Origin of the sequence: Pseudoalteromonas sp. NBT06-2 (assembly GCF_002276045.1) — a bacterium.
Lineage (GTDB): Bacteria > Pseudomonadota > Gammaproteobacteria > Enterobacterales > Alteromonadaceae > Pseudoalteromonas.
The window spans coordinates 1-57,671 of record NZ_NQMR01000035.1 but is presented as its reverse complement, the minus strand read 5'-3'; the positions used below and the strand labels follow the sequence as shown (position 1 = coordinate 57,671).

60 protein-coding genes (1 of these 60 running past the window's edge) are annotated in these 57,671 nt (G+C 34.7%); 45 read left to right on the top strand and 15 right to left on the bottom strand.

Going from position 1 to position 57,671, the window contains the following annotated elements; all coding sequences use genetic code 11:
• From CJF42_RS09505 to CJF42_RS28545, 23 genes are all read left to right on the top strand, one after another.
• Nucleotides 1-441, top strand: partial view of a flagellar hook-length control protein FliK gene (locus CJF42_RS09505; RefSeq protein ID WP_095366459.1) — the 3' end only. It extends 1,383 nt beyond the left edge of the window; the window shows 441 of its 1,824 coding nt (coding positions 1,384-1,824); the start codon falls outside the window, past its left edge; the stop codon is at nt 439-441.
• Between the two features lie 74 nt (nt 442-515).
• Nucleotides 516-1,049, top strand: a complete 534-nt coding sequence (fliL, locus tag CJF42_RS09500; RefSeq protein WP_095366458.1) for a flagellar basal body-associated protein FliL — start codon at nt 516-518, stop codon at nt 1,047-1,049.
• 12 nt (nt 1,050-1,061) lie between these two features.
• Entirely contained in the window at nt 1,062-2,159 is a 1,098-nt protein-coding gene (gene fliM / locus CJF42_RS09495) for a flagellar motor switch protein FliM (protein WP_095366457.1), read from the top strand.
• 56 nt (nt 2,160-2,215) lie between these two features.
• A complete protein-coding gene (gene fliN, locus CJF42_RS09490; RefSeq protein WP_095366456.1) occupies nt 2,216-2,623 on the top strand; it encodes a flagellar motor switch protein FliN in 408 nt (135 codons plus the stop codon).
• Nucleotides 2,620-3,027 carry a flagellar biosynthetic protein FliO gene (gene fliO / locus CJF42_RS09485; RefSeq protein ID WP_502694784.1) on the top strand — a complete coding sequence of 136 codons (408 nt, stop codon included), beginning with the start codon at nt 2,620-2,622 and terminating at the stop codon, nt 3,025-3,027. Before fliN ends, fliO begins: the two co-directional genes overlap by 4 nt.
• A 7-nt stretch (nt 3,028-3,034) precedes the next feature.
• Complete coding sequence (gene fliP / locus CJF42_RS09480) at nt 3,035-3,763, top strand: flagellar type III secretion system pore protein FliP (protein ID WP_502694785.1); 729 nt, start codon at nt 3,035-3,037, stop codon at nt 3,761-3,763.
• Entirely contained in the window at nt 3,764-4,033 is a 270-nt protein-coding gene (fliQ, locus tag CJF42_RS09475) for a flagellar biosynthesis protein FliQ (protein ID WP_095366454.1), read from the top strand. It abuts the gene before it with no gap.
• 10 nt (nt 4,034-4,043) lie between these two features.
• The gene (fliR, locus tag CJF42_RS09470; RefSeq protein ID WP_095366453.1) at nt 4,044-4,820 is read left to right on the top strand and encodes a flagellar biosynthetic protein FliR; all 777 of its coding nucleotides are present in this window, start codon (nt 4,044-4,046) and stop codon (nt 4,818-4,820) included.
• 34 nt (nt 4,821-4,854) lie between these two features.
• On the top strand, nt 4,855-5,988 hold the full coding sequence (gene flhB / locus CJF42_RS09465; RefSeq protein WP_095366452.1) for a flagellar biosynthesis protein FlhB: 1,134 nt from the start codon (nt 4,855-4,857) through the stop codon (nt 5,986-5,988).
• 81 nt (nt 5,989-6,069) lie between these two features.
• Nucleotides 6,070-8,193, top strand: a complete 2,124-nt coding sequence (gene flhA / locus CJF42_RS09460) for a flagellar biosynthesis protein FlhA (protein ID WP_095366451.1) — start codon at nt 6,070-6,072, stop codon at nt 8,191-8,193.
• Nucleotides 8,194-8,212: 19 nt separating this feature from the next.
• Nucleotides 8,213-9,661: a flagellar biosynthesis GTPase FlhF gene (gene flhF, locus CJF42_RS09455; protein ID WP_095366450.1), complete on the top strand. Its 1,449-nt coding sequence runs from the start codon at nt 8,213-8,215 to the stop codon at nt 9,659-9,661.
• Nucleotides 9,654-10,511, top strand: a complete 858-nt coding sequence (locus CJF42_RS09450; protein ID WP_095366449.1) for a MinD/ParA family ATP-binding protein — start codon at nt 9,654-9,656, stop codon at nt 10,509-10,511. Before flhF ends, CJF42_RS09450 begins: the two co-directional genes overlap by 8 nt.
• Nucleotides 10,512-10,525: 14 nt before the next feature.
• Nucleotides 10,526-11,245, top strand: a complete 720-nt coding sequence (locus tag CJF42_RS09445; RefSeq protein ID WP_252097572.1) for an RNA polymerase sigma factor FliA — start codon at nt 10,526-10,528, stop codon at nt 11,243-11,245.
• 45 nt (nt 11,246-11,290) lie between these two features.
• A complete protein-coding gene (gene cheY, locus CJF42_RS09440) occupies nt 11,291-11,674 on the top strand; it encodes a chemotaxis response regulator CheY (protein WP_095366448.1) in 384 nt (127 codons plus the stop codon).
• Nucleotides 11,675-11,677: 3 nt separating this feature from the next.
• On the top strand, nt 11,678-12,472 hold the full coding sequence (locus CJF42_RS09435) for a protein phosphatase CheZ (protein ID WP_502694783.1): 795 nt from the start codon (nt 11,678-11,680) through the stop codon (nt 12,470-12,472).
• 16 nt (nt 12,473-12,488) lie between these two features.
• Nucleotides 12,489-14,675 (top strand): chemotaxis protein CheA, encoded by a 2,187-nt coding sequence (locus CJF42_RS09430; protein ID WP_095366447.1) that lies wholly within the window; start codon nt 12,489-12,491, stop codon nt 14,673-14,675.
• 17 nt (nt 14,676-14,692) lie between these two features.
• A complete protein-coding gene (locus tag CJF42_RS09425) occupies nt 14,693-15,799 on the top strand; it encodes a protein-glutamate methylesterase/protein-glutamine glutaminase (RefSeq protein WP_095366446.1) in 1,107 nt (368 codons plus the stop codon).
• The gene (locus tag CJF42_RS09420; RefSeq protein WP_095366445.1) at nt 15,792-16,568 is read left to right on the top strand and encodes a flagellar motor protein; all 777 of its coding nucleotides are present in this window, start codon (nt 15,792-15,794) and stop codon (nt 16,566-16,568) included. The genes CJF42_RS09425 and CJF42_RS09420 overlap by 8 nt, the downstream gene beginning before the upstream one ends.
• Nucleotides 16,569-16,581: 13 nt before the next feature.
• Nucleotides 16,582-17,571, top strand: a complete 990-nt coding sequence (locus CJF42_RS09415) for a flagellar motor protein MotB (RefSeq protein ID WP_095366444.1) — start codon at nt 16,582-16,584, stop codon at nt 17,569-17,571.
• Nucleotides 17,572-17,583: 12 nt separating this feature from the next.
• Nucleotides 17,584-18,384, top strand: a complete 801-nt coding sequence (locus CJF42_RS09410; protein WP_095366443.1) for a ParA family protein — start codon at nt 17,584-17,586, stop codon at nt 18,382-18,384.
• Nucleotides 18,377-19,117 carry a chemotaxis protein CheW gene (locus tag CJF42_RS09405; protein WP_095366442.1) on the top strand — a complete coding sequence of 247 codons (741 nt, stop codon included), beginning with the start codon at nt 18,377-18,379 and terminating at the stop codon, nt 19,115-19,117. Before CJF42_RS09410 ends, CJF42_RS09405 begins: the two co-directional genes overlap by 8 nt.
• Before the next feature lie 37 nt (nt 19,118-19,154).
• Nucleotides 19,155-19,649 (top strand): chemotaxis protein CheW, encoded by a 495-nt coding sequence (locus tag CJF42_RS09400; RefSeq protein WP_095366441.1) that lies wholly within the window; start codon nt 19,155-19,157, stop codon nt 19,647-19,649.
• A gap of 45 nt (nt 19,650-19,694) precedes the next feature.
• Nucleotides 19,695-20,093: a DUF2802 domain-containing protein gene (locus CJF42_RS28545; protein WP_252097571.1), complete on the top strand. Its 399-nt coding sequence runs from the start codon at nt 19,695-19,697 to the stop codon at nt 20,091-20,093.
• A 53-nt stretch (nt 20,094-20,146) separates the two neighbouring features.
• Here CJF42_RS28545 and CJF42_RS09390 read toward each other — a convergent pair whose 3' ends face one another.
• Nucleotides 20,147-20,467, bottom strand: coding sequence for an EscU/YscU/HrcU family type III secretion system export apparatus switch protein (locus tag CJF42_RS09390; RefSeq protein WP_095366440.1), 321 nt, complete (start codon nt 20,465-20,467; stop codon nt 20,147-20,149).
• 3 nt (nt 20,468-20,470) lie between these two features.
• Nucleotides 20,471-22,711: a flagellar hook-length control protein FliK gene (locus tag CJF42_RS09385; RefSeq protein WP_095366439.1), complete on the bottom strand. Its 2,241-nt coding sequence runs from the start codon at nt 22,709-22,711 to the stop codon at nt 20,471-20,473.
• A 224-nt stretch (nt 22,712-22,935) separates the two neighbouring features.
• On the opposite strand from CJF42_RS09385, the gene ccmA reads away from it, so the two are divergent.
• The 10 genes from ccmA to CJF42_RS09335 all read left to right on the top strand — a co-directional run bounded on the left by ccmA (nt 22,936) and on the right by CJF42_RS09335 (nt 30,936).
• Nucleotides 22,936-23,571: a cytochrome c biogenesis heme-transporting ATPase CcmA gene (gene ccmA, locus CJF42_RS09380; protein ID WP_095366438.1), complete on the top strand. Its 636-nt coding sequence runs from the start codon at nt 22,936-22,938 to the stop codon at nt 23,569-23,571.
• Nucleotides 23,571-24,257 carry a heme exporter protein CcmB gene (gene ccmB / locus CJF42_RS09375; protein ID WP_095366437.1) on the top strand — a complete coding sequence of 229 codons (687 nt, stop codon included), beginning with the start codon at nt 23,571-23,573 and terminating at the stop codon, nt 24,255-24,257. The genes ccmA and ccmB overlap by 1 nt, the downstream gene beginning before the upstream one ends.
• A 67-nt stretch (nt 24,258-24,324) precedes the next feature.
• On the top strand, nt 24,325-25,104 hold the full coding sequence (locus CJF42_RS09370; RefSeq protein WP_095366436.1) for a heme ABC transporter permease: 780 nt from the start codon (nt 24,325-24,327) through the stop codon (nt 25,102-25,104).
• A complete protein-coding gene (ccmD, locus tag CJF42_RS09365; protein WP_095366435.1) occupies nt 25,094-25,294 on the top strand; it encodes a heme exporter protein CcmD in 201 nt (66 codons plus the stop codon). The genes CJF42_RS09370 and ccmD overlap by 11 nt, the downstream gene beginning before the upstream one ends.
• Nucleotides 25,294-25,776 carry a cytochrome c maturation protein CcmE gene (gene ccmE / locus CJF42_RS09360; protein ID WP_095366434.1) on the top strand — a complete coding sequence of 161 codons (483 nt, stop codon included), beginning with the start codon at nt 25,294-25,296 and terminating at the stop codon, nt 25,774-25,776. Before ccmD ends, ccmE begins: the two co-directional genes overlap by 1 nt.
• A complete protein-coding gene (locus CJF42_RS09355; RefSeq protein ID WP_095366433.1) occupies nt 25,777-27,780 on the top strand; it encodes a heme lyase CcmF/NrfE family subunit in 2,004 nt (667 codons plus the stop codon). It abuts the gene before it with no gap.
• 26 nt (nt 27,781-27,806) lie between these two features.
• Entirely contained in the window at nt 27,807-28,373 is a 567-nt protein-coding gene (locus tag CJF42_RS09350; protein ID WP_095366468.1) for a redoxin family protein, read from the top strand.
• Between the two features lie 2 nt (nt 28,374-28,375).
• Nucleotides 28,376-28,858 (top strand): cytochrome c-type biogenesis protein, encoded by a 483-nt coding sequence (locus CJF42_RS09345; RefSeq protein ID WP_095366432.1) that lies wholly within the window; start codon nt 28,376-28,378, stop codon nt 28,856-28,858.
• Nucleotides 28,855-30,189: a c-type cytochrome biogenesis protein CcmI gene (gene ccmI / locus CJF42_RS09340; protein WP_095366431.1), complete on the top strand. Its 1,335-nt coding sequence runs from the start codon at nt 28,855-28,857 to the stop codon at nt 30,187-30,189. The genes CJF42_RS09345 and ccmI overlap by 4 nt, the downstream gene beginning before the upstream one ends.
• Nucleotides 30,190-30,201: 12 nt before the next feature.
• Nucleotides 30,202-30,936 (top strand): MlaA family lipoprotein, encoded by a 735-nt coding sequence (locus CJF42_RS09335; protein ID WP_095366430.1) that lies wholly within the window; start codon nt 30,202-30,204, stop codon nt 30,934-30,936.
• A gap of 57 nt (nt 30,937-30,993) precedes the next feature.
• On the opposite strand, the gene CJF42_RS09330 is transcribed toward CJF42_RS09335, so the two are convergent.
• Nucleotides 30,994-32,211 carry an EAL and HDOD domain-containing protein gene (locus CJF42_RS09330; RefSeq protein ID WP_095366429.1) on the bottom strand — a complete coding sequence of 406 codons (1,218 nt, stop codon included), beginning with the start codon at nt 32,209-32,211 and terminating at the stop codon, nt 30,994-30,996.
• 228 nt (nt 32,212-32,439) lie between these two features.
• Between CJF42_RS09330 and putP the strand changes: the two genes are divergently transcribed.
• The 4 genes from putP (at nt 32,440) to CJF42_RS09310 (ending at nt 36,975) form a co-directional block, all read left to right on the top strand.
• Nucleotides 32,440-33,924, top strand: coding sequence for a sodium/proline symporter PutP (gene putP, locus CJF42_RS09325; RefSeq protein ID WP_095366428.1), 1,485 nt, complete (start codon nt 32,440-32,442; stop codon nt 33,922-33,924).
• Between the two features lie 1,097 nt (nt 33,925-35,021).
• Nucleotides 35,022-35,390 (top strand): ExbD/TolR family protein, encoded by a 369-nt coding sequence (locus CJF42_RS09320; RefSeq protein ID WP_095366427.1) that lies wholly within the window; start codon nt 35,022-35,024, stop codon nt 35,388-35,390.
• 113 nt (nt 35,391-35,503) lie between these two features.
• Nucleotides 35,504-36,145 carry a pyridoxamine 5'-phosphate oxidase gene (pdxH, locus tag CJF42_RS09315; protein WP_212668797.1) on the top strand — a complete coding sequence of 214 codons (642 nt, stop codon included), beginning with the start codon at nt 35,504-35,506 and terminating at the stop codon, nt 36,143-36,145.
• A gap of 17 nt (nt 36,146-36,162) precedes the next feature.
• Entirely contained in the window at nt 36,163-36,975 is an 813-nt protein-coding gene (locus tag CJF42_RS09310; RefSeq protein ID WP_095366425.1) for a TatD family hydrolase, read from the top strand.
• Between the two features lie 23 nt (nt 36,976-36,998).
• On the opposite strand, the gene CJF42_RS09305 is transcribed toward CJF42_RS09310, so the two are convergent.
• Entirely contained in the window at nt 36,999-37,631 is a 633-nt protein-coding gene (locus CJF42_RS09305) for an AhpA/YtjB family protein (RefSeq protein WP_095366424.1), read from the bottom strand.
• 92 nt (nt 37,632-37,723) lie between these two features.
• Between CJF42_RS09305 and serB the strand changes: the two genes are divergently transcribed.
• Nucleotides 37,724-38,737 (top strand): phosphoserine phosphatase SerB, encoded by a 1,014-nt coding sequence (gene serB, locus CJF42_RS09300; RefSeq protein ID WP_095366423.1) that lies wholly within the window; start codon nt 37,724-37,726, stop codon nt 38,735-38,737.
• Between the two features lie 33 nt (nt 38,738-38,770).
• Here serB and CJF42_RS09295 read toward each other — a convergent pair whose 3' ends face one another.
• Nucleotides 38,771-41,299 carry a PilZ domain-containing protein gene (locus tag CJF42_RS09295; RefSeq protein ID WP_095366422.1) on the bottom strand — a complete coding sequence of 843 codons (2,529 nt, stop codon included), beginning with the start codon at nt 41,297-41,299 and terminating at the stop codon, nt 38,771-38,773.
• Nucleotides 41,300-41,531: 232 nt separating this feature from the next.
• On the opposite strand from CJF42_RS09295, the gene CJF42_RS09290 reads away from it, so the two are divergent.
• Nucleotides 41,532-42,473, top strand: a complete 942-nt coding sequence (locus CJF42_RS09290; RefSeq protein ID WP_095366421.1) for an aq_1923 C-terminal domain — start codon at nt 41,532-41,534, stop codon at nt 42,471-42,473.
• A 293-nt stretch (nt 42,474-42,766) separates the two neighbouring features.
• Here CJF42_RS09290 and serA read toward each other — a convergent pair whose 3' ends face one another.
• The 9 genes from serA to CJF42_RS09245 form a co-directional block, all read right to left on the bottom strand.
• Nucleotides 42,767-43,996 carry a phosphoglycerate dehydrogenase gene (gene serA, locus CJF42_RS09285; RefSeq protein ID WP_095366420.1) on the bottom strand — a complete coding sequence of 410 codons (1,230 nt, stop codon included), beginning with the start codon at nt 43,994-43,996 and terminating at the stop codon, nt 42,767-42,769.
• A 20-nt stretch (nt 43,997-44,016) separates the two neighbouring features.
• Nucleotides 44,017-44,673: a ribose-5-phosphate isomerase RpiA gene (gene rpiA, locus CJF42_RS09280; RefSeq protein WP_095366419.1), complete on the bottom strand. Its 657-nt coding sequence runs from the start codon at nt 44,671-44,673 to the stop codon at nt 44,017-44,019.
• A 95-nt stretch (nt 44,674-44,768) separates the two neighbouring features.
• Complete coding sequence (locus CJF42_RS09275; RefSeq protein WP_095366418.1) at nt 44,769-45,350, bottom strand: 5-formyltetrahydrofolate cyclo-ligase; 582 nt, start codon at nt 45,348-45,350, stop codon at nt 44,769-44,771.
• Nucleotides 45,351-45,361: 11 nt separating this feature from the next.
• Nucleotides 45,362-45,928 carry a hypothetical protein gene (locus tag CJF42_RS09270; RefSeq protein WP_095366417.1) on the bottom strand — a complete coding sequence of 189 codons (567 nt, stop codon included), beginning with the start codon at nt 45,926-45,928 and terminating at the stop codon, nt 45,362-45,364.
• 159 nt (nt 45,929-46,087) lie between these two features.
• Nucleotides 46,088-47,614, bottom strand: a complete 1,527-nt coding sequence (locus CJF42_RS09265; RefSeq protein ID WP_095366416.1) for a S10 family peptidase — start codon at nt 47,612-47,614, stop codon at nt 46,088-46,090.
• Nucleotides 47,615-47,899: 285 nt separating this feature from the next.
• Nucleotides 47,900-48,625 carry a LytR/AlgR family response regulator transcription factor gene (locus tag CJF42_RS09260; RefSeq protein ID WP_095366415.1) on the bottom strand — a complete coding sequence of 242 codons (726 nt, stop codon included), beginning with the start codon at nt 48,623-48,625 and terminating at the stop codon, nt 47,900-47,902.
• 8 nt (nt 48,626-48,633) lie between these two features.
• A complete protein-coding gene (locus tag CJF42_RS09255; protein ID WP_095366414.1) occupies nt 48,634-49,185 on the bottom strand; it encodes a histidine kinase in 552 nt (183 codons plus the stop codon).
• A 130-nt stretch (nt 49,186-49,315) separates the two neighbouring features.
• Complete coding sequence (locus CJF42_RS09250; RefSeq protein ID WP_095366413.1) at nt 49,316-50,404, bottom strand: histidine kinase; 1,089 nt, start codon at nt 50,402-50,404, stop codon at nt 49,316-49,318.
• Nucleotides 50,404-51,486, bottom strand: a complete 1,083-nt coding sequence (locus CJF42_RS09245; RefSeq protein ID WP_095366412.1) for a sensor histidine kinase — start codon at nt 51,484-51,486, stop codon at nt 50,404-50,406. Before CJF42_RS09245 ends, CJF42_RS09250 begins: the two co-directional genes overlap by 1 nt.
• 353 nt (nt 51,487-51,839) lie before the next feature.
• On the opposite strand from CJF42_RS09245, the gene CJF42_RS09240 reads away from it, so the two are divergent.
• The 5 genes from CJF42_RS09240 (at nt 51,840) to arsJ (ending at nt 56,310) form a co-directional block, all read left to right on the top strand.
• Entirely contained in the window at nt 51,840-52,178 is a 339-nt protein-coding gene (locus CJF42_RS09240) for a P-II family nitrogen regulator (RefSeq protein WP_095366411.1), read from the top strand.
• Nucleotides 52,179-52,190: 12 nt separating this feature from the next.
• On the top strand, nt 52,191-53,417 hold the full coding sequence (locus CJF42_RS09235) for an ammonium transporter AmtB (protein ID WP_095366410.1): 1,227 nt from the start codon (nt 52,191-52,193) through the stop codon (nt 53,415-53,417).
• A gap of 247 nt (nt 53,418-53,664) precedes the next feature.
• The gene (locus CJF42_RS09230) at nt 53,665-53,997 is read left to right on the top strand and encodes an ArsR/SmtB family transcription factor (RefSeq protein WP_095366409.1); all 333 of its coding nucleotides are present in this window, start codon (nt 53,665-53,667) and stop codon (nt 53,995-53,997) included.
• A 10-nt stretch (nt 53,998-54,007) separates the two neighbouring features.
• A complete protein-coding gene (locus CJF42_RS09225; protein ID WP_095366408.1) occupies nt 54,008-55,018 on the top strand; it encodes an ArsJ-associated glyceraldehyde-3-phosphate dehydrogenase in 1,011 nt (336 codons plus the stop codon).
• 101 nt (nt 55,019-55,119) lie between these two features.
• The gene (gene arsJ, locus CJF42_RS09220) at nt 55,120-56,310 is read left to right on the top strand and encodes an organoarsenical effux MFS transporter ArsJ (protein WP_095366407.1); all 1,191 of its coding nucleotides are present in this window, start codon (nt 55,120-55,122) and stop codon (nt 56,308-56,310) included.
• Here arsJ and CJF42_RS09215 read toward each other — a convergent pair.
• On the bottom strand, nt 56,307-56,849 hold the full coding sequence (locus CJF42_RS09215; protein WP_095366406.1) for a TetR/AcrR family transcriptional regulator: 543 nt from the start codon (nt 56,847-56,849) through the stop codon (nt 56,307-56,309). The genes arsJ and CJF42_RS09215 overlap by 4 nt on opposite strands.
• Before the next feature lie 118 nt (nt 56,850-56,967).
• Between CJF42_RS09215 and CJF42_RS09210 the strand changes: the two genes are divergently transcribed.
• Complete coding sequence (locus tag CJF42_RS09210; protein ID WP_095366405.1) at nt 56,968-57,624, top strand: glutathione S-transferase family protein; 657 nt, start codon at nt 56,968-56,970, stop codon at nt 57,622-57,624.
• The last annotated feature ends 47 nt before the right edge of the window (nt 57,625-57,671 follow it).

The following is a 57,671-nucleotide window of genomic DNA, read 5'->3' as shown; positions in this document are numbered from 1 at the left end:
AAATTAGAGAGTGATAAACTATTACAACAACCAATTAATATCGCGCGTTCAGATGCTGCAAAACTACTTAATGAACGCGTAACATTTATGTTAAGTCAACATAACCCTCAAGCTGATATTCGTTTAGATCCACCAGAATTAGGCAGTATGATTATTAGAGTCCGAACGGATGCAGAGCAAGCACAAATTAACTTTTCAGTGCAAAACCAACAAGCTAAAGAGTTACTGGAGGAATCACTTCCTAAATTGAGGGAGATGCTAGCCGAGCAAGGAATTGATTTAGGTGAGAGTAATATTGAGCAACAACAAGGAAAAGATGAGCAAGAGAGTTTAAATAGCAACCAAAATGCGTCACAGTCAAACTCAATAGAAAATGATGAAGTACTCGCCACAGTGAAAGTCGCAGGAAATAAACTTGGTGGAGTTGATTTTTATGCTTAAAATATTCAATGAAATTGGTATGATAGCCGTTATAATTAATGAATAATCACATAATACTTTATCAGGGAATATAAATGGCTGAAGAAAATGATTTAGAAATCGAAGCGGGTGAAGGTAAAAGCAAGAAAATGCTTTTCATTATAATTGCTGTGGTGGTGCTAATTGCAGGGGGAGTTGGCGCTTTTTTCATGATGTCAGATGGGGATGTTCCAGAAACTGAGGAAACATTAACTGAAGAATCATCAGAAACGCAAAGTGCCGCACCATCGGGTGAAAAGGCAGAGCTGGGCACTGCACTTTATGTTGGCATGCCAAGACCCTTTGTATTTAATGTTCCAGGTGCAGGGCGAGATCGTTTAGTGCAAATTAAAGTTCAATTGTTGGTCCGTGGTGATGCTAATGAGGAAGCAGCAAAAAAACATATTCCTTTAATTGAAGGTACATTATTAAGTATTTTCTCTACTGCTAATGCAGATGCATTGAGTACCAGTGCAGGTAAAGCAGATTTAAGAACAAAATCTTTACAAGAAGTTCAAAATACACTGAGCGAAATTGAAGGCAATAAAGTAGTTGAAAAAATACTCTTTACTGGTTTTGTAATGCAATGATGAGGAAGTAGGGTGAGCGATTTATTATCCCAAGACGAAATTGATGCGCTATTGCATGGTGTCGATGAGGTTGAGGAAGATGAAGATGAAGAAGAAGGTGGTGAATCCGGTGATGGTAAAGCCCTACAATATGACTTTTCTTCTCAAGATCGAATTGTTCGTGGGCGAATGCCTACCCTGGAGATTGTGAATGAACGATTTGCACGTCATATGAGGATTAGTTTATTCAATATGATGCGCCGCACTGCTGAAGTGTCGATTAATGGTGTACAAATGATAAAGTTTGGAGAATATATCCATACTTTATTCGTCCCGACAAGTTTAAATATGGTGCGTTTTAGACCTTTAAAAGGCACTGGTTTAATAACGATGGAAGCACGTTTAGTGTTTATTCTCGTTGATAATTTTTTTGGTGGTGATGGTAGATATCATGCAAAAATTGAAGGCAGAGAATTTACACCTACCGAGCGTCGTATCGTTCAAATGTTACTAAAAATTATTTTTGAAGATTATAAAGATGCTTGGGCGCCAGTAATGGATGTATCTTTTGAATATTTAGACTCAGAAGTAAACCCAGCAATGGCTAATATTGTAAGTCCAACAGAAGTTGTTGTGATTAGCTCATTTCATATCGAATTAGATGGTGGAGGTGGGGATTTTCATATTGCCTTACCTTACTCTATGCTTGAACCTATCCGAGAATTACTTGATGCAGGTGTGCAATCTGATACCGAAGACACCGATTTACGCTGGAGTAAAGCGCTAAGAGATGAAATTATGGATGTGGAAGTGGACTTATCAACGCGTATGCTTGAGGTTGATTTATCACTATCGCAAATCATGGAGCTTGAAACCGGAGATGTAATACCTGTTGATATGCCAGAGCATATTACCGTATTTATTGAAGATTTACCGACATACCGCGCTAAAATGGGTCGTTCACGCGATAATATTGCAGTTCAAATTAGTGAAAAGATTAAACGCCCCGAATCAGTTAAATCTGAATTACATGTATTTACCAAAGGTGGTAAAAAACTAGACTCAGATGCTGAGCTTGCATTACTTGAAGATGATATGCATTTATCTGATGGCGTCGATTTAGATTGGTAGCGTAAAACACTATATTTTGTTTAGAGATTAATTTAAAAGGTTGAAAGGTTTTTTATATGAGTGATGATAAAGATACAATGGATGAATGGGCCGCAGCTTTAGCCGAAGCCGAAGGTGGGGAAGAAGGCGAGAAAAATGATGAAGCAGAGCTCGCTGAACTGGAAGAGTTAACAGATGAAAAAACAGACTTAACTGTTGATGAAAAAAGAAAACTTGATACTATTTTAGATATTCCCGTTACTATTTCGATGGAAGTGGGGCGTTCAAGAATCAGTATTAGAAACTTACTGCAATTAAACCAAGGTTCCGTGGTTGAGTTAGATCGTGTTGCTGGTGAGCCATTAGATGTTTTAGTTAATGGTACTTTGATTGCACATGGTGAGGTGGTTGTAGTGAATGATAAGTTTGGTATACGTCTCACCGATGTAATTAGCCAAATCGAAAGGATCAAAAAATTACGATGAAAAAATACCGGTTTCTTATTGGTATCTTTTTGCTGCCAAATTTAGCGTTTGCGGCTAATGATGGCATGCAAAATCTCATGTCGATGGCAATGTCTCTTGCACTTGTTATTTGTATTATTGTTATCTTAGCTATATTAGTTAAAAAATTTAATCCGCAATTGACTAATTTAGATGAGTTTAAAGTGATTCGCTCTATTCCTTTAGGAAATAAAGAGCGATTAATAGTGATTGAAATAGATGATAAACAACACTTATTAGGGGTGACTCCACATGCAATTAACTATTTATATCAATTAGAAAAGCCTTTGGAGGCTAAAGAAATACCACAATTGGCAAAATCACTTAGTCAATTACTCAATCCACAAAAAGAAAATATTCAACAAAAGAATAATAAAAATGTATAAAATTATAATGATTACTTTGTTATTTTTTATCTGTGGAAATACTTACGCAGATCAAGGATTACAAGCCTTAACTATTACTTCAAATGCAGATGGATCACAAGATTACTCTGTTACTTTGCAAGTATTAGCCATGATGACAGCTCTGAGTTTTATTCCAGCCGCTGTTATTATGATGACATCATTTACCAGAATAATTGTTGTATTAGGTATCCTACGTCAAGCAATTGGTTTACAACAAACACCTTCAAATCAAATACTTGTTGGTATGTCATTATTTATGAGCTTATTTATTATGGCACCGGTGTATAACAATATAAATGATCGTGCAATCACACCTTATCTCAATGAAGAGATGACTTCTATACAAGCTCTAACCGAAGCTAAAGAGCCATTAAAAGCGTTTATGTTATCGCAAACAAGAATTAAAGACTTAGAAACATTTACGCAAATTGCAGGACTATCACAATTAGATAAACCGGAAGATACACCTTTTTTAGTTATTATACCTGCGTTTATTACCAGTGAACTTCAAACTGCGTTTATTATTGGTTTTATGTTTTTTATTCCATTTCTAATTGTTGATTTAGTTGTAGCAAGTATTTTGATGGCGATGGGTATGATGATGCTATCTCCCATGATAGTGTCAATGCCTTTTAAAATTATGCTATTTGTTTTAGTTGATGGCTGGGGGCTTGTTATGGGTACCTTGGCTAAAAGTTTTGGGCTTGGATCTTAAATGGAACCGGAAATAGTTGTAGAGATAATGAGCAATGCTTTGTTTTTGGTTATTAAGCTTGTTGCGGCAATTATCATTCCGAGTTTAACTGTGGGTCTTGTTGTTGCTGTATTTCAAGCCGCAACTTCGATTAATGAGCAAACGTTAAGTTTTTTACCCCGGCTTATCGTTACTTTATTAGCCTTAATTTTTGGTGGTCATTGGCTAACACAAGAGCTTATCGATTTTTTTAAAACTTTAATTATGAATATACCTGAAGTAATGGGGTAATTTAAACATCATGGAATATCCTGTATCTATTATTATTCAGTGGCTTTCTGATTTCATATTACCATTTATTAGAATTTCAAGCATGTTAATGGTTATGGCCGGTATTGGTGCAAAGAATGTATCTAGTCGTATTAAAATATCCTTAGCTATGTTAATTACTTTTGTTGCATTACCGACAATTCCGCCTTCAGAATTTACCAACTTATTATCATTAGAGATGATATTAGTTGCCATTCAGCAATTACTGATTGGTGTTGCTATTGGTTTTGCCTCTATTTTATTATTGAATACTTTTGTTTTAGCGGGTCAAATTTTGGCTATGCAAACAGGTCTCGGTTTTGCTTCAGTAATTGATCCTTCAAATGGACAAAGTGTACCAGCCGTAGGGCAATTTTATTTGATTTTAGCGACTTTGCTTTTTTGGATTTATGGCGGTCATTTAATGATGATTCAAATGATAGTGAATAGTTTTATTATGATTCCAATTGATGCCACTTGGTGGAATATAGAAAACTATAGAACGATAGCTAACTGGGGTGGATGGTTATTTGCTACAGCGCTGGTTTTATCTTTAGCACCATTAACAGCTATGCTGATTATCAGTATGTCATTTGGTGTTATGACAAGAGCTGCTCCTCAATTAAATATATTCTCGATAGGTTTTCCATTTACCTTATTAACAGGTCTTGTCATTATTTGGGCTACCTTAGGTAATTTTACTGCACAATTTGAGCTTCAATGGCTGCAAATGATTAAATTAATGTGCGGTATGATAGGTTGTAGTTAAACATTGATATTATTAGAGTATAGAAAGGTAAATTATGGCTGAAGATTCGGGTGCAGAAAAAACAGAAGATCCCACCGCCAAGCGTTTAGAAGACGCAAAAAAGAAAGGTCAAATAGCCCGTTCAAAAGAAACGGGTACTGCATTTGTATTAATTATGTCTGCTGTTTCTTTAATTATGTATGGTCCAGACATTGGTAAAGCATTATTAAAAATAATGAAAAGAATGCTGAACTTAAATCATAATGAAACTTACGATACAACTAAAATGTTTTCTGCTTGGGGTGAAGTGGCAGGAGAACTTTGGTTTGGTTTGGCTATGTTTGTTTCAATTATTCTAGCTGCAGCTTTCATTGGCAATACATTTCTAGGGGGGTTTAATTTTAGTTGGGGAGCTGCAGCACCAAAAGCAAGTAAAATGTCAATCGCAAAAGGCTTTATTCGTATGTTTGGGCCGCATGCTGCAATTGAATTAATAAAAGCATTATTAAAATTTGGTTTAATCGCTGGTGTCGCAATTTTTATCATCATTGGATATTTTGACGAGATATTACATCTGAGCCTAGAGTCTGCACCAAATAATATAGAGCATTCACTTACTATTTTAGCTTGGGTTTTTTTAGGTTTATCTTGCACTTTAACGATAGTGGCTCTCGTGGATGCCCCATTTCAAAAGTGGAACCATAACAAACAGTTAAAAATGAGTTTGCAAGAAATTAAGGATGAGTATAAAAGTAGCGAAGGTGATCCGCAAATAAAAGCGAGGATCAGACAAACACAAAGAGAGATGTCTCAAAGGCGAATGATGCAAGATGTACCTGATGCTGATGTCATAGTGACTAATCCAACGCATTATGCAGTTGCCATTAAATATGATACTGATAAAGCAGGTGCACCAATTGTTTTGGCCAAAGGTATAGACCAAATAGCATTGCAGATACAAAAAATTGCAAAAGAACATGAAGTTCCAATTTTAGAATCCCCGCCATTAGCGAGATCTATACACCATTTCACAGAAGTGGGAGCTCAAATCCCAGACCAACTATTTGTTGCAGTAGCACAAGTATTAGCTTACGTTTTTCAGCTGAAACAATATAAAAAAGGCAGGGGGAAAAGACCTACTAAGCTAAGTAATAAACTTCCTATTCCAGAAGAGTTAAAACACGGTTAAACACTAATTTAATCGCTTCAAAAAAATGGAATGATAATTGCTAAAATCTAATCAGTGTCAATTTTTTGAAATTGTAGTTGTATGGATTTAAAGGCAGTTTTTACTCAGTTAAATAATGAAAAAATGGATTATCTAAAAGGTGTTGGTACACCTTTACTAGTATTAGCAGCGCTTGCTATGGTGGTTTTACCTATGCCCCCATTTTTATTAGATATGCTGTTTTCATTTAATATAGCCCTCGCATTACTTGTCTTGTTAATCACAGTTTACACGCTAAAGCCGGTAGACTTTGGTGCCTTCCCTACCGTCATACTTATAGCAACAGTATTAAGATTAGCATTAAATGTTGCAAGTACTAGAGTTGTTTTATTAGAAGGTCATAATGGGCCTGATGCAGCAGGGCAAGTGATAGCTGCTTTTGGTAATGTTGTGATAGGTGGTAATTATGCTGTTGGTTTAGTTGTTTTTATTATTCTGATAATTATTAACTTTGTTGTTATCACTAAAGGGGCCGGGCGTATCTCTGAAGTTTCTGCACGTTTCACATTAGATGCAATGCCAGGTAAACAAATGGCAATTGATGCTGATTTAAATGCTGGTTTTATAACTGCAGATGAAGCTAGAGACAGACGTGGTGAAGTCACCCGTGAAGCTGATTTTTATGGTTCAATGGATGGTGCGAGTAAATTTGTAAAAGGTGATGCCATCGCGGGTATTGTCATATTAGTGATTAACATTGTAGGTGGTTTATTTGTTGGCATGATCCAACATAATTTACCGTTTACTACGGCGATGGAGGTTTATACTTTATTAACCATAGGTGATGGTTTAGTTGCTCAATTGCCCTCTTTACTACTGTCAATTGGTACTGCGATTGTTGTAACTCGTCAAAATGAATCTCATAAAATGGGCGAAGAAATCTCTAAGCAATTAGGTAATCAAAAAGCACTTTATATTGCTTCTGGCATCATGATCACTATGGGTTTAGTCCCTGGCATGCCTCATTTATCTTTTATTTCTTTAGGAATAATAATTGGTGCAATTGGATACTACGGACATAAAATAATTGCTGACGAGCAAGCCCAAGCAGAGCAAAGTGCTACAGGAACTGGGATGTCTACAAATGCTTCAGGCGCTTCGACTCCAGTGACACAAGAGCAACAAGAATTGAATTGGGATGATGTACAACAAGTTGATGTAATAGGCTTAGAAGTAGGCTACAGACTTATTCCTATGGTAGATCAGGCTCAAGGCGGTGAATTATTAAGTCGTATCAAAGGTGTCCGTAAAAAGCTATCACAAGAGCTAGGTTTTTTAGTGCCTCCTGTACATATTAGAGATAATTTAGAGTTAGATCCAAATGCATATCAGATCACGCTAATGGGGGTTTCTACTGGTGTTGGTGAATTAAAGCATGGTAATGAACTTGCTATTAACCCAGGCCAAGTTTTTGGCCCTGTTGCTGGCATAGAGACTAAAGATCCTGCTTTTGGCTTAGATGCAGTTTGGATCGGCCCTGAACAAAAAGATGAAGCACAATCTCTAGGTTATACAGTAGTAGATGCTGCCACGGTTGTTGCTACTCATATAAGCCAATTGTTGCATAATAATGCGGCATTATTGCTCGGCCATGAAGAAGTTCAAAACTTATTAGATATGCTAGAAAAAAGCCACCCACGCTTAGTTGAAGGTTTAGTTCCTGATGTTTTACCGCTTACAACTATCGTTAAAGTATTACAAAATCTATTAAATGAAGGTGTGCCAATTAGGGATATGCGTTCAATTGTACAGACTCTTGTTGAGTATGGACCAAGAAGTCAGGATGCTGATGTATTAACGGCTGCAGTGCGTATTTCTTTACGTAGATTAATCATTCAAGATGTTGCTGGCGCATCAAATGAAATACCTGTCATAACTTTGGCTCCTGAGTTGGAACAGATGTTGCACCAGTCACTTCAGAATGCAGGCGATGAAGGTGCTGGCATAGAACCTGGGCTTGCTGAGAGATTACAAAACTCTCTTAGTGAAGCACATCAAAACCAGGAAATGTCAGGAGAGCCTTCAATATTGTTGACCTCAGGCATGCTAAGAACTGTTTTATCACGATTTGTAAAAAATACAATTCCTGGTTTAAGAGTTATTTCTTATCAAGAAGTGCCAGATGAAAAACAAATTAAAATTATCAGTTCTGTTGGTCAGCAATAATAAAGATAAGGGGTAGAATGTGAAAATTAAACGTTTTTTTGCTAAGGATATGCGTACAGCTCTTAATGAAGTTAAAGAAGAGTTAGGCCTAGATGCTGTCATTATGTCGAATAAAAAAATGGCAGATGGCGTCGAAATTGTTGCTGCTGTTGATTATGACAAAAGACCTGTTCAGGCTAAGGTAGCAGCCAGGACAGAAACATCCGTTGCACAGAAACAGGCGAGAACTCATTCAAATGTTAACGCTCACACACAGATGAATTCGCAATATAGTTCAAAGGTTAATAACTTTGTACGCCCTAAACCATTAGTGGCTAAAGCTGAACCTGAAGCTAATGTTGCGGATAGTTTAGAGGCTTTACTTAATAGGCAGTCTACTCAGTCGAAAGAAAATAAACAGTCAAATATGTTTAATAACAAGTTTGATGAAAATATTGAGGAAGTTAATGATGATTCATTTGAATCACCTTGGTATAAAAAATCAAATAAACCAGAAAGAGCATTAGAAAATTCAGTAAATAAAGAGCTAAATAATAAAGAAATGCAAGCGATGCAAGATGAAATGGCTGCAATTCGTCAACTTTTAGAGCATCAAGTTTCAGGTTTAATGACGCAAGATTTAGCTAGAAGAGATCCAACCCGTGCATATATGATCGAAAGGCTTAGGGGTATGGGTATTAGTGATGATGTTGCGGATCAAATGGCATGTTTCATTCCTGATGACGTATCAGAAAAAAAAGCATGGCAAGCTTTGTTAGAAATGGTTCAAAGTCAGCTATATACAACTAACAATGAAATATTGCGTCAAGGTGGTGTTTTTGCTTTAGTAGGTCCTACGGGTGTTGGGAAAACAACGACAGTTGCAAAGCTCGCAGCATTAGGAGCACAAAAATTTGGTGCTGATAAAGTTGCATTAATTACAACAGATACATATCGTATAGGTGCATATGAACAGTTGGCAACTTATGGCAGAATTATAGGTTGTCCAGTTAAGCAAGTAAAAGATGCTAATGAATTAGCTGAAGTTTTATATCATTTACGTGGTAAACGTCTAGTATTAGTAGACACAGCAGGTATGAGTCAAAGAGATTTACGCCTTACTGAGCAATTAAACACACTAATGAGAAATGTAAAAGTTGATATTCGCAGTTATTTAGTTTTAAGTGCAACAGCTCAGGTGGAGGTTTTACAAGAAACAGTAAAGCATTTTAAAAAGGTACAGTTAAGTGGTTGTATTTTCACCAAACTTGACGAATGTCTTAGTTTAGGAGAAATTATCAGTATTGCGATTCAAAATCGTCTGCCGATAGGGTATCTTACTAATGGTCAGCGCGTACCTGAAGACATTCGAGTTGCAAATGCTGAAAAATTGGTTAAAAAAGCAGAACAAATGTATGCTAAAAAGACTAAAGCACAATATCAAAGAGATTCAACGGTAGAATCTCAAACAGTAGGAATGTATGATTAATACAGTTATGGATCAAGCAAGTGGCCTGCGTATGATGAAACAGAATAAGAATGCAGTTAAAGTAATTTCAGTAACTGGTGGTAAAGGTGGCGTAGGCAAAACAAATGTTTCTTTGAATATGGCAATTGCCATGGGACAACAAGGTAGACGAGTTCTTGTATTAGATGCCGATTTAGGTTTAGCTAACTGTGACGTGATGTTAGGTTTACGTGTAGAGAAAAATTTATCGCATGTACTTTCCGGTGAGTGTGAATTGGAAGATATTTTAGTTGAAGGACCGCATGGCATTAGAATTGTGCCGGCAACATCTGGCTCCCAAACTATGGTTGAGCTCTCTCCATCAGAGCATGCAGGGTTAATACGTGCATTTAGTGAGCTTAATGCAGATTATGATGTTTTAATTGTTGATACCGCTGCAGGTATATCTGAAATGGTATTAAGCTTTTCTCGTGCTGCACAAGATGTATTAATGGTGGTTTGTGATGAGCCGACTTCAATAACGGATGCATATGCTTTAATAAAAATATTAAGCCGTGAGCACGGAGTTTATAAATTCAAAATTATTGCAAATATGGTGAGAAGTTTAAGAGAAGGGCAGGAGCTTTTTGCAAAACTTTCTAAAGTAACGGATCGATTTTTAGATGTTTCTTTAGAACTTGTTGCTACGGTGCCTTTTGACGAAAATATGAGGAAGTCAACACGTAAACAAAAAACAATTGTTGATCTTTTTCCTAAATCTCCTGCCGCAATAGCTTTTAAAACATTAGCAACAAAAGCAGCTAAATGGCCAATTCCAAATCAACCTTCGGGACATTTGGAATTTTTTATTGAAAAACTAGTAAACCGCTAAAGGCATTTTTGTTAGTGAATAAAGTAGCTGGATATAATGATAACAATCATATAACTCAAGTTGTGGAGCGTCATGCGCCTTTAGTTAAGCGTATCGCTTACCATATGCTTGCTCGATTACCAGCCAGTGTGCAGTTAGATGATTTAATTCAATCAGGAATGATTGGCTTGATTGAAGCTGCTAAAAACTTTGATAGTACAAAAGGAGCAAGCTTCGAAACTTATGGAGGCATAAGGATTAGAGGAGCTATGCTTGATGAAATAAGAAAGGGTGACTGGGTACCAAGGTCAGTACATAGAAACAGTCGACAAGTAGCTCAGGCTATTTCAGAGCTGGAATCTCAGTTAGGTCGTGAAGTAAAAGACATAGAAGTTGCTGAAAAACTTGATATTACACTCGATGAATACCATCATATTCTTAATGATGTGAATTCGGGGAAAATTCTAGGAATAGAAGATCTAGGTGTTGATGAGGATGTGCTACAAATATCATCAGATAAATTACCAAATGACACACCTTTTACATTAATAAAGAATGATAAATTCAATACTTCATTAATAAAGGCAATAAAAACATTGCCTGAAAGAGATGCTCTTGTATTATCTCTCTACTATAATGAAGAAATGAATTTAAAAGAGATTGGGCAAATACTAGATGTAAGTGAGTCTCGTGTTAGCCAGATACATGGACAGGCAATGATTAGGCTAAAAGCTAAAGTCAGTGACTGGGTTTAAATAAAGTGGTTGTAACCTTGAGTTCGTACCTCACAGGAGGATGTTTTGGATAAAAATATGAAAGTTCTTGTAGTTGATGACTTTTCTACTATGAGAAGAATCATTAAAAATTTGCTAAGAGACTTAGGCTTTACTAATGTTCAGGAAGCGGATGATGGTAGCACTGCACTACCAATGCTACAAAATCAAAACTTTGATTTTGTCGTAACTGATTGGAATATGCCAGGTATGCAAGGTATTGATTTATTAAGAGCAATTCGTGCTGATGATAGTCTGAAGCATATTCCAGTATTAATGGTGACTGCTGAGGCTAAAAAAGAACAAATAATCGCTGCTGCACAAGCTGGAGTAAATGGTTATATTGTAAAGCCGTTTACTGCAGGTACGCTAAAGACAAAATTGGAAAAAGTGTTTGAGCGATTAGGTTAAATTATGAATGAGTTAATAATGTCAACTGATTCACCTCAAATTACACTTGAACAAGCAAAGCAACTTGTGTTGTTACTTGAGAATAATGAACAAGATCAAGCTGATGAATTGCTACTGCAAATAACAACACAGATGCAATCTGAGTTATTTGAAGAGGTTGGTAAGTTAACTCGTCAATTACATGACTCATTAAATAATTTTCAGTTAGATTCAAAGCTTATTGATTTAACGCAAGATGCATTACCTGATGCAAAAGAGCGATTAAATTATGTTATAAAAATGACGGAGAATGCTGCGAATAAAACGATGGATGCTATTGAGGTAGGCTTACCTTTAGCTGATAAATTAACAAGCGACCTCGACAATATCAAGCCCTCTTGGGAACGATTAATGAATCGAGATCTTAAGCTTGGTGAGTTTAAATCGTTATGCCATGGTTTAGATGCGTTTATTATAAATACGAAAGGTAATACTCAAAAACTACAAGGTCTACTGACTGAAGTCTTAATGGCCCAAGATTTTCAAGATTTGACAGGACAAGTTATTCGCAGAGTAATTGAGCTTTTACGTGAAGTTGAAGAAAGCTTAATTCATATGCTCAAGGTTTTTGGTTCACCACTAGATGGTAAATTACCTGAAAGTGAAGCCATAGAAGAAAAAGATATAGAATTATCTCTACAAGTTGAAAAAGAATTAGATCAAGTTGCAGAGGGTCCGATTATAGATGCATTAGAACGAGATGATGTAGTATCAGATCAAGATGATGTTGACGACTTATTATCAAGTTTAGGTTTCTAAGAGGGAGAACTGCTGCATGAGTTTTGAACTAGATGAAGATATTTTGCAGGATTTTTTGGTTGAAGCCGGAGAGATTCTCGAATTATTATCTGAGCAGCTTATAGAGTTAGAAAATAACCCTGAAGATTCTGATTTGCTAAATGCTATCTTTAGGGGATTTCATACTGTAAAAGGTGGTGCTGGTTTCTTAGCTATGACTGAGCTGGTAGATGCTTGTCATGGTGCTGAGAATGTATTCGATATTTTACGCCAAGGGCAACTTAGTGTTACCCCTGAATTGATGGATGTTATATTGCAAGCACTTGATTGTATAAATGTAATGTTTGCTTGCATACAAAATAGAGAAAAGCCTGAACCGGCAGATCCTAGCCTCCTAAAAGCGATGCACCAGCTTTGTAAAGGTGAAAGTAATAAAGTTACACCACCTGAAATTGAACCACAGGAAACACAAAGTCCAGCAGAAAGTTTAGAATCTGATGATGTATTGTTCGATATGGATGATACAAGCACAGACGATTCAAGCATTGACGATATTTCAGAAGATGAATTTGAAAATTTACTTGATGAATTACATGGTGCAGGTAAAGGACCTATCATCGAGAATAAATCAGAAACATCAGCTGATACTTCTGATGGAGATATAACCGATGACCAATTTGAAAACTTATTAGATGAATTGCATGGTGTTGGGTCTTTTGGTGAAACTGAAAATCCGCAGAAAACGCCTGAAAAAAATAATGTAGTTTCTCCTGATATGAGTTCTGATTCTGAAGATATATCTGATGATGAGTTTGAAGCTTTATTAGATGAATTACACGGGAAAGGTCAAGAACCTAAATCTGTTGAACCATCAACTCAAAAAAATTCTGTGGCAGTTAATAAACCTAAGGTAGTGAAAAAAGAACAAGCAATACCTAAACCTAAAGTTAAACCTGAAATAGAATCAAAACCAAAAGTTGAATCAAAGCCAGCTACTCAACCTAAATCACCTGATAAACCAGCAGCTAAAACACCTGCTGTTCAAGCTGAAACGACAGTTCGTGTAGATACTAAACGTTTAGACCAAATTATGAATATGGTTGGTGAATTGGTTTTAGTTCGAAATCGATTAGTGAGTTTAGGTGCCACTAATAGTAGTGAAAGCATGAATAAAGCGATTTCAAATTTAGATGTTGTTACCGCAGACTTGCAAAGCGCTGTTATGAAAACACGAATGCAGCCCATTAAAAAAGTATTTGGTCGTTTTCCTCGAGTTGTCCGTGATTTAGCGCGTAGTTTGAAAAAAGATATCAATCTACAGCTTGTAGGTGAAGATACTGATTTAGATAAAAACCTTGTTGAAGCATTAGCTGATCCGCTTGTGCATTTAGTGAGAAACTCTGTTGATCATGGTATAGAAATGCCTGATGAACGTGAAGCCTCAGGTAAATCTCGAACAGGTACTGTTACACTTTCAGCGTCTCAAGAAGGGGACCATATACTGTTAACCATTGAAGATGATGGTGCTGGTATGGATCCTAATAAGCTAAAAGATATAGCGATAGGCAAAGGCGTTATTGACGCAGATTTCGCATCAAGAATGACTGATAATGAAGCATTTAATTTAATTTTTGCTCCAGGATTTTCTACCAAAGAGGAAATATCTGATATTTCTGGACGTGGTGTGGGTATGGATGTTGTAAAAACAAAAATAACACAATTAAATGGCTCAATAAATATAGAATCAAAACAAGGAACGGGTACTTCGCTAGAGATAAAAGTACCGTTAACATTAGCAATACTTCCTACACTCATGGTACTTGTTGAAGAGCAAACATTTGCACTACCTTTGGCATGTGTTAATGAAATATTCCATCTTGATTTATCTAAAACGAATATAGTTGATGGTCAACTGACTATCATTGTTAGAGATAAAGCTATTCCATTATTTTATCTTGAAAGTTGGCTTGTTAAAAATCCATCTTCGGTTTCTGATCAGCGTAGTGGGGATGGGCATGTTGTTATAGTTCAATTAGGAACACAACAAGTTGGTTTTGCCGTTGATTCATTAATAGGGCAAGAGGAAGTGGTTATAAAACCGCTTGATGCTTTATTACAAGGGACGCCTGGCATGGCTGGAGCGACAATAACATCTGATGGTGGAATAGCGCTAATTTTAGATGTGCCAAATTTATTGAAGCACTATGCTGGAAAAGTAAAATAAATAAATGAGTAAATTGAATGACAATTAAAGTTTTAGTTGTTGATGATTCAAGTTTTTTTAGACGAAGAGTCAGTGAAATATTAAATCAAGATCCAGAATTAGAAGTAATTGACACGGCGAATAATGGTAAAGAAGCTGTGGAAAAAGCAGCTAAAATTAAACCTGATGTAATTACTATGGATGTTGAAATGCCTGTACTTGACGGTATTAGTGCAGTTAAACAAATAATGAAGGCATCTCCTGTGCCAATATTAATGTTTTCATCTTTAACTCATCACGGCGCAAGTGCAACATTTGATGCACTTGACGCTGGTGCTCTAGATTTTTTACCCAAAAAGTTTGAAGATATAGCAAGAGATAAAGAAGAAGCAATTCGATTATTGCAACAAAAAGTTAAAGAAATTGGTAAACGTAGATTAAATCGATTTACAAGAATACCATTTTCTGCAGAAAAACCTAAGCTAAAGCCACGTTCTGTTAAGTCTGCTGAAAACAATTTTAATTCTAGGAGAAAAGTATCTCAAGATGTGAAAGCCTCAGGGAAAAAATATAAAATTGTGGCTATTGGCACGTCAACAGGCGGACCTGTTGCTTTGCAAAGTATATTAACGCAATTACCAGAACATTTTCCTCATCCTATTTTATTAATACAACATATGCCTGCCGCTTTTACGCCTGCATTTGCAATTCGTTTGGATTCTTTATGCAAAATCCAAGTCAAAGAAGCACAAAATGGTGAGCTATTAAAACCTGGGACAGCTTATTTAGCACCAGGTGGAAAACAAATGCTTGTGGAGGGGCGTGGAGCGAGTCAAAAAATACGTATTTATGAAGATGAAGGTGCAAGAATAACTTATAAACCAAGCGTAGATATCACGTTTGCAAGCATAGCTAAAAGCTACAACGACTCGGTGCTAGCAATTGTTTTAACTGGTATGGGGGCTGATGGCAGAGATGGAGCTAGATTGCTTAAGCAAGCAGGTTCTAAAATATGGGTGCAAGATGAAAAAACATGTGTTGTATACGGTATGCCTCAAGCTGTGGCAAATGCAGGTCTTTCAGACGCGAATATTCCACTACCAGATGTTGCAAATCGAATAACAAGAGAAGTCGGTTGTGGATAAGTTATCAATTTCAGGGCTGTTAATTGCAATATTTGCAATTGGTTTTGGTTACTGGTTTGAAGGCGGATTGTTATTAAGTTTAGTAAACTTTTCCGCGCTTCTTATTGTTATAGGTGGGACTTTAGGCGCTGTTATGCTTCAATCACCCGCTGGAATTTTTCTTCAGGGAATTAAAATGTTCTCTTGGATTATAAAACCACCATATTACCCTGTTGATCAAGGTATTTCACAAATAAAATCATGGTCAAATAAGGCACGTCAAGACGGTTATTTATCCTTAGAAAATGAAGCTTTAAATAGTAATGATTATTTTATTTCTAAAGGTCTGAATATGATGATTGATGGCGTTGAACCTGAGCAATTTAGAGAAGCAATGGAAGTAGAACTGATTTTTCACCGCGAAGCGTTAATTAAATCTTCAAAAATTTATGAAGCGATGGGAGGTTATAGCCCAACCATTGGAATTTTAGGTGCCGTATTAGGTTTAATACAAGCGATGAATTTTATCAAAGAGCCAGAATTACTTGGTGCTGGTATAGCCACTGCATTTGTCGCTACTATTTATGGGGTTGGTTTTGCGAATTTACTTTTCTTGCCAGTTGCAAATAAACTTAAATGTATCGTTGAAGAGCAAATGATGTACCATGAATTGCTGTCTGAAGGAATGTTATCTATCTTACAGGGAGAAAGCCCAAGTAATATAGAGTTAAAGCTTTCAGCATATCAAACAAAAAAACATTACTCTCAAGTTAATACTATTAAAGGTTGAACTACTTAGCATTATGAGACGTTATCGTAAGTCTGCATTTGAAAATAACCAAGATAATTTAGATCGTTGGCTAGTCTCTTATGCCGATTATATGACACTTATGTTTGCTTTTTTTGTTGTTTTATATTCTTTAGCTATCGCTAATGAAGATGAATTTAAAATTTTATCAGATTCACTAGAGCAAGTTTTTGATAAAAGTGCAAATCAATATGAGCAGGATGGTTCTGGAGTACAAGGCAAAGGGCTTTTATCAAAAAATGCAATTGATACAGAATTTGTTTTATATGGTAATTCCATAAAAGATGAGGAAAAAGGACCTGAATTAGTTGATGGTTTTGGGGATTTAGCTAATTTAAAGCAAAAAAAACTTGGTAGCCCTTTAGATACATTAGAACAAGATCTTAAAACCGCTTTATCTGATGAAATAGAAAAAGGGCAGGCAAAATTAGAATTAAACGAAGATTGGTTAACTATAGAGCTTAATTCAGGTTTGTTGTTTGGTAGTGGTAGCTCTGCCTCAACTCCAGCTGTTCAACAAGTGGTCTCTAAAATTCATAATATTATTAATCGAGTAGAAAATTATATTCGAGTGAGAGGTTACACAGATAATCAACCTATCAATAATGAAGTATTTAGCTCTAATTGGCAATTATCGGTAAGTCGTGCAACTCAAATGCTACTGGCGTTAGAAAAAGAAGGTATAAATCCAGCTAGAATGGTGATTGAAGGTTATGGGCAATATGCCCCATTTGAAAATAATAACTCAGATGAAGGTCGAGCTGAAAATAGAAAAGTGGTAATTGCACTATCAAAATTCGGTATGTTTTCTAAGGATAATTCACAGGTTGTTGTTTCAGATGCTTTAGCAGAAAATAAAAGAGAATTAGAGAGTCAATTAAAAAACATTGAAAAAAAAGAAAATGAAAAAGATGATAAAACCATCAAGATTATTAAATTACCTGATGGTGGCATACGTATAACAACGCGAGAAAAAGAGCAGTAGAAAGGATTAATTTTGAAAATTTGGACAGTGGCGAATCAAAAAGGTGGTGTAGGTAAAACAACCACCACAGTTACTTTAGGTGGCATACTTGCATCTAAAGGCAAGAGAGTATTACTCATTGATACTGATCCTCATGCATCCTTAACATATTATTTTGGCATTGATTCTGAAGAATTAGAAGTGAGTGTTTATGATGTTTTTTCTAGAAATAAAGCCATGAATAAAGAAGAAATATTACAAGCATTATGCCCTTCTACGATGAATAATTTAGATATTTTACCTGCAACTATGGCAATAGCAACTTTAGATCGTTACATGGGGAATAAAAGCGGGATGGGCTTAATATTAACTAAAGCCTTGGCTAAAATTGCAGATGAATATGATTATGCAATATTGGATTGTCCACCAGTGTTAGGAGTTTTGATGGTTAATGCATTAGCTGCAAGTGAACGGGTTCTAATCCCAGTGCAAACAGAATTCTTAGCCTTAAAAGGGTTAGATCGTATGATGAGAACGATGCAATTAATGCAAAGCTCACAATCTAAGAAATATAGATATACAATTATTCCTACGATGTATGATAAACGTACTAAAGCTTCATTGGAAGCCTATAAAACATTACGTGCTACATATGAAGAAAAAGTTTGGCCCGGAGTGATCCCAATAGATACTAAGTTTAGAGATGCAAGCCTAGCGATGAAATCACCAATAACGTATTGTCCAAAGTCACGTGGAGTCTACGCATATTTAACATTACTGGATCACCTACAAAAGTTAGATAAACACTCTGTATCAGAGGCCTTAGATGAATAAGCCTTTATTTGCAAATGAAAAGATAATGAAACAATATCTCACAGCTTTATTAACAGAAGAGGAAGTATTAAATAAAGCAGTTTTACAGCCAGTTGAAAAGTTACTTGAACAAGTTGTTGAGCCCGAAGAAGTTCAAGTTATCAAAAAAACTATTAAACCCGCTGAAATCGCAATTAAGCTTAAGCAAGATGAAGAAAAACCACCTACAATCTCTATATTAGTAGATGAAATACAAAAGCAAAACAGTATTTCTAATTTAACACAAGAAGCTGAATATCGAACTGGAGAGTTTCAAGCCCTATTTTTTAAAGTTGCCGGATTAACTTTAGCTGTACCTCTCAAGTCTTTAGGTGGGATCCATAAACTTGATGAAATAAATAAAGTATTTTCAAAACCTAAGTGGTTTAAAGGCGTTATGCTTCATCGGGGTACAAAATTAAATGTTATTGATACAGCACAATGGGTTATGCCAGAAAAATATAATGAAGCTCTTGAGAAAAATTTAAATTATCAATACCTTATAATGTTAGGCGAAACAAGTTGGGGCTTACAAGCAGAAAACTTAATAAATAACGTTACTTTGAAAAGTGATGATGTTAAATGGAGAGAACAGTCTGGGAAGCGACCTTGGTTAGCTGGTTTAATAAAAGACAAAATGTGTGCTTTGATTGATGTTGATTCATTAACTGAATTACTGGATCAAGGGTTAGATAGCAGAGAATTTAAAAAATAAATATCACGAATGAAAATAATCGCGTGGGAGCATGAATATGAATGAACAAAGAATTACATCAGTAAATGCCGCAGATGCAAGTGATGAGGTCCTACAATGGGTAACATTTCGATTAGAAAATGAAACTTACGGTATTAATGTAATGCAAGTACAAGAAGTATTACGTTATACGGAAATCGCTCCTGTTCCTGGTGCACCTAGTTATGTATTAGGCATTATAAACCTACGCGGTAATGTAGTAACTGTTATAGATACTAGTACTCGCTTTGGTTTGTCTGGTTTAGATGTGACAGATGATTCACGTATTGTAATTATTGAAGCTGAAAAACAAGTTATCGGTATTTTGGTTGATAGCGTTGCTGAAGTCGTTTATTTAAGACGCTCAGAGATTGATAGTACGCCAAATATTGGTACAGAAGAGAGTGCCAAATTTATTCAAGGTGTCTCAAATCGAAATGGTCAGCTATTAATCTTAGTCGATTTAGATAAGCTATTAAGTGAAGAAGAATGGAGAGATCTAAATGATTTTTAGTGTTTTCTCTCTAGCATTTTCTCAAGCTTTTATTGGTTGTTAGAGTTGGAAAATATAATAATTACATCTGTTTTAAGTTTAGTTGTATCGTTCGTCATTATTGCCTTTATATTTTTAGAAAATAAAAAAAATAAAAACTTTAATAACGAACTAAATGAAAGTTTTTCAGATTTAAAACAGCAGAATATAATTCTTCGTAGTGAAATTGACGAGTTACGTGGTGGCTTATTGAATATGGGGAAACGTATTTTGCAACTAGAGCAAACGAGTCAAGAATTATCACAAAATCAGCAAGAGCTGCAATATAACGATCCTGACTCTAAAATGTATTCTCGCGCCGTAAAAATGGTTGAGTTAGGAGCTCAATTAGATGAAGTGATGAAGGAGTGCGAGTTACCTCGAGCTGAAGCTGAGCTTTTACTTTCATTACATCAACAAAAATAGTATTTATGGTTTCTATTTTGATATTTAATATATAAAGACGAAACCATTTCCATCTAAGCTTTGAGATTCAAACTCCCTGTTAAACCTTGCCACCCAGGTGGGAACTTACCTTGTAATACATATGAAAATGCGATTAATTCAGCAATGAGTATATAGAGCTCTTTGGGGATCTCTTGGCCTAACTCTAACGTTTTTAATGTGTCAGCTAATACCTTATCTTCATGAATTAAAATACCTTTATCTTGGGCCTCTATAATAATATGCTCTGCAAATTCTCCAAAACCTTTTAGTGAAACGCTCGGTGCTGAGTTACCATCATAAAGAAGACCTATGGCTGATTTTTGCTCTTTATATTGTTCATCGTCTTTACGCATAACTTAAACCTTTATATTTATAATTGAATGTTCATTATAACTTTCATTAGAATGATGTCGGCCTTGCTCTATAGTCATTTTACCTACCGATAGTCCGTGTTCTATTAATCTTTGTTTTAACATGTTGATATAAGGTTCAGCTTTCTCGATCAATTTTTGCTTTGTGCCCAGAAATGTACATTCAACATTTTTATCCATTAACTGCGCATTCACTTGTAGTTGACCTAATGTTTCAAAATTAAAATTCAAGCGTATGAACCAAACATCCTTGAGTTCTCCGTCTTCTTTGTTCTTTTTATAACGCCCTAAATTAATCTCAGTTTGTTTTACTGTTTCAGGTAATTGCATGGGTAATAGAAATTGTAAGATTGTATTGGATAAATTGTCTGCCTGCGTATTTGTTACATGGTTTTGAATAAGTTGTTGCTGTGAATGCTTTACTGTATGTTGCATCTGTCCTAATTCTTGAATCAGTGCACTTCCTGCTTTTGTTCTCGCTTCTTTAATAATATTACGCGTTTTAGTTTTTAGTCCAGGAAATATAAGTTGTAATAATTGATCTAATTTTTGAGTGTATTTGTTTATTGAACTTATATTATCTTCAATTTTTTGGTTTATACTGTGGGAAGCCAATAAGCTCAGAGCAAGCTCCTGAATCGAGTTACTAAAAGTATTTGATTGTTCAGTTTGATTTAATAAATTAGGCTGAACGGTTGATAGTATTTCGGAGCGTACTTTATCAGTTGAAATATTTTTTGGAGTTATCATTTTACTAAAGGCTTGGTTTACTAATTTATTTAGTTCGGGAGTTTGAGGAGCATTTTTTACAGTAAATACATTATCTGATTTTGTATTTTGTGTTGATAAGCTAAACTTTTTAGCATCAAGTTCTTGAGTTTTATTACTCTCTATAGTCTGCCTTAAAGGTTTAGATAGGTTTGAGTTAACTTGTTTGTTACTTTGTTGGGGCGGTATATTTAGTTGAGTTTTTCTTAACTCCTCGTTCATTGTGGGGTTAACTTTAATGCTTTCACTTTGGCTACTATTTGGAAGAAAATTAGTCTTTAATTGGTTGGTTAACGACTTATTAGTTGTTTCTATATTAGGTTCTTTGTTTGGTGTAACTGAGTCTATATTTTTGTTTCTTAAATTGGAGTGTTGTACAGAAGTTTTTATTTGGTTTACAAGCTCTGAGTTTGTTGTAAATGCAGCTTTGATCGAGTTTACGACTTTACTGAAAGGCGTTTCGATATTTTCGTTTTTTGCAACTACTGAATGGGTTTTAATGTGTTCATGACCTTTAAGCACTGCAAGGTTATGTTCTGTATTTTTTGAATGTATTTTCAATATTGTATCAGTCATGCTATTTGAACTGTTTTGCTTTAATAATGACTTATATATGCTTGTAGTGAGATTTAAATCGACAGGCACAAATATAGACTCAATTTTGATGTTACTGCCTTGATTTATGATTTTTGCATTTTGCCAATTGGAAAGCTTTGGTGAAATATTAGCTGAAACGGTGGTGATATTATTATTTTGTTTTATTTGACTATTGGCTGTATTTGAGCTTTTTATCTTTAAATCAACTTGAGTTGATTTAAACCATTGAATTACTTTCTCAATGGGCACCTTCAATTCAAATGCCGGTGCATTTGATTTCGGGAGGTATATTTTTGCTATTATTTCCTTGTTTGATTCTTGTAAATTAAGTAAAACATGAGTATTTAAGTTTAATTGGTGTGTAATATTGGATGGTAATTGGATATTTGCTTTAAGTGCAGGAATGCTCAATGTGTTTTTTAGATTTTTATTTAACTGTGCTAAAAGAGAGACTTCTTGATTATCCTTTGAAGTCAGTATATTGCCAATATACGTTTCTTTTTGGGCTTTAGGTTGAACAAATAAATGGAGTATTTTTAATATGTCTTGAGTATTTAAAGCTGAGGTTTTGGTGTCGTTATTTGCAATTAGAGTTATTTTCAAACCATCATTATGAATAATTAACTTGCCGTCATTAATTTGAATCTCTTTATTTTTATTGGCTGAATCTAATGCTAAAGTTACTTTCTCCCATTTGCCGTTTAGTTGGATCTCAAGTTGCAATAGTGACCCTGTACTTGTCACATTTTTAACATTCAAAAGGGTATCTGATTTTAGATGTTTAAGCAAAGGTGAGCTGTCATCAGTTATTGAAAACTGCTGTGCGATTGTATTTTTTGAAATGCTTTTAGTATCAGTCATATAAAGTTAGTTATTTATTATGTTTCATTTAAGATTTTAGGTCTTTTATTTTATTTTATATTTAGAAAAAACCATCATATAAAACTAAATATTGGCATAAATCACTTTTTTGTCGATTTGCAGTTAATTCCAGTTAAAGCTTTTACGTTTTGCAATACCATTATGATAGACTACTTCCTATAGAAAATACCCCTATAAAATTAGGGCTGTTAAGAGTGTTATAGTTGTTAAAAGTTGAAAACATAACCTGTATCAGACAAGATCGTTGCTTATTTGAAAACTTAAGTTTTGAATTGCCTCAAGGGTCAATAATGCAAATTGAGGGTCCTAATGGCGCCGGAAAAACATCATTGTTTAGGATTTTATCTGGATTTACAAGATTAGAGCAAGGCTATCGATTTTGGTTTGATAACAATATCGCCGATGATGAAGACAGTTTTTTTTCTGAATTACTGTATATTGGCCATAAAACTGGGGTGAATACGCAACTTAATGCCATTGAAAATATTCAATTTTGGCAAGAGACTCACGGGTATGCTCAGGCTTGTAAGAACAATTTGTTAGATATTTATGACGTATTAGCAAATTTAGGTTTGGTTGGTCTAGAAGATATTCCCGTTAGAATGTTGTCCGCTGGTCAGCAGCGACGTGTCGCTTTGGCGAGGTTATGGATTTCAGATGCAAAGTTATGGATGTTGGATGAGCCATTTACGGCAGTTGATAAAAAGGGGGTTACTTTACTTCAAGAGCAGTTCAAACTGCAATTGAATCGAGGTGGCAGTATTTTATTAACTTCACATCAAGACTTAACTGAACATTTTGATGATTTAAAAGTATTATCTTTGGAGTACCGTATTTAATGCAAAGACAATATTCATATCGCCAATTATTTTTTTCTGTTTATAAGAAAGATGTTTTACTGGCTTTTAGGCAACGTTCTGAAATTATTAATCCTTTACTCTTTTTCTTGATCGTTATTAGCTTATTCCCTCTAGGGATAGGCCCTGAACCTCAATTATTAACACGAATGGCACCGGGGATTATCTGGGTCGCAGCATTACTTTCAACTATGTTGGGTTTAGATAAAATATTTAGAGATGATTATCAAGATGGGTCTTTAGAGCAGTTATTAATGAGCCCATACCCAACATCATTGATTGTTGTTGCTAAAATTACTGCACACTGGTCTGTTACTGGATTACCGCTTGTTTTATTTTCACCTATGTTTGGCCTTTTGCTCAACTTAGATGCCAATTCAATGCAAGCAGCAGTTGTGACATTATTGATTGGTACGCCGTTATTAAGTTTAATTGGTGCGATTGGCGCTGGTTTAACTGTAGGTTTACAAAAAGGAGGAATTTTACTAAGTTTATTGGTTCTACCTTTGTATATTCCTGTACTTATTTTTGCAACGTCGGCAATTGATACGAGTGCTATGTCTCTGGATTATACTGCTCAACTTGCAATTTTAGGTGCAATGTTAGCTGTAGGTTTGGTTTTGGCGCCATTTGCTGTTTCGTCAGCATTAAAAGTCAGTATAAGTTAATTTAAATTTTATATTGCTGTAGCAAGTCAATATATTGCGTCGTGTTTAAAAAGAGTGTGGATTAGTTATGTGGAAGTGGTTACATCCTTATGCAAAGGCACAAACAGCCTATCGATTGTGCAACATCTTGTTGCCGTATTTTGCAATGATTGCTGTATTAAGTTTAATTGTAGGTTGGGTTTGGGGTTTAGGCTTTGCACCAGCAGATTATCAACAAAAAGACAGTTATAGAATTATTTTTATACATGTTCCTTCAGCTATTTTATCTATGGGCGCATATTCCTCAATGGCAATTGCTGCATTTATCGCTTTGGTTTGGCAGCTAAAAAATGCTGAACTTGCAGTAATAGCAATCGCACCTGTTGGAGCGGCTGTTACCTTAATTGCGCTGATCACAGGTGCTGCATGGGGTAAGCCTATGTGGGGAGCCTGGTGGGTTTGGGATGCAAGGCTAACTACTGAGTTAATTCTATTGTTTTTATATTTAGGTGTTATTTCACTTTATAATGCTTTTGAAGATAAAGGTAGTGCGGGTCGAGCTTCTTGTATTTTAGCTTTAGTTGGATCTATTAATTTACCTATTATCCATTTCTCAGTTGAGTGGTGGAATACGTTGCATCAAGGTGCAACTATCACTAAATTTGATGGTAGTGCGATTGATCCAAGTATGTTTTGGCCATTAATGGTTAATATTTTGGCATTTTCTGCATTTGTAGGTACAGTTGTTCTGATCCGTTTAAAAAATGAAATCTTATTATGTGAAAAGCATCGTCCTTGGGTACGAGATTTAGTAAAAAGCCAAACTCAAAATGTAACAAGTGAAATAGGGGATAATAATGCAGTTTAATTCGTTTTCAGACTTTATAGCCATGGGTGGTTATGGTTTTTATGTTTGGTTATCCTTTGGAACTTGTGCATTAATATTATTAAGCATTTTCTTAGATAGTCAGTTTAGTCACCAACGTATTCTAGATGCTGTCGCTAAACAGCTAGATCGTGAAGCACGTATTAAAAAAGCAAAGCAGGAGTCAAAATAATGAACCCTAGAAGAAAAAAGCGCATGGTGACACTGCTTGCAGTTGTTTTTGGTTTAGGCTCTGCTGTTGCCTTAGTGCTTTATGCACTTCAAGGTAATATAAACTTATTTTACACACCAACTGAATTAATCCAAGGTAAAGGCCCTGAAAAGCAAAAACCTTTGGTCGGTCAAAAGCTAAGAATTGGCGGCATGGTCGTACCAGGTTCGGTGAAAAGAGACCCAGATTCATTGCATGTAGAATTTAAATTAATGGATACAGGTCCAACTGTAAAAGTGATTTATAAAGGTATTTTACCTGACTTATTCAGAGAAGGTCAGGGTATTGTGGCGCAAGGAAACTTAATTGCGCCCAATATCATTGAAGCATTTGAAGTATTGGCTAAACATGATGAAGAATATATGCCACCTGAAGTTGCTGAAGCAGTTAAAGGTATCAAACACCAAAAGCCAGTTTATAATAATGTAAAAGGAGATAGCTAGATGATCCCTGAATTGGGTTATATCTCTTTAACCATCGCATTAGGTTTATCTATTTTATTATGTATCTATCCTTTATGGGGAGCATATACTAATAATTTAAGACTTATGCGCGCAGCACCTGCTTTGGCAATAGGGCAGTGTGTATTTGTATTTATTTCGTATGCCGCTTTAGTTTATGCCAGCTTAACGGATGATTTTACTTTAGTATATGTCGCAAGTAATTCGAGTAGCTCTTTACCATGGTATTATAAAATAACATCGACTTGGGGTGGTCATGAAGGCGCTATGCTGTTATGGCTTGTGATGCAAGCGGGTTGGACTGCAATTGTATCTATTGCATCTCAATCTTTGCCTTGGCCTTTACGTGCTCGTGTACTAGGCGTTTTAGGCTTTTTAGGTGTCGGTTTTATGTTTTACACCTTATTAATGTCAAGCCCATTTGAATCTTTATTACCTTATTATCCCGTTGAAGGTCATGATTTAAATCCGCTTTTACAAGACCCTGGAATGATCATTCATCCGCCATTATTATATATGGGGTATGTTGGTTTATCTGTAACTTTCTCTTTTGCTATTGCTGCATTGTTAACCGGAAAACTAGATAATACTTGGGCTAAATGGTCTCGTCCTTGGACTATTGCTGCTTGGCTATTCTTAACCTTAGGTATTACTTTAGGCAGTTGGTGGGCATATTCGGAATTAGGCTGGGGCGGTTGGTGGTTTTGGGACCCGGTAGAAAATGCTTCATTGATGCCTTGGTTGATTGCGACTGCTCTAATACATTCTTTAGCTGCGACAGAAAAACGAGGCGTGTTTAAGTCATGGACTGTTTTATTAGCAATTGCGGGCTTCTCATTTAGTTTATTAGGTACGTTTATTGTGCGCTCCGGTGTACTTGTATCGGTGCATGCATTTACAACCGATCCAGGTCGAGGCATATTCATATTAGGCTTCTTAGCCATCGTTGTCGGTGGTAGCTTAGCGCTATATGCTATGCGAGCTTCAGCAGTGAATAGTGCAGGACGTTATCGTTTGTTTTCTAGAGAAGTTGCATTGTGGTTAAATAATATTTTGTTATGTGTAGCGACCTTAATCGTTATGTTAGGTACGTTATTACCGTTAGTGCATAAAGAATTAGGCATGGGGTCTATTTCAATTGGCGAACCATTCTTTAATGAAATGTTTAGCTATTTACTGGTTCCTTTTGCATTTGCTTTAGGTGTAGCGCCATTATTGCGTTGGAAACAAAACAAATTTAATACATTAAAAAATAAATTATCGCTAATTGCTTTAATAAGCATCGTAATTACAGCGAGTTGGTTGTACTCAAGTTATGATGTTGTGTCATTAATGACATTTATCGCGGTTTTATTGGCGATTTGGGTCACAATTTCAACGATATTCGATATCGTTGAAAAAGCAACAAAACAAACAAGTATTCTAGTAGGTTTAAAGCAGTTAACTACGAGCTACTGGGCTATGGTAAGTGGTCATTTTGGGTTTGCATGTGTTGTTATGGGTATTGCATTAACATCAGCATATTCTGTTGAGCGAGATGTCAGAATGCTGCCTGGTGAAACCGTGACATTAAATGAATATGTATATCGTTTTGATGGTATTAAAGAAATTGTCGGCGCTAATTATACCGGTCATGCTGCTGTCGTCAGTATTTATAATAATGGTGAAAAAGTAACTGAGTTACATGCTGAAAAGCGTCGTTACAATGTGGGTATGCAGTTTATGACTGAAGCAGCAATAGATGCCTCTCTAGGGCGTGATTTATACGTAGCGCTAGGTGAGCAATTAAGTAACGGCGCTTGGGCACTTAGGATTTATCATAAACCATATATCAGATGGATGTGGTTAGGTGGCTTAATAATATCTTTTGCAGGCTTGCTGATTTTACTTGATAAACGTTATAGAGGTACTACGAAGGCTTCGCAAAAAACAAAAGACACAAATGAATCATCTCAGCCAGCTACATCTGATGAGGTAAGTTCATGAGTGATGAAAATAAAAACAACAAATTAATGTTTTCTGTGCCTCTAATCATATTTTTTTTACTATGTATCTTTTTATTTAAAGGGTTATTTTCAAATCCAAGAGAGTTACAAACAGGTCGATTAGGTCAGGAGATGCCCGCATTTAACTTACCTGATTTAATGCAAGAGAATAAAACATGGTCAGAGAAAGATTTATTAGGAAAAGTTTACTTAATCAACGTTTGGGGTACTTGGTGCACTACTTGTTTAGTTGAATTACCTTACCTTACCAAGCTTCGTGAGCGTGGTGTTGAAATTATAGGTCTATATTTAGAGCAGGGGTATGATCCAGACTTCGATAGTGAATTTAATATTCAAGCATTAAGAAATGAAGTTTCTCATATGCTTGATCGAACTGGTAATCCATATCAATATAATATATTTGATTTAAACCGTAGCTTAGCTTTTGATTTAGGTGTTTCTGGTGCACCTGAAACATTTTTAGTTGATAGTACAGGTGTGATTTTATTACACCATACAGGAGATTTAAATGAGCGTACTTGGCGAGCCAAATTTGCTCCTAAGTTTACTGAATTAAAAGAGGTTAAGTTGTAATAATGAAATATTTCCTTTTTGTATTGTTAATGGGGGTTTCAACAGTAATTCTTGCTGTTGAAGAGTCTCATAGTTTTGCTAATATGCAACAAGCACAATTGTTTAAAGAGTTAAGTTTAGAACTCAGGTGTCCTAAATGTCAAAATCAAAATATTGCAGATTCTAATGCTGTCGTAGCAAAAGATTTACGTGACAAAGTGATTGAATTAGTAAAACTAAATAAATCAAAAGACTTTATTGTTGATTATATGATTGATCGGTATGGGTACTTTGTTCATTACAAACCTCCTGTTACAGCGTCAACATTAGTTTTATGGGTGGTGCCAGTTTTATTTGTATTGTTTGGCTTTGGTTCGGTTATCTTTCGTCAAAAAAAATCGTCAACTGAGCAAAAATGGTCTGTTAAAGATGAAGCTCAGTTGACTAAGCTTATTACACAATATCAGAATAATTCAGTTCAAGTGAAACAGGAGTCCGGTCAATGATGTCACTTTGGTTTACTCTGGTGTTATTGGCACTGCTCGGTGCTATTTTTGTCGTAATTCCATTTATTCGAAAGTCGGATAAGGCTGCAACTGATTTAACTCAATCAAGTGGTGAAAATGCGCAAAGAATAGATATTTATCATCAGCGTTTAGCTGAGTTAGATGATGATGTTCAGCTTTCTAAAATTAGTTTGGAAGACTTTAGCTCAGCCGTGATAGAGTTAAAAAAAGGCTTGTTAAATGAGCTTTCACCAGAAAAAAAATTGAATGTAAAAGGTAATAACTTAACTTTATTATTAGCTGGCAGCTTATTTTTATTGAGCTTTACTGCAATCTTTTATTATGCCACAGGAAATTACAGCCAGCTTAATCAATGGCAAAAAGCGCAAGTTGCGTTACCTGAACTTGGTAAGCGAGCAATGATGCAGCAAGGTGAACCATTAACTGCTAATGAGTTACAGCAATTCGCTTTAGGATTGAGAACTAAAATTGCTAAACAAGGCGAAGATGAAATGGCTTGGATGTTGCTCGGTCAAGTAAATATGTCATTAGGTGATTACAAGTCTGCAATGCAAGCCTTTGATAAAACATTAAGTTTAAATTCTCGTAATGTCACTGTGTTATTAAATTATACGCAGTTACTGCTTATGAGTGGTGAGCCTGATTATAATCAGGCTGGGACAATGCTCTCGACTATTTTATCTGTAGAGCCGTCTAATTTTGATGCAATTTCTTTATTGGGCTTAATTGCGTACGAGCGTGGTGATTTTTTAGAAGCGAAGGCTGCATTTGATATGTTACTTAGCTCTATGAGTAAAGATGATGAACGTTATGCAATGATTAAATTTAGAGTTAAAGAACTCGTTGGCAAAATCTCGTCATTACCAGCAAAACCTTTAAATAATCATGCCATGGCAACTAATATTCAAAGTAATTCATCTGTTGAAGCGTCACTTTACAAAATTGAACAAAATTCTACTGGACATGACAATGCAATAAAAGTAAAAATTGAATTAGCAGATCACTTAGTGGATAAAACCCCTAATAATGCGACGTTATTTGTATTTGCAAAGGCTGTTGCTGGACCAAAAATGCCGTTAGCTGTTGTTAAGCAGAGTCAGTTTAGTTTTCCATTAGAGATTACACTATCTGAAAAAAATGCAATGGTTGCGGAATTATCACTTGCTCAATTTGAACAAGTTATTATAACGGTTAGAGTATCAGTTGATGAAAATGTAATGTCTGCTGCTGGAGAGCTTCAAGGTAAAAGTGATACAATTGAAGTGAAAAATTCACCAGAGGTAACGGTTGTCGTAGATCAGTTACTTTGATAAGGAATGTTAATGCTTAAAAGTGGAGTGATTTTTTTAATTTTATTTTTATTTATAGGATGTGCGCAAGTACCCATTGAAAAACAAGATGTGAAAGATCCACTACAAACAATAAATCGTCCTTTATATAATTTTAATAAGGATGTTTTAGATACGTATATCTTACGGCCTGCTGCTGTAGGCTATATCACAATCACACCACAATCGGTACGTAGAGGGTTAGTTAACCTTACTGAAAATATTGGTGAACCTGTTGATGGTATCAATGCAGCTTTGCAAGGTAAAACAGGCAATGCAGGTATTAGTATTGCAAGATTTTTAGTTAACTCTACAGTAGGAATCTTTGGTATTTTTGATGTTGCAACTGAAATTGGCTTGTCACAGGTTGATGAGGATTTCGGGCAAACCTTGGGTATTTGGGGGGCCGATAATGGCGCTTATTTAATGTTACCAGGATATGGGCCAAGTACAGTTCGAAATGTTTCTGGAGATGTTGTAGATGGCTTTGTTATTCCATCAATTGCTTTGAGTTTACCGCAAACGATATTGCGCTATACAATTCAGGGATTAGAAGCGAGAGCATCTTTATTCCCTCAAGAAGGATTGTTAAATGAAGCTATAGATCCGTATATATTTGTTAAAGAGATATACTTACAAAGACAATTATATCAGCTTTATGATGGTAATCTTTCAATAGAGGAAGACGATGAAGAGTTTGATGAGGACTTTTTAGAAGAGCTTGAATAATATCCATAAAAAGCTGGAGTATATAATTCCAGCTTTTTTATTGCCTTAGAGTTCTGGTTATTTAGACATGGCTTCCATCTGTGTATTTGCCCAATAAACTGCATCATGATAAGCGTCAGGAACAGTTTTAACATCAATATTTAGTTGCTCTGTAATCATTTTAGCTTGTTCCCAGTCAGCTAGTTCATAATGCTCAACTAAAGATAAATAATCAGCGATTAAACCTTCCTTTTTCAGAATGGCATCTTTTATTTCAATAGAAAGTGGTAACTTATCTAAAATTTCAGACATATTTTGATCAAGAATGCCATCAATTAAAGAAAACATACCTGCAAGAAAAGCCATTGCGGTGTCTTTCATGTGTCCATGCTTTATTGCTAGACATTCAGCAAAGCGGGCACGAGTAAGTGATAGACGCATTAATTCAGGTGGTTTTGTTGAGGCGACTTGCGCCGTAAATAAGACAGATAAGAACTTTTTAAGTTCTGCTAAGCCAAGTACAACCAAAGCTTGTTTTATTGTACCTATTTCTGCTCTGCGATTAAATGCAGCTGAATTGGTATAACGTAATAATTTGTAAGCTAAGTTGACATCTCTTTGAAAAACTTCAGATATTTTTTTTAAATCCATTTCTGATTTTGAAGTTTCATATAGTAACTCAGCTAAAGTAATCTGTGAAGGAGCAAGACTTTTACTTTGAATTACTTCAGGCTTTGAGAAAAAATATCCTTGAAAATATGCAAATCCCATATCCATTGCAGATTGGTATTGTTCATAAGTTTCTACTTTTTCGGCTAAAAACTTAATGTTTTTATAGGGAGAGATATCTTTGATCACTTGCTTAATTTCTTCCGTCGCCATCTCTAAAAAATCAATTTTTATAATATCGATATAAGGATAAAAATGTTTCCAAACAGGATTATGTATGTAATCATCTAATGCTAGAGTATATCCTAATTCCTTAAGCTCCTTAACGATAGCGAGTAGTCGCTTACCAGGTTGTACAGTTTCCAGAATTTCCACTACAACTTGCTCTTTATTTAGCATAGTAGCGTAGCGCTTTTGAAGTGTATCAAGGGTGAAGTTGATAAATGCAGGTTTATCACCTGTCATATCATCTAAGCCAAGTTGGCTGCCTTCAATTAACTTTGTAGTTGCTTCATTTTCGTCAATATTGGGAAATACATTATCCAAACTATCGCGAAATAACAATTCATAAGCAAACAGTTTTTTTTCTCGATCTAATATCGGTTGTCTTGCTGCGTAAAAATACATAAATAATGAACCTGTATCCCAAATATATTAATTATTGTACTGCTTCCTTGAATATATTGTAAATATGATGTTTTTACATTAAATATTTCAATTATCTGACAATATTGTGTCGTTATCGTATTTAAATATTCATTTGTTAGGGGGGATATAGTAATAGATTATTAAAAAATGGTATTGTAAGTAACTATTACATATATGTATATAACAATCACTTTATTGGAGGTTAGCTTGGAATTAGGAACGCTTATTTCATTAGCGATATATTTTATCGTTATGCTCGGCATAGGTTTTTATGCTTATAAAAAATCAACCAGTGATGTATCTGGTTATATGTTGGGTGGTCGCAGTTTAAGTCCGAGTGTTGCCGCATTATCAGCCGGTGCTTCAGATATGAGTGGTTGGATGCTAATGGGTCTACCTGGTGCTATGTACCTTTCAGGTTTAAGTAGTTTATGGATTGGAATTGGTTTAGTCATTGGCGCATTTTTAAATTATTTAATTGTTGCTCCTAGATTACGAACTTACACTGAAATTGCTAATGATTCTATTACCCTACCTGATTTTTTTGAAAATCGTTTTGAAGATAAATCTCATATGCTAAGGTTAGTTTCATCAATCGTTATAATTGTATTTTTTACCTTGTATACATCATCAGGAATAGTCGCTGGCGGTAAATTATTCGAGTCATCATTTGGTATTAATTATGAGTTTGGCTTATATGTCACAGCTGGAGTTGTAGTTGCATATACTTTATTTGGTGGATTTTTAGCTGTAAGCCTTACTGATTTTGTACAAGGTTGCATTATGTTTGTTGCTTTAGTTTTGGTACCATTTGTTGCAATAAATGAAGTAGGAGGGATAAATAAAATGCACCAATCTATCACTGCTATTAATCCTGAGCTATTGAATATGCTCAATGGTGTCAGTGTACTTGGGATTATTTCAGCTATGGCTTGGGGTCTAGGTTATTTTGGACAACCACATATTATTGTCAGGTTTATGGCAATTCGTTCAGTGAAAGATATGCCTGTAGCAAGACGAATTGGAATGAGTTGGATGATAATATCAATCATAGGTGCTATGGCGACAGGTTTTGCGGGTATTGCTTATGTAGCATCTACAGGTATTCAATTAGATGATCCTGAAACTATATTTATTTTATTATCACAAATTTTATTTCACCCTGTGATTGCTGGTTTTTTATTAGCAGCCATTTTAGCTGCAATTATGAGTACAATATCGTCACAACTATTAGTAACTTCTAGTTCGTTAACGGGGGATTTTTATCAAGCATTTTTAAATAAAGATGCAAGTGATAAACAGTTAGTTTTAGTGGGTCGTATTTCTGTATTTTTAGTGGCACTAGTTGCTATATTTTTAGCATACGATAGAGATAGTTCAATTCTTACTCTAGTCAGTAATGCATGGGCTGGTTTTGGTGCTGCTTTTGGTCCTGTTGTAATGCTAAGTCTTTATTGGAGTAAAATGAACCGTAATGGCGCTTTAGCGGGGATGGTTGTTGGTGCTGCAACCGTTTTATTCTGGATATATGCGCCAATTACAATAAATGGTGAATCATTAAGTGCCACTATGTATGAATTAGTACCAGGCTTTATCTTATGTACTTTGACAATCATCATAGTGAGTAAACTATCTGGTGAACCACAGCATTCAATCGTAAATAAATTTGATGAGATGCTTAAAGAACATTAGATTATCCCCACAAATTTAATTAAGGCCACTGCGTGGCGTGATTTAAATATTAAATTAACCAAAGCACATTCTAAGATGAAATGTGCTTTTTTTTGCCCAGCGAAGCTGGCAAACCGGATAGGCTGCAAGAAGCTTTATCATGCTGACTAAGGGGAAGATAATCTGAATGGTAAGGGCGTTATTGGCTAACGGTGAGGTTGAAGGAAGCCATAAGAAGTTAGAGGTACACAACTAACCGTAACCTGTTTCTGCGGTATTGGTAGGTAAGCGTCCAAAATAGTGCGACGCCCGATACTTAGTTAATCCAATACGGTGTTTGAGGGTGGTATTTCTAACAGGGAGCTATTGCAGTAACGGGGGAAGCCTGGCACTGTATCCAATCCGAATGATTGAACGTGTTATTCAAGAGGTGACTCAAGAATATTGCGAGTGTGAGGTGGCAGATGATCCCGTAGTAGCGAGTAAGGCTAGGCCGATGAAAGCCAGTAATGGTGTGGAGGAGAAAACCAAGTGGACCATCACATCATGTTTGATGGAGTCAATTTTAGTCAAAAGCTTTAATTGATTGCGAAAGGGGAAGCATGCTTTAAGACTTTGATGAGTTGTGAGTTTTTATCATTGATACACAAGCCGCCTGATCAGCGGGACAAGCCGAATTGGTGCACTAGGAATAATGACGTCTGATGTGACAGATTGTATATGAGAAGTAATTGTAGTGAAGTTTGGTAGATTGCCTTTGTGCTAGAACGCCAAATCCTGCGATGAAAGTTACCACAATGTTTGGAAAATGAGCGATGGCCATAAGGCGTACTATACTAGATTACAAATTAGCATTGTGGCACTAATGATGGTGATATGAAGTATGCAGGATCCGTATACGAGGTCCGTACGTAAGGTTCTGTGAGAGGGATAGGGAAAAAGCCAAAAGTCTCACCCTATTTGTTATTCATAAAGCCTCCAATATCTCTTTTTATTACTTTTCTTAATATTGCTCACTTGAGCTTTGTTTACTAACTTTAAAAAATGATGTGAACTGAGTAGGACATCATAATGACCCGAAAAAACGAATTTATAGAGAGACTGATGCTGATGTAGATATGACCCCTATGCTGGATATAGTGTTTATTTTGTTGATATTTTTTATCGTAACAACATCATTCGTAAAAGAGCTTGCGATAGAAGTTAATAAATCTGAAAATAATAGTGCTAAAGTGAGTGTGAATAGCGCTATTTATATTGAAATCACAGCACAAGAACAAATATGGTTAAGGTATGGTAATAAGCCAAAACGATTAATTGATTTAGAGCGTGTTGAAGCAAATATAGAACGCGCTTTAGCTGAGGTTGATACCCAGAATGTGATCATTAAAGCGGATGCACAAGTAAAACATAAGTTGGTGTTCAGCGTTATGGATCATATTAAAGCGACTTCAAATTTAAAGATTAATATCATGTCTGTTGATTAGCTAATTTCAAAACTGCGATAAATTTTTTTTTTAAAATTAATAATCCCGCTTTGAAAATAAGGTATTATGACGCCATTAGAGTGCATAATCTTAGTTAAAGACCCAACGGATCAATGATGAAATTAGCAGATATTAGAAGAGAATATTTAAAAAATGGATTAAGTAGAGATTTATTGGCAGATAATCCTATTTCACAATTTGAATCATGGTTAAAACAAGCTGTAGAAGCTGAGTTAGCTGATCCTACAGCTATGGTTGTGGCAACAGTGGATGAGAATGGTCAACCTTCACAGCGTATCGTTTTACTAAAGCATTTAGATGAAAATGGATTTGTATTTTTTACCAATACGGAATCTAGAAAAGCCCAAGAGTTAGCACATAATAATCAAATTTGTTTACACTTTCCTTGGCATAACTTAGAGCGACAAGTTATTGTTTATGGGAAAGCTGTTCCGCTTTCAAAAATGGCTGTAACCAAATACTTCTTATCTCGACCTAAAGAAAGCCAAATAGCGGCATGGGCTTCAGCGCAAAGTCGACCTGTTTCATCAAAAAATGTATTGATGGAAAAGTTTAATCAAGTAAAAAACAAGTTTTCACAAGGTGAAGTACCATTACCATCATTTTGGGGGGGATATTGTATTGAACCTCATAAAGTAGAGTTTTGGCAAGGTGGAGCGAATCGCTTACATGATCGTTTTATGTATCAAAAGCAAGATGATGATACTTGGCAGGTTGAGCGCCTTAACCCTTAAAATTAGAGGCACCTTTTATGCGTGAATATCATTTTTTTGATTCACATTGCCATATTGATTTTGCTGAGTTTGATGAAAGTAGAAACATGTTATTACAGCAAGCTTTAAATTCAGGCATTATTAAAATGCTGGTACCAGGAGTAACTTTGGTACAATCAAAACGCATTTTATCAAGTCTTGAATCTTGCATAATTAACTCTTCTAGCAAGATTCAAGACTTGATCCCCAAGCTCTATTTCGCTGTTGGTTTACATCCATACTTTTTCACTGAACATAAAACACATCATATAGATGAGCTCGAACAGCTTTGTGTATTAAATAGAAATAAAATCGTTGCGATAGGAGAGTGTGGTATTGATAGCTCTATTGCTGATACTGAAAAGCAGAAATCGCTTTTTATCGCCCATATTGCATTGGCTAATAAGCTTGAATTACCTTTGATAGTTCATCATAGACAAAGTCATAATTTAATTGAACAAGCCTTTAAGCAAATTAGACCTCAATTTGGCGGTGTAATACATGCCTTTAGCGGTAGCCTCCAACAAGCAAAGTCATATATTAAAATGGGCTTTAAAATTGGCGTAGGTGGTGTGATCACTTACCAAAGAGCGAATAAAACACGTGCTACTATCAATCAATTACCTTTAGAGTCTTTATTACTTGAAACTGACGCACCTTCTATGCCTATTTCTGGTAAGCAAGGTGAAATAAATACACCTATTGCCTTAATTGCTATCTTTGAGCAATTAGTATCGCTTAGAAAAGAGAATAAAGATGTTATTTCAAAGCAGCTTTACATAAATAGTTTAGATATTTTTAATTTAGTATAATAGCTTTATTGTGGAATATTACTTTATTCGAGTTCAGATGATTTAGTTTGTTTTAATATTTTTTTTGTATAGCGATTTACTTGCCAACGTTTAATGGTTCTTGCCGTTAGCCAAGTTAGAATACAGCTTAAAATTAACATTAAACCAATCTGCCGACTTAATTTATGAAAATAGTTATGGCCCTCACTCATTGCTGCACGAGATAAATAAGTTATTCTTACAAATCCTGTACGTATTTTACCATTAAACATAGGTTGAATTATGGGGGATGAAAGCTTAGATATTCCTGGCATAGCATTGGGTTGTTTCAAATACTCTTGATACAAAAAACTGTCATCGCTTTGAATAATTAAAGCGCCATATTTATCAAAAATAGAAGCCGAAACCACATAAGGATCTTTTACCATATTGTTTACTATAGTTTTTAATTGCTTAGGTTTATTGTTACTTAATGCATCTTTAGCAGCATAGGACATTTGTAAAGCTAAGCTTCTTGCCGTGTGGTGAGTTTGTTTAGCGATAATTTCGTGGCTATCAAAGCTAGAACTAAAACCTAAGTTGATAAGTAAAAATAAGCAGATAAGTGTAAGCGCCAAGCGAAAGGCTCGTTGATACATTGTTGCTATGGTAGGATTATTAAGTTGTTTTTTTTTCATATTGCTCACTATGCTAAAGACATTTTCTCTATTTCTTGGTAGAAAAGCAAATATTAAACGTATCTTAAAATGTGAATCTTTTGGAGTTTTAAATGTCATCTTACAATTTATCTGAAATTCAGGATAAAAAATTATCATCCATATTAAAATTGGGTCAATGGTTTAGATTATCTATTAAGGAATCACTTTTAACTGAAAATGCACATGCTCAATGTCCACAAATGAATTACTTGCTGGCATTTGGCTGTGAACTAACTTCGTTTCATCTTAATCAAATTTTAGATTTCTTAAAATCAGAGCAAATAGATGATGCTAATATTTGCTATTTTCAGCCGGATAACAATTTAGATCCAGCTCTGGTTATTAAGTGTCAATTTGATCGAGAAAAATTTAAACCCTTAATAGATGAACTTTCAAAGGCTATTTATTGCCAACTTGCTGTTTTTGATGATGCTCCAAGCATAGATCAACCTGGTTTATTGGTTATGGATATGGATTCAACCGCGATTACAATTGAGTGCATAGATGAGATTGCTCGTTTAGCGAATGTGTATGAAGAAGTTGCTTCTGTTACAGCTCAAGCTATGAACGGTGCTTTAGAGTTTGGCGATAGCTTACGATTACGAGTAGCAAAACTAGCAGGTATTGAGCTTAAGTTGATTGAAAAATTAAAAGAAAACCTGCCATTAATGCCAGGTGTACTTGATTTATGTCATTTATTAAAAACAAAAGGGTGGAAACTAGCGATAGCATCTGGTGGTTTTATTCCTTTTGCTGAGCGTGTACAGCAATTAATAGACTTAGACTTTATTCATGCAAACGAATTAGAAGTTGCAGAAAATAAATTAACTGGAAAGGTATTAGGTGTCATTGTTGATGCGCAAGAAAAAGCTAATTTTTTAAATAAAATGGCAAATGAACTGAATATAGATATCAAACAGACTTTAGCTATGGGAGATGGCGCTAACGATTTAAAAATGATGTCAGCAGCTGGGCTGGGCATTGCAGTTCATGGTAAACCTAAAGTTGTTGAAGCTGCTGATGTTGCTATTAATACGGGATCACTTTTACAAGTAGCATATTTTATTTCTATACCGAAGATGTAATATCGTTTGATGCTAGAGTTAATCTTTATAACTCTAGCTTATTCTTTGTATCCACTGACTTTTTCTTTGATTCATCGCTTCAACTAAACTAGCTTCAATATTAAACCTTTGCATTAATTCATTTGAAATATCTAACATTTCGCCCACGCCAACAACAGACCATAGTTCGTTTTCTAAGATTTTAGCTTTGTGTATTGCGTATTGCGTGATATAGCTTAACTCTTTTGCTAAGTAATCAGTATCCGGACGACCAGTTCTAGAAATATAGACTCTAAAACCAAAAAAAAGCTCTCGTTTGATACATGCAGTCACAAAACTTTTTTTGTTTATTTCGTTTGTATCTAAGGGAATGTAATCGATTATAATTGCTGACTTAATATCTTTAGCCGTAGGATTAAAACGTAAATATAACTCTAATTGGAAAGGTTTATCTTGGCGTTTCATCTCTTTCAATTTAGGTATAAGTAAATCATTGAGGACGTGATTTGGAAATATGCTTTCGATATTAAAATATTCTTCAAGCAAGCCAAACTGACTTAAAATTAAATGCAAAGGGTTTGAATATAAACCATGGCCAATTGCACCCACTGAATACCCAGAGCCGAGTTTATGGATATAAAAAGGGAATTGACACACTGCTTTTGTTTGCATATTTCTCAAAGCAGTAGAAAGGCCTGGTACTTTCTGAGATTCTTCTGATGCTATAAGCTTAGATTTATTATGTAAAATCAGCTGTTTAAAAAAAGTGGTACCAGTATGTTCGCTATCAAGTGTTGGTCGATAGCTACGAAGGTTAATTATTTTCTTTGTTTTACTTACGGCCATAACTTTATAAGGTAAATTCTGTAAGTCGTGTTTTTTAGTGATTTTTTGTAAATCAGGTAATGTCATCAATACTAAATCATCATTTTCGTATAGAGTTGGTTTATCTAATTCGATCTGTAAACCATTTTCTGAAAAGTCACGTGTAGTTCCTGTTAACTTTCCTGTTAACTTTCCTGTTAACTTTCCTTTTTCTTCTTGCTCTAAAGCAACTGAGGTTTTATACAAGAATCGCGTTTCGGATCTTAAATTTACATATTCTAAAGAAATAACATCAATATCAGGATAGTGAACTTGTTTTGAATGACCAAATTGTTTCAGCGCATTAGCTTGATCTTTTATGAATTTATTTTTTTGATATTCACCTTGAGATTGTTTTGTTGTGAGATCTGTTAACAAAGCCAAGTATTTTATATTCTTTATAATTCCTTGAACACGAGGCGAAGGCGGTTTGTTTAATTTTGCAATTTCTGAATCTGCTGTTTCAGGCAATGATAAAGGAATAAAAGCATCATCAGTATGAGTGGGCATTATTTGAACTTTAAAAGTTCGCCAACTGGGTTTATTACTACCAAATCCTAAAAATAGGCTCTTTAACGCAGGCGTTTTTTGAAATTCACTATCTGTTGCTGAATAGTAATATATTTTACCAGCTGAAATATGGGTAAAACTATAAAATAAACCTTCCTTAACATGTCCTGGCTGAGATAAAATTTCAGTTAAACGCGTTTTATGTAAAATACTACTTAAAATAAAGTTTTTATTTTCATCATTAAAATAACGAATTGTATCTATATTATTTTCGTTACTGAGAAGTAAACGTGGTATGAGTGAATGTTCATTTTCTTCGCTGAAAAAAATAGAAAGAGATGTAATTCGAGGTAAGTAATATTGCTCATAACCTTTAACAATGACCGCATCTAAAGTATTGTCTAAATTCACCTTATAACGGCGTTTATTACCATGAATAAAGCTTTTTAAAAATTCATCAAAACTGGCATTGTTTTCAATGTAAGTCCGTTTCATTCTAATGTGATTTGTATCGTTATTGATATTCTTTATCGCAACAACTTCATACTCAATACCTTCTTTTAAGCCCAGTTCAAAGTCTTGTTCTAAACCAATTAAACGCATTTTTATTTTTTGTTTGTGTTTTAGTTTATATCTTGAAGGGACTTTTACTTTACAGCCACTAACCGAAATATCAGAAGTGCTAGCCTCTACTTCATCTGAGGAGGTTATTTGAATTTTAACTTTAATAGCATAATTCATTCGCTCTTCTATCCGAGTTTCATAAGAGGCAAACTTTACCATGTGACAATTAGTTTCTTTTGGATTTTCTTGTGCTATTTCTGAAGTGTTTAATGCTTTTTTTGTTGCTTTTTTTTGTAAAACTTTGTGATTGTTTTCTGTACTCATCACTGTTTCATAGACAGCTAAAGTATAATCACCATATTGCTTGACTGCTTTTTCAAAGACCTCTATGGCCAAATTATCCATAAAGTGCTGTTTGCCATTGTACTCATAAGCTCTCACTTCACCTGTTACTTGTCCTCTTAAATCAATAACCCTAGCAACAGGTTGCGAAAGTCGCGTCATTTCCATTTTTAATAAAAATTGTTCAGGCTTCGATAGCTGAGTTGTTTTATTTTTAAAAACAAGCTCAAATTTTTCTGCGCCTAAATCAGATTTAAGGTCTTGGATTAAATCTTGATATTTAAGCAGTACATCATCAGCCATACAAAGGTTCCATCGTCTTATACTAATGTAAATTAATCATTATAATAGCGGCAATTAATTGTCGTTCAAACAAATAATTCGTTGAAAATAGGATTAATTGTTATAAAAAGGAAAAACAAGCAAAAAATATGCCTTTAATATATATAATCATATGACTTATCGAAGAATTCCCTTTATATTCATTCTAGTTTAAAGTTTTATGCGAAGCATATATAAGATCTATGGAGATCAAATGAAAAAGTTATTAATTGGTACTTTAGTTGTAGCTGCAATTTCGGGTGGCATTGGTTATGCAAATTATTCAGTAACACAAGAAGCTAAAATAGAACTTGATAAACAATTGGCAATGATAAATACAGAATTAGGTGTCAAAATTGATTATCAGGATGTATCAGTAAATGTATTAGATAAGTCATTCTTAATTGAGAAAATTAAATTGGTCGGGCCAGACGGTAGCCACTTTGCAGATGTTAAATCAGTCAAAGTCATGGGTTATGATCCGCAAAAAATTACAGAGTATGCAGAATTTAAATTAAAAGAGCTTGTTATTTCGGAACAGTTAAAACAACAATTACCGCCAGGTATAGCTGATGAATTTATAAATTCAAAAATTAACCTACTTTCAAGCATGAAATATAATGAAAATAGCAACCATGCTGATTTTGAAAATCAAATTCAATCATCAGGTGTAGCCGGTTTAAAATTTAATTTTTCGCTTACTAATGTGAAAGAGCTATTTGATTTTTCAATGCAAATGAATAAACAACATCAGGCGCAAGTAGACTCTGGTAAAGAGCCTACTTTAGAGCAACAATTTAAACAACAAACTCAGTTGATGAATGTAATACAAGGAGTAAAACCTGAAAAACTTAACTTTGAAGTTGCTAATTTAGGCAAATTAGAATCAGCCTTGACTCAGTTAGCTTCGGCACAAAAAATGGAGCTAGGACAATTGAAAGAGATGATCAAACAGCAACTTACTTTTTCTCCAGCACCACAAGTTTTAAAAGATGGCTTAACGATTTTCATTGATAAATTGGGCTCTTTGAATATTTCTATTACAGTGCCTGAAAACATGAGTATTGCCGATTTTAAAAAACCTGAAACATTGCAAAAATTAGCTTCACCGGAAGAAATGGCCAATTTTTTAAACTTAAAAGTGGCAGCTAAATAACTTAAAAATGAAAACGTTTTTTTTAAGCGCATTTAATTCATTAATGTCATTTTCATTTGAATTTTCACGTCAATATTGTGTATCTCTACGATAATTCGTTTTGTAATACGTCACAATATAGTCACGGCGCCATCAAAATAGCGATTGATATTTGTATTAAATGTTGCTTGGTATTGAGACTTCAATTCGTCTTTTCCAAAGTTCATTATAAAAACAACTATGTTTATTGGCCTAAAAATAAACCATACTTAATAAATACAAGTATGGTTTTTTATACGACTTGTAAAGCAAGCTTAGTGAAGTATACGAGCTTTAATTGTACCTTCGATTGCGCGTAACTCTTTTAATGCAACTTCAGAATGTTCTGTATTTACATCAATTACAACATAACCGATATTTTCATCTGTTTGTAGGTATTGTGCAGCGATATTAATACCGTGCTGTGCAAAAGCTTGGTTTATTTGAGTTAAAATACCTGGGTGGTTTTCGTGAATATGCAATAAACGGCTTCGGCCTTGTAATTCAGGTAATGATACTTCAGGGAAATTAACGGCTGATACAGTGGAGCCATTGTCAGAGTATTTAGCTAATTTTCCGGCTACTTCAATGCCGATATTTTCTTGTGCTTCTTGTGTAGAACCACCCACATGTGGTGTTAAAATGACATTATCAAACTCGCGTAATGGAGAGATAAACTCTTCATTATTTGATTTAGGCTCTAGAGGGAATACATCAATCGCTGCACCAGCCAATTTATCTTCAGATAAGGTTTGCGCTAAAGCATCAATATCAACAACAGTACCACGAGAGGCATTTATTAAGATCGCGCCTTGTTTCATTACTTCAAGCTCTGCAGCACCAATAAGGTTTTTAGTTTGCGCTGTTTCTGGTACGTGTAAGCTAATTACATCAGAAGTTTGCAACAATGTTGTTAAACTGTGTACTTGATTGGTATTACCAAGAGTTAACTTATCTTCAATATCATAAAATTGAACATTCATGCCGATATGTTCAGCCATGATACCCAGCTGAGTTCCTATATGGCCGTAGCCAATAATACCTAGCGTTTTGCCTCGGGCTTCAAATGAACCTACAGCTGATTTGAACCATTCACCTCTATGTGCCATAGCATTCCTTTTTGGGATGCCACGAAGTAACATGATTACTTGACCTAAGACTAACTCTGCTACTGAGCGAGTATTTGAAAATGGTGCGTTAAAAACAGCAATACCACGTTTTTGTGCATCAATTAAATCAACTTGATTAGTACCGATACAAAAACAACCAATAGCGATTAATTTTTCTGCTGCACCTAGAATATCAGATGTTAGGTGGGTGCGCGAGCGTATACCAACAAAGTGGACATCTTTTATCTTTTCGATAAGTTCAGCTTCAGGCAATGAAGTTTTGACATACTCAATGTTAGTGTAACCATTGCGTTTTAGTGTTTCTACAGCGCTTTGGTGTAGACCCTCTAATAATAAAATTTTAATTTTTTCTTTTGCCAAAGATATTTTGTTCATTGCCTGAGCCTATTAATCAATTATTTAATTACTTGTGGACCGTCAGGCGTACCTATAATAACAATATCCGCACCGCGTTGTGCAAATAAGCCATTTGTAACTACACCAACAATCTGGTTAATTTTATCTTCTAATGCTTTAGCATCAGTAATCTGTAAATTGTATACATCTAGGATGACATTACCGTTATCAGTAATAACACCTTCACGATAAGTTGGATCTCCGCCTAACTTTACTAATTCTCGTGCCACATAACTGCGAGCCATCGGAATGACTTCTACAGGTAATGGAAATTCACCCATGACTTCAACTAGTTTTGTGCTATCTACGATACAAACGAACTTTCTAGCAACAGCAGCGACAATTTTTTCTCTTGTTAATGCTGCACCACCACCTTTAATCATGTCTCTTTGATGATTAATTTCATCTGCACCGTCTATGTATACACTTAAATTATCAACATGATTTAAGTCAAAAATTTCGATACCTAATGCTTTTAGCTTTTCGGTTGAAGCTTCTGAACTAGAAACAGCACCAATAATATTGTCTTTTACTGATCCTAACGCATCTATAAAGTGATTCACGGTTGAACCCGTACCTACACCAACAATGCTGTCTTTTTCAACATATTCTAGCGCAGCCCAAGCAGCTGATTTTTTCATTTCATCTTGCGTCATGTATATCTCCAGCTTTGAAGTGTATTTTAAAACACACTTCAGAGTTTATAATTAAGGACGGTATTTTCTGCTATAGCATTATACTAAGTATTACATTACCAACGGTAGAGTTTTTCAGGGGTTACTATGGTTTTTAGTGGAATATCCCAACTTTCAGTTGGCAATTGTGCTACTTTTTGGCAATTATGTGCAATGCCAACTAATAGTGGTTTTTGCCAACCTTCTTTATAAAACCTAGCTAATGTGCGGTCGTAAAATCCACCACCCATACCTAATCGATTACCTGAATCATCAAAAGCCACCAATGGCGTAAATATAATATCCAACTCACTAACAGGACATACATGACTGCAATTTAATTCGGGTTCAAAGATACCATAGCGATTAGCCTTCATGGGTGAGTTTTTTTCATACTTCTGAAACAGCAAATTTCCGCTTGTGAATGGATGTAAAACGGGCAGGTAAACTTCGTGGTTATCTATTTGTATTTTATCAATTAAACTTGAGGTGTTTAGTTCGCCATCATTACTTAAATATACCGCTATCTTAGCGTTTTTATAGCTATTTAATAGTTGAGATAAATTCACTTTCACGGCGTTTTCTGCATTTCTTTGTTCTTTAGATGATAATGAATTGCGCTTTTTTCTAATTACGTCTCTAATTTCAGTTCTTTTCAAGGTATGACCACTTAAAACTTTAATAAATCAGGGTAAGCGAAGCTAATGCCAAGCGCGATAAGTAAGATTAAAAGAATACAAGAAATAATCGTTAAAAATAATCGACTAGATCCTTTTTTTATAGGTGAATCAAAGTCCTCATCAAACTCTAAAGGTTCAGATGTTTCTAATAGTTCATTTTCATCATCTAAAGAAGGGAGTTGTTCGGATGTATTTTGAGACAGCTCATCTACTTTTTCTTCTAATCTAATTAAACTTGTCGTGATGTAATCAAGTGCACTCATGATTTTTGCATCTTTTTCAGCTTGACTAATCGCAGAGTTGCTTTGCTGATCATCGACTTTATTTACATTTGCAGTGATATCAATAATATTGACATTAATGCCCATAGTTGCAAAAATATTTTGTTGTTTTAGGGCTTTTTCTTGGCTAATAGCATTAAATACCTCCTCGCCTTGTAAGAATTTATCAGCGACTGCAGAACTTAACTTTAATTTAGTTTGTAAAATATCTTTAGCTTGCAGTTCACTAAGCTTACTAGATAATGATTTAAAAATTATTTTAAAGCTTAAACTCATGAAGTTTATCTCGATATTCATGTTTGTGTTAGTAATATAGAAATTATATAGGGTTTATGTCAGTTGTCTAAATAAAATTAAAGTGGATATGGGTATAAGCTATTATTTAAATATAATAAAAGCCGATTGAATATCGGCTTTTTGAAGAAGGTGCAAAAGCTAGTATTTAGCTGATTCGCCTTTTTTAGGTAAAGACGACTCAATAAATTCTCTTAAGTCTTGGTTTGAGCTTTCTAAATCAGCACGACGTAAATACATCATATGGCCACTTCTATAACCTTTAAAGCTCATTCGGTCTTTCATTTTTCCGCTTGGGTCTAACTGCCATAAAGTATATTTAGCATCAAAGTAGTTTGTTGCACCATCATAATAACCGGCTTGGAACATTACATTTAAGTATGGGTTTTGCGCCATAGCTTGACGTAAGTTTTCACCTGTTTTGTTTTTAGTACGATCCCAAGGGTGAACAGGGCCAAACATATTGTATTTAAGATCTGTTTTATAGTTTAACTCTTCACGTAAATAATAGTTTATTGCTGGGGTGAAAGAGTGTAACCAAGACGTTAACTCTGCTGAGTAATCTGGACGTTCACCTGTGTCACGTTTATCTATACCTAGGTAACGAGAATCTAGGCGTCCTAAAGTAACACCTTGATCACGAAGTAATTCTTTCCAAAAGAAAGATACTGGTATATCTAAGTTATTTTTCGCTACAAATGTTTCAGAAAGACCTGAGTAATGAGCCACTTTTTTGATGGTTTTTTGTTTTTCATCAGATGAAATGAAGCCACCTTTAGCAATAGCTGGGATAAGCTCATTAACTGTAAAAGCTTCTACTTCTGGTAAAAGTGCTTCTAAATCTTGCTGCTGTAAATCACTTGTTAATGCCTTGTGATACCAAGCAGCTGCAGTGAAGTAAGGTAAGCGGTTAGCTGCTTTTACTGGGCCATCACGTCTAATGCCAATATCTGTTGGTGATACTAAAACAACACCATTTAAATACATCCATTGCCGGTTTTGTAGTTCAAGTGCTAAACCCGATACACGCGTTGTACCATAGCTTTCACCAATTAAAAATTTAGGAGATAACCAACGATCATGACGGCTAACAAAGGTATTTACCCATTGTGCTAAATATTTTACGTCGGCGTTAACCCCAAAAAACATTTCTTTTTGCTTTGCTTTTGAAGGTAGTTTACCTTTTTCGTTTTCTAAAATGCGTGAGTAACCTGTATTAACTGGGTTTACATATAAAATATCAGTGATATCTAATACTGAAAAAGGGTTATCTTGCACACCATATGGCTGTACTGGGTAGCCTTCATTGTCAATGTTTAATACACGAGGACCTGTATAGGCTAAATGCATCCATACCGATGCCGAACCTGGACCACCATTAAATGAAATGAGTAATGGGCGCTTTGCTTTATTTTTTACACCTTTTTTCTGGTAATAGCTGTAATGTAAGCTAGCAACCGCATTACCTTTCTCGTCCCATACTGGTTGAGTTCCGGTCGTTGTGCTATAAGCTATTTTTTCGCCTAATATTTTTACTTTATGCTCAGTAATAACAGTACTATCTGCTTCTATTCGTCTGTTATTATTTTCTATATTGTTCTGAGTCGTGGCCCAAGTCGTATTAACTGTGCATAAAGCGATAAAACTAAGGGTTTTAACCAGTTTCATGGTGTTTCCTAAATATATCAAAGTGACATTAGCATGCAATATCCCGTTTATAACCGCAAAACCCTTGAGACTGATCACCAATAAACGCGTTAAAGTTAGCGTTAATGAGAAAAATCTTTAAGCTGCGTTATTGATCTTGAAAAGGGAATAACCATTCTCTACAATCAATGTCTTGCCCTAAGCGTTTCTAATTTCAACTGAATCCTGCATCTTGAAGTGGTTTGTGTATATACCCATTTAGCATGGGTATAAAAATAAAAAATGAGCCAATCTCATTTTTGTTTTTTAAAGTTGTGTAAATTCTAAAAGCTGTTTGAGTTTAGTCGCTTGTCGTCGAGAGATTTCAATCGTTTGACCATTGCTTAATTTAGCCTCTAAACCATAACTAATTGCTTGTTCCATGCTTTCGATTGCATCTAAACGAATTATGTCTGAACGGCTCGCTCTAAAGTAATGGTTAGCATCTAGCTTCGCTTCTATTTTATTAAGTGAGCTGTGTAAAAATGCTTTACCGTGAGGTGTATAAATGGCGGCATGGTTACCAATAGATTCAAAACGAATAATATCACTTAGTGGAATAATTCGCATAGTTTCGCCATATTTCACCATCAATTTGTGATCATCAGGTAAGCTGGTTTGTTTTTTTGATTGCTCAAGTCTGATTTCTAATTTGGCGATAGCATCTGAAAGTCTTTCTGGGTTTACAGGTTTGACTAAATAGTCCATTGCATTTAAAGAAAAGGCATCAACCGCAAACTGATCGTAAGCAGTACAAAAAATAATGTTTACGTCATCGCCTAAAGATTCAGCAAGCTCTAATCCAGTTGAACCTGGCATATGAATATCTAAAAATATGGCATCAGGTTGCTGTTCTTTTATTTTTATAGCTGCTTCGTCTGCATTTTTAGCTTCATCAATAATTTCAATGTTAGAATGCTTTGATAATAGACGCTTTAATTCGTTTCTTGCTAAACGTTCATCATCTACAATAATCACTTTCATACTTGTCATTTTTTTATTTAAAGCTTATTAAGCTCTAACTCCATCTTGTAGCTGTTAATTGTTAATTCTTGTTTTAATGTATATTTCACTGCACCATCTAGTGATGATAGCTCATTGCTAAAGTCGATATCGCCTTGCTTTAATTTTGGGGCTTGCTCTAAGCATAGTGAAAATAAAATCCCAGAATTAGTTGTAGAGCAGGTTAAGTTAAGTGTATTTTCAAAAACGGAATATACATCTTTTTCATGTAATAACTTTTCGACTATAGGTAATAAAACAGAGCTAGGTAGTTTTAAATACTCACCTAAATGCATACCATCTAACTTAACTGTAATGCGTTCTTCTAAACGTAACTGCTCAAGACTTAAATATTGTGTGATATGGCTTAATTCATTTTGTACCGATGTGGCAATTTTACCATCGGATAATTTATAACGTAATAGATGCGCTAATTCGCTGAGTAGTTCACTGGCTTTGTCCTGATCCTGAAAAATGGTATAGCGAATTGCATTCATACTATTAAATATGAAATGAGGATTAAGTGCTGAATCAGGTTGTTTATTGAACATAAATAGCTTTATCCATATTTTCTCGTAAATAAATTGTGGTCATGTTTATTTTATTTTTACTTGAGTTTAAATTTAAAATTGTTTTTTTCCAAATGTTAAATGATAAAGGGTTAATATCAGTGTTAAATGGTCATTGATCTGAACTAGTCACTGAATTAATCACTAAAGGCAATATTAAAATGAGTTTATGACTTTGCCTGTCTTTTTTAACATTTAACTGTGCTTTACCTTGATACATATATTGTAGCCTAAGGCGTAAATTTTTAAGGTAGCTGAAATCTGATTTATACTTTTTAGCTGAAGTATGTAACATTTCAATTTTATAGTTATTATTAGTGATAGCGCCGTCAATACTGAGTGCATGAGTTTGATTTTTAGCATTATTTAAAATGTGTGACAACATAAAAATCATGCTCATGGCGGGTAAGTTAGGTATATCTTCTTGGTTATTTAGTGAAATATGTATGGTTTCAGGTGAACGGTTTTGCTCTTTTAATAAGCTTAAATAGTTATTTAGGCTGGTTAATTCTTCGTTTATATCGGCATGATTATTTTTACTTGATAATAAATTATACCTAAATAGTTCAGAAGCTTGCGTAATAATATCAGCAGCTAATTCCGTATCTTTATCAATGGAAGTTTTAATTGCATCCATAGTCGCATATAAAAACTCGGGATTAATTTGATTTAGTAACAGTTTCAATTCTTGGCTATCACTTTGTTCTTTCAGTTTTTTATAGAAACGACTTGATGAAATAAAGCTATAGATGATTAACCACATGCCTATTGTTGTCCAATATCCTGACCACTGCATAAAGAATTGTAACCAAAATGGTAAATTGTCAGAGTTTTGAACATTAAGAGCTTCAAAAATATCCTTAAATGTAAGCGAAGCTGAGCTTAATAGATAAAATGTAAAATCTAATAATAGATAAACGGTTGCGCAAATAATTGAGTTCAATAATAGCCACAAAATATTGTTGAAAATGCCATAGCTTCTTTTTTCAGCATATTTATAAATGCCTCTAGTAATAACATGAACACAAAAGAACATGCTAATTATCGTAGATATTGAGTAAGAAATGATAAAACCTTGGGAGGCAATAGAAGAAAAAACTTTTAAATTTGAAAATGTAACAGTAACAATAAAAACTAAAAAATATATACCTTGGTATTGCCAGTACTTTTTACCTACTTGTGTCAAATAGGAAGACTTCATTATTTATCCTTAAGTGGTAAAGAGAGTGTTGCGGTAAATGAATTTTCTGTTTTTTCTACTTTAATATGTGCGTTATCATCATACATCAATAATAAGCGTTGTTCTAAATTAGATAATCCAGTACCTGTGCCTAGGGCTTTATATTTTCCATGATAGAGTGGATTAGTGACTGATAACTGCCATTTTTCATCTGTTTTATTTGCTGTTATAGATAATAAGCTTTGCTCTATACGCGGTGCAATACCGTGTTTTATTGCATTTTCTAATAAAGTTAATAAACCCATTGTAGGGACTTGTAATTTTAGTAACTCAGGTTCGATGAATATTTCAATTAATAATCGCTCTTCTAATCTAGTTTGTTCAATATCCAAATAAAACTCACATACACGTAATTCATCTTCTAATGATGCAGTGATTTTTTGATTTGAACTTAAGTTATACCTAAATAGTTCGGTGAGTTTATCTATCAGTTCTTTTGCTAATTCTTTATCTTCAAAAATCATTCCACGGATACTGTTCATAGAGTTGAATAAAAAGTGTGGGTTAAGCTGGCTCATTAATAAGGTTAACTGGCCTGATTTTATTTTTTCTTTAATTTGCACCCGATTTCTGATATTTGTGAGTAAAAAATACGATGTGCTCCATACGCAATATAATAATGAAGTACTAATAAGCATTTTTAATGCATAAGTTAATTGCCAGCGAGTGTTATAAGCTCCCATATTTTCAAAATATGCAGTGTATTCGTTACCAATGCGTAATTTTTTTGTCATGTTATCAATGTCAGGGAGCAAAACAGCCTGTAAATTAACGACTAAAGCGCTATCTACAAAACAAGAAATTAAAATACAGCCAATCACAGTTGCAAATAGCTTTTTACCCGAGATCCCAGCTCGCTGTTGATATTTTATTGCTGTACGAATAATAAAATGAGTTAAAGTAATAAGTAATATTGAATTTATGATGAAAAGAGAGAACACAGCCCATTCAGGATAGAGTGAAAATTTATATTGTCTGAAAGGTAAAAATTGAAGTGCAAACAGCACACATGCTGTAAGCGCCTGAATAATCCAGTAACTCATTGAAAATTTAGGTCCTTTTTTAATGTTTTTATTGGGTGATTATATATACCCATGGCACATTTTACTGAGTATTGATGTCAAGAATGCCACATTTTACTTTATTTGTATCTGTATTAGTCAGTTCCCTTTTAATTAGGCGCACCATACGTGCCTATTTACGCACCGAGATGGTGCGTAAATGATTGTTGTTATATCAACTTTAATCATAACTATATGAAACTTTGTGTTTTAAATTTATGGCACAAAGGTTGGATTATCTAGTTCATGAAAATAGTTAGTTACAAAATAATTAGTAGCTAAGAACTAAAAAAAACTAGTTAACTAGCAAAAATTGAAAGTAAGGGGATTTAACCATGAAAATGATCAGTGCCATTATCAAACCTTTCAAACTTGATGATGTAAGAGAGGCCCTTTCAGACTTAGGTGTTGAAGGTATGACTGTTGTTGATGTGAAAGGTTTTGGGCGTCAAAGAGGCCATACAGAGCTTTATCGCGGTGCAGAATATCAAGTAGATTTTATTCCAAAAATAAAATTAGAAATCGCTACTAAAACTGAAAATGTAGATCGTTTAATTGAAGTGATTACAAGTGTTGGCTCAACAGGAAAAATTGGTGACGGAAAAATATTTGTTTATGACTTAGAGCAAATCGTGCGTATTCGCACTGGTGAGCTAGATGACGAAGCAATTTAAGGGGATAAAATAATGGAAAATACAGTATTAGAACTGAAATTTGCCTTAGATACTTTTTACTTTTTAGTATCTGGTATTTTAGTTATGTGGATGGCTGCGGGTTTTGCCATGCTAGAGGCGGGTTTAGTTCGTTCTAAAAATACCACTGAAATCTTAACAAAAAATGTCGCGTTGTATGCTATCGCTTGTACTATGTTTTTATTAGTTGGTTACAACATTATGTATGTAAATAATGCTGAAGGCGGTTTTATTCCGAGTTTAGGTGCTTTAATTGGCACTCAGGCTGAAGGGGCAGATCATTCTTTAGAATCTGATTTCTTTTTCCAAGTTGTTTTTGTTGCTACTGCTATGTCAATTGTATCTGGTGCAGTGGCTGAGCGAATGAAGCTTTGGTCTTTCTTAATTTTCACAGTGGTATTAACGGGTTTTATTTATCCATTAGAAGGTTACTGGACTTGGGGGGGGGGATTCTTATCTGAATTAGGTTTTGTTGATTTTGCAGGTTCAGGTATTGTACATATGGCAGGCGCTACGGCTGCTTTATCTGGTGTGATTTTATTGGGGGCACGAAAAGGAAAATACGGTAAAAATGGTGAGATTTATCCTATACAAGGTTCAAACTTACCAATTGCTACTTTAGGTACATTTATTCTATGGATGGGCTGGTTTGGTTTTAACGGTGGCTCTCAACTACTACTATCTGATATGGAAAATGCTTCTGCTATCGGTAAAATTATGGTCAATACCAATGCGGCAGCGGCAGCGGGTGCAATTGCTGCTTTATTAGTATGCAAATTACAATGGGGCAAAGCTGATTTAACGATGGTATTAAATGGTGCATTAGCAGGCTTGGTTGTAATTACTGCAGATCCAGCATCTCCTTCACCTGTTTTATCTCTGTTATTAGGTGGATTAGGCGGCTCTTTAGTTGTATTCAGTATTGTAATGTTAGATAAACTTAAAATAGATGATCCAGTTGGTGCAATTTCAGTTCATGGTGTATGTGGTATTTTAGGTTTATTATTAGTGCCAATTTCAAATACTGATGCAACAATTGTAAAACAGTTAATAGGCATTGCATGTATCTTTAGCTTTGTATTTATTGCCTCATTTATTACTTGGATGATTATTAAAAAGACCATGGGTATACGTGTTGGCGAAGAAGAAGAGTTAAATGGTATGGATCAACATGATTGTGGTATTGATGCTTACCCTGAATTTGTATCTATGCGTAATTAATAGAGCAGATAATAAATATATCCGATTGAAATCATAAATTATGATTAAACCTCAAAATCCTCACTATTTATAGTGGGGATTTTTTTCACACATATCAATTAATCTGCTTTCATATGTTAGTTTCACTTGATTTTTTAATAAAGAAATTAAGCTTATAGTATTACTCATCTTCGATGAAAAAATAATTGCATCGTAAGATAATTAAAATATATAATCACACTATATATTTGCTTATCCGTATGTAGAGATGTTAACAGAAATTTCCCAATTTTATAAAACCTGTAGTGAGCCTGTTAGGCTGAGAATTTTAAATATTCTATTAAATAACCAAAAAGTATGTGTATGTGATCTGGTAACAACTTTGGCATTACAGCAGAGCATGGTGAGTCGGCATTTAACCTATTTAAAAAATGCAGATATTGTCACAGTAAGCCGATCTGGTACTTGGCGATATTATGAATTAAATACAGAGTTATCAGCAGATAAGTTAGCAGTGCTAAAAATTTTAAAAACACAGCTTATGAATCATGAGCAATGTTGTGCAGATATAAATCAATTTAAAACAAGTTGTTGTGATTAAGGAGTTAAAAATGAAAGTTGCTATTAATGGTTTTGGTCGCATGGGTAAATTACTTACTCGTTTATTAATAGAGCAAGACAGTCATGAAATTGTATATATCAATGATCCAGCCTGTGATGCTAAAACAGTGGCACATTTATTAGCTTTTGATTCAGTCCAAGGACGATTTAAAGATAATGAAATTACATTTTCAAGTTCTCAAGTAGTAATAAAAAATTTAAAAATAGACGTAACCAGCTTATCTGATTTAAATGAATTACCTGTAGAAAATATAGATTTATTAATTGATTGTTCAGGTAAATATCGTAAATCTGCTTTATTTCAAGACTTACTAGATAAAGGTTTAAAAAAAGTGTTAGTTGCATGTCCTGTTAAAGATGATGGCGCAATTAATCTAGTCTATGGCGTTAATCATCAAGATTATGATGCGCAATTGCATAATGTGATCACTGCTGCATCATGTACCACAAATTGTTTAGCACCTGTTATTAAAGTATTAAAAGAGTCTGTTGGTATTAAACATGGTTCAATGACAACTATTCATGATATTACAAATACTCAAACAATCGTAGATAAAGCTCATAAGGATTTACGCCGTGCTCGTGCCTGTGGTGAGTCGCTTATTCCGACAAGTTCAGGTTCAACAACCGCTATTATGACGATATTTCCGGAACTCGAAGGTAAGCTAGAGGGGTTAGCTGTGCGTGTACCTTTGTTAAGTGGTTCTTTAGTTGATTTAGTGATAGAAGCTGAAAAAGAAACGTCAGTTGAGCAAATAAATCAGTTATTTGATGATGCAAAAAATAATGAGTTAAAAGGTATTTTAGATATTGAATATCGCCCACTGGTATCTGTTGATTTTGTTGGCGACCAGCATAGTGCAATCGTTGATGGTTTATCTACTCAAGTGATTAACAAAACGATGGTTAAAGTACTTGCTTGGTACGATAACGAAATAAACTACGTCAGTCGTATGCAAGATATTATTGATTTAATAGATCCGCTGCGCGTTTCTATTTAGACCATTACGTGGCTGTTGATTAAATCTTAGATAGTGGTCTGTTATTTAATCTACGCAGGCAGTTTTTTGAAGATTCACTTACTTATGTATAAAGAATATCTATGAAACAAAATATTAAAGATTACATGTGGATCACTGGATCATACTGGGGGTTTACACTCACAGATGGTGCTCTTCGCATGCTGGTGGTTTTATATTTTCACCAGCTTGGTTATAGCCCATTAGAAGTTGCTTCATTATTTTTATTTTATGAATTCTTTGGCATTGTGACTAATTTATTTGGTGGTTGGTTAGGTGCCAGGTTTGGTTTAAAAACCACTTTATTTAGTGGTTTAGCATTGCAAGTATTAGCGCTGGTACTATTAGCGCAAACTCAGTGGTTGAGTGTTATTTTTGTGATGTTGATGCAGGCTATATCAGGCATAGCCAAAGACTTAAATAAAATGAGTGCTAAAACAGCCATTAAGCAGTTAGTACCAGAAAATGATGGTTCAACACTGTTTAAGTGGGTGAGTATCTTAACGGGTTCCAAAAATGCGTTAAAAGGCATAGGTTTCTTTTTAGGTGGTGTTTTATTAAGTGTATTTGGTTATCAAATTGCGCTTTATATTATGGCTAGTGGTTTATTTTTAGTCGCAATATTGTGTGCGCTAAACTTAAAGTCGAGTTTAAAATCTAACAAATATAAAGCAAAATTTAGTGAGCTGTTTTCAAAAAGTGATTCAATCAATTTACTGTCAGCGGCTAGGTTCTTTTTATTCAGCGCAAGAGATGTCTGGTTTGTTGTTGCCTTGCCGGTATTTTTAATATCAGAGCTAAATTGGCATCATAGTTCTGTTGGTACGTTAATGGCGGCTTGGGTGGTTTTATATGGCATAGTACAATCAATATCGCCAAATTTATTAGGTTTTAAAACGCAACATCCAAGTGCGAATACCGCTGTAAAAAGTGCATTAACGTTATTAGCAGCGCCTTTAAGCATGATAGTGGCTAACTATCTGGGTCTGTCGGCGCAAGGTGTGGTTGTTATTGGTTTATTGTTTTTTGCTGTTGTATTTGCAATCAACTCTGCTGTTCATTCATTTTTAATCGTACATTATGCCAATAGTGATAACGCATCATTAGATGTTGGTTTTTATTATATGGCAAATGCCAGTGGTCGATTATTAGGCACTATTTTATCTGGTGTGTTATATCAGCAATATGGGTTTCAAAGTACCATTTGGACCAGTTTTATTTTAATCGCTTTATGTGTATTAATTAGCTTAAAGTTAGCGCGTAAAGTGGATTAAAATTCAGTAATGGCCTTTTGACAGGCACTTAAAAGGTCATTGCTAAACTCTTTATCGTTGAGTGCTCTAGAAATTGCCAAACCTCCAATCATAAGTACTGCACTTTGTAGTGCTTTTTGTTGATCGTCAGTATGCGTATTTACCTGATTAACAAAACCTTTGAATATCTTAGTATAAGTGTTTTTAACTTCTTTATTTTGCTGTGAAATATCAGATACTAAAAATGCTAAAGGGCAAGGCTGTTCAACAGTGTTATCTCTATGGGTTTGGCTTAAGTAATATTGCGCTATGTTAATTAAACTATCATTACTATTTTTGGGTTTTCTGACTTGTGCAGCTTTTGCACCTTTAATAATAGCTTGAGAATATAAATCACTCTTTGATTTAAAGTGAGAATAAAAAGCCCCTCGAGTTAACTGCGCATCTTGCATCACTTGGTCGATTGAGATTTTTTCAAAACCATTATGAGCAAATAACTTTGCAGCACTCATTAATATTTTATCTTTTGTTTGCTGTTTATGTTCTTTATGCCAAGCCATTATTAATACTCCTTTGCTGTTGATGTTTGAAATTATGTCATAAATTTATAATATGTTCTTGAACATATTATAAATCATATTAAATTGATTACATCTTACTAAAAAAGGAATGAATCAAATGCGAGATGCCAAACAAAATACACCAGTACATATTTATGGCGAGAAAATGTCTAATTTTGTTCGTACGGTCATGATAGTGTGTGAATACAAGTCGATACCTTTTACTTATGGTTTTAGTATTAAAGATAAGGCTGTCGCATTTAAATCAGAACAACATATGGAATTACATCCATATGGTAAAATTCCTGTATTGTTGGACCAAGATTTTTACCTTGCTGAAACATCATCAATTTGTCGATATTTAGATAATAACTTTGCAGGACCAAAAGTTCAGTTCGAGCAAGCCAAACAAGCGGCATATCATGATGCTTTTTGTGCAATAGCATCAACTTATATTGATAAAGCATTTATAAGAGAGTTTTTACTTGAATTTGCTTTTCCCAAAGGAGAAAACGGTACTGTACGCATGGATGTGGTTAAAGCGGGTATACCTAACGTTCATAATGCCTTAAGCGTGATAGAAAAAGAGTTGGTAAGTGATAATCAGGTGATTAATGGTGAGCGCTTAAGCATAGCTGATGCATTGCTAGTGCCTATGTTGCACTACATTAATACAGTAACACGTGATTTTAAGCTTTTAGAAGTGCATCCTGAAATTGAAGCTTATTTAGTAAACCTAATGAGATTTGATTGTTGTAAAAAAGTTTTATTATAAGAACAAAAAGGCCATGATTTAATGGCCTTTTTTGTTTGCCCAGCGAA

Coding starts and splice junctions, on each gene's coding strand:
- CJF42_RS09425 (WP_095366446.1), top strand. CDS start 14,693: ATGACAATTAAAGTTTTAGTTGTTGATGATTCAAGTTTTTTTAGACGA.
- fliR (WP_095366453.1), top strand. CDS start 4,044: ATGGAATATCCTGTATCTATTATTATTCAGTGGCTTTCTGATTTCATA.
- CJF42_RS09415 (WP_095366444.1), top strand. CDS start 16,582: ATGAGACGTTATCGTAAGTCTGCATTTGAAAATAACCAAGATAATTTA.
- CJF42_RS09370 (WP_095366436.1), top strand. CDS start 24,325: ATGTGGAAGTGGTTACATCCTTATGCAAAGGCACAAACAGCCTATCGA.
- CJF42_RS09350 (WP_095366468.1), top strand. CDS start 27,807: ATGTTTTCTGTGCCTCTAATCATATTTTTTTTACTATGTATCTTTTTA.
- CJF42_RS09250 (WP_095366413.1), bottom strand. CDS start 50,404: ATGAAGTCTTCCTATTTGACACAAGTAGGTAAAAAGTACTGGCAATAC.
- CJF42_RS09265 (WP_095366416.1), bottom strand. CDS start 47,614: ATGAAACTGGTTAAAACCCTTAGTTTTATCGCTTTATGCACAGTTAAT.
- fliN (WP_095366456.1), top strand. CDS start 2,216: ATGAGTGATGATAAAGATACAATGGATGAATGGGCCGCAGCTTTAGCC.
- CJF42_RS09305 (WP_095366424.1), bottom strand. CDS start 37,631: ATGAAAAAAAAACAACTTAATAATCCTACCATAGCAACAATGTATCAA.
- CJF42_RS09310 (WP_095366425.1), top strand. CDS start 36,163: ATGCGTGAATATCATTTTTTTGATTCACATTGCCATATTGATTTTGCT.
- CJF42_RS09290 (WP_095366421.1), top strand. CDS start 41,532: ATGAAAAAGTTATTAATTGGTACTTTAGTTGTAGCTGCAATTTCGGGT.
- CJF42_RS09215 (WP_095366406.1), bottom strand. CDS start 56,849: ATGGCTTGGCATAAAGAACATAAACAGCAAACAAAAGATAAAATATTA.
- pdxH (WP_212668797.1), top strand. CDS start 35,504: ATGATGAAATTAGCAGATATTAGAAGAGAATATTTAAAAAATGGATTA.
- CJF42_RS09240 (WP_095366411.1), top strand. CDS start 51,840: ATGAAAATGATCAGTGCCATTATCAAACCTTTCAAACTTGATGATGTA.
- CJF42_RS09235 (WP_095366410.1), top strand. CDS start 52,191: ATGGAAAATACAGTATTAGAACTGAAATTTGCCTTAGATACTTTTTAC.
- fliQ (WP_095366454.1), top strand. CDS start 3,764: ATGGAACCGGAAATAGTTGTAGAGATAATGAGCAATGCTTTGTTTTTG.
- CJF42_RS09400 (WP_095366441.1), top strand. CDS start 19,155: ATGAATGAACAAAGAATTACATCAGTAAATGCCGCAGATGCAAGTGAT.
- fliO (WP_502694784.1), top strand. CDS start 2,620: ATGAAAAAATACCGGTTTCTTATTGGTATCTTTTTGCTGCCAAATTTA.
- CJF42_RS09295 (WP_095366422.1), bottom strand. CDS start 41,299: ATGGCTGATGATGTACTGCTTAAATATCAAGATTTAATCCAAGACCTT.
- fliP (WP_502694785.1), top strand. CDS start 3,035: ATGATTACTTTGTTATTTTTTATCTGTGGAAATACTTACGCAGATCAA.
- CJF42_RS09210 (WP_095366405.1), top strand. CDS start 56,968: ATGCGAGATGCCAAACAAAATACACCAGTACATATTTATGGCGAGAAA.
- CJF42_RS09245 (WP_095366412.1), bottom strand. CDS start 51,486: ATGAGTTACTGGATTATTCAGGCGCTTACAGCATGTGTGCTGTTTGCA.
- CJF42_RS09225 (WP_095366408.1), top strand. CDS start 54,008: ATGAAAGTTGCTATTAATGGTTTTGGTCGCATGGGTAAATTACTTACT.
- CJF42_RS09405 (WP_095366442.1), top strand. CDS start 18,377: ATGAATAAGCCTTTATTTGCAAATGAAAAGATAATGAAACAATATCTC.
- ccmB (WP_095366437.1), top strand. CDS start 23,571: ATGCAAAGACAATATTCATATCGCCAATTATTTTTTTCTGTTTATAAG.
- flhB (WP_095366452.1), top strand. CDS start 4,855: ATGGCTGAAGATTCGGGTGCAGAAAAAACAGAAGATCCCACCGCCAAG.
- CJF42_RS09385 (WP_095366439.1), bottom strand. CDS start 22,711: ATGACTGATACTAAAAGCATTTCAAAAAATACAATCGCACAGCAGTTT.
- serB (WP_095366423.1), top strand. CDS start 37,724: ATGTCATCTTACAATTTATCTGAAATTCAGGATAAAAAATTATCATCC.
- ccmI (WP_095366431.1), top strand. CDS start 28,855: ATGATGTCACTTTGGTTTACTCTGGTGTTATTGGCACTGCTCGGTGCT.
- CJF42_RS09390 (WP_095366440.1), bottom strand. CDS start 20,467: ATGCGTAAAGACGATGAACAATATAAAGAGCAAAAATCAGCCATAGGT.
- serA (WP_095366420.1), bottom strand. CDS start 43,996: ATGAACAAAATATCTTTGGCAAAAGAAAAAATTAAAATTTTATTATTA.
- ccmD (WP_095366435.1), top strand. CDS start 25,094: ATGCAGTTTAATTCGTTTTCAGACTTTATAGCCATGGGTGGTTATGGT.
- CJF42_RS09355 (WP_095366433.1), top strand. CDS start 25,777: ATGATCCCTGAATTGGGTTATATCTCTTTAACCATCGCATTAGGTTTA.
- CJF42_RS09230 (WP_095366409.1), top strand. CDS start 53,665: ATGTTAACAGAAATTTCCCAATTTTATAAAACCTGTAGTGAGCCTGTT.
- CJF42_RS09450 (WP_095366449.1), top strand. CDS start 9,654: ATGATTAATACAGTTATGGATCAAGCAAGTGGCCTGCGTATGATGAAA.
- arsJ (WP_095366407.1), top strand. CDS start 55,120: ATGAAACAAAATATTAAAGATTACATGTGGATCACTGGATCATACTGG.
- CJF42_RS09320 (WP_095366427.1), top strand. CDS start 35,022: ATGACCCCTATGCTGGATATAGTGTTTATTTTGTTGATATTTTTTATC.
- CJF42_RS09260 (WP_095366415.1), bottom strand. CDS start 48,625: ATGACAAGTATGAAAGTGATTATTGTAGATGATGAACGTTTAGCAAGA.
- CJF42_RS09345 (WP_095366432.1), top strand. CDS start 28,376: ATGAAATATTTCCTTTTTGTATTGTTAATGGGGGTTTCAACAGTAATT.
- flhA (WP_095366451.1), top strand. CDS start 6,070: ATGGATTTAAAGGCAGTTTTTACTCAGTTAAATAATGAAAAAATGGAT.
- ccmE (WP_095366434.1), top strand. CDS start 25,294: ATGAACCCTAGAAGAAAAAAGCGCATGGTGACACTGCTTGCAGTTGTT.
- CJF42_RS09330 (WP_095366429.1), bottom strand. CDS start 32,211: ATGTATTTTTACGCAGCAAGACAACCGATATTAGATCGAGAAAAAAAA.
- CJF42_RS09335 (WP_095366430.1), top strand. CDS start 30,202: ATGCTTAAAAGTGGAGTGATTTTTTTAATTTTATTTTTATTTATAGGA.
- CJF42_RS09255 (WP_095366414.1), bottom strand. CDS start 49,185: ATGTTCAATAAACAACCTGATTCAGCACTTAATCCTCATTTCATATTT.
- CJF42_RS09270 (WP_095366417.1), bottom strand. CDS start 45,928: ATGAGTTTAAGCTTTAAAATAATTTTTAAATCATTATCTAGTAAGCTT.
- rpiA (WP_095366419.1), bottom strand. CDS start 44,673: ATGACGCAAGATGAAATGAAAAAATCAGCTGCTTGGGCTGCGCTAGAA.
- fliL (WP_095366458.1), top strand. CDS start 516: ATGGCTGAAGAAAATGATTTAGAAATCGAAGCGGGTGAAGGTAAAAGC.
- CJF42_RS09430 (WP_095366447.1), top strand. CDS start 12,489: ATGAGTTTTGAACTAGATGAAGATATTTTGCAGGATTTTTTGGTTGAA.
- CJF42_RS09435 (WP_502694783.1), top strand. CDS start 11,678: ATGAATGAGTTAATAATGTCAACTGATTCACCTCAAATTACACTTGAA.